Here is a 54,363-nt window from a genome sequence, read left to right as displayed (position 1 = left end):
GAGAGACGAATGAAAAAGGCACGCATCCTGGTCACGCGGCGGTGGCCCCAGGTGGTAGAGTCCGTCCTGGCCGAGCGGTTCGATGCAGAGTTCAACGTCAGCGACCGGCCGATGGACCAGGCGGCGCTGGCAGACGCGCTGGCGCGCTACGACGCCGTGCTGCCGACCGTCTCCGACCGGTTGCCGGCAGCGTTGTTCGAGCAGGATGCGCTTTCGGTCCGGATCATCGGCAACTACGGCGTCGGCTACAACCATATCGATATCGCCGCAGCCTCGGCCCGGGGCATCGCGGTCACGAACACGCCGGGCGTCCTGACGGACTGTACGGCCGACCTGGCGATGACGCTGCTGCTGCAGGTCGCCCGCCGGGCCGGCGAGGGCGAACGGGAGCTGCGGGCCGGTGGATGGACGGGCTGGCGGCCGACCCACATGATCGGCACGAAGGTGACCGGAAAGACGCTCGGCATCATCGGCTTCGGGCGGATCGGCAAGGCAATGGCCAGGCGCTGCCACTTCGGCTTCGACATGGACGTCGTCTTCCACAACCGCTCTCGGGTCGATCCCGCGGAAGCGGCGCGCCATGGCGCGCGGCAGCTCTATACGGTGGAGGAGGTGCTGGCCGCATCCGACTTCGTCTCGCTGCATTGCCCGGGTGGAGGCGAAAACGTGGGGCTCATCGACGCCCGGCGGCTACAGGCGATGAAGCCGTCTGCCTTCCTCATCAATACCGCCCGCGGCGATGTCGTGGACGAGGCAGCACTCGTCAGAGCACTCGCAGACGGCCGCATCGCGGGCGCTGGCCTCGATGTCTACGCGGCCGAGCCGCAAGTGCCGGAGGCGCTGCGGCAGATGGAGAACGTGGTGCTGCTGCCGCATCTCGGAAGTGCGACGGCAGAAACACGCACCGCCATGGGGATGAAGGTGGTGGACAACATCACCGCCTTCTTCGAGGGGCGCGACCCGCCGGATCGGGTGGCTTGAGGCACGCGCACCGCGCGCGGCGCCCGGGCTTCAATCGACGGATGGTCCGTTTTGACTTGTTCCGGGCGTAACCATTGCAGAAATGCAGCACCCCTTCCGGATGTGGCGGGCTCTGCCTTCGGGAGGGCGCGCCCAATCTTGCGCCGCCGCAGGAATCGCGACACGATCTCCGTCACAAGGCAGGCCGGTATGTCCGCGGGTTGGTGGGGGCTGGACACGGCGGCACTTGAACCGATACCGGCCGTTCATGCCGGCATCGCTCCGCGTCCAGGGCCGGGCGCGCGCCGAACAGGGAAGAACGCTCCGAGGCGGGTAAGGCGACAGCTGATCCCGAACTGGAGACATATATGCCCCATCCATCATTGCATGACGGTAAACCGCATCTTCACGCCCGCAGCGCCCGCGCAGTCCGGCGCCGTTCGCTTCCGATCGCCGGCGTTGCCTTGCAGGTCGCGCTCTGGTCCGGATTTGCGCCGCCGGCAAGCGGCCACGACGCGCCGAGCGGCTGGAGCTACCCCTATGCCTGCTGTTCCATGAACGATTGCCGACCGGTTGCCACCAAGGCGATCAGCGAGCGGCCCGAGGGTTTCGTCATCAATGTCACCGGAGAGGTCGTGCCATACCGGGACACGCGCGTCCGCCCGTCGCCCGACGGCGAGTTCCACTGGTGTTCGGTCGCAGGCGGGGAAGGCGGCCGCACGATCTGCCTGTTCGTGCCGCCACGCGCCTATTGATCGGAAGGCAGCGCGTCCAGCCATCCAGGCCCGTCCGGCATAGCCGCTTGAATTGCATCGATTTTTAATGATCCGATTAGCCGGATGTGAAATTCACCCGATTATGTTCACCGCATGCGAATGCGGAGAATGTAATGTTTCGGGACGGTTCTTCATCGGGAGGCTTGCGGAGCGGACATCACGCAGCGGCAAAGGCCGAGCTCGCGACGATCCTGCCGTATGGCTTCCTGATCACGGCGGCGCTGGCGACCGGCCTGCATCTGATGCTGGCTGCGCTGCATGCGCCGATACGGCTGCTGCCGCTGCCGGAACCCGGACCCGCCGCGCAGGGAGCGGCGTCGTCGCTGCTGATGGCCGCGAGCGTGGCGGCTTTGCTGGCCGCCCTCGGCAGCCTGGGCTTCAGTGCGCTCCAGCACCTGCGTGCCAGGGTCGATCGTGCCGCCCTGATGGATCCGCTCTCCGGCGTCATGAAGCCGGAGGCGATCGCAGAAACGCTGGACGCGACCGTCGTGCCCGGATTCGTGATCCTGTTCGGCGTGGCGCATTTCACCTTCCTTGCCAGCCGCCACGGCACGGATACGGCCAACCGCATCCTGCGGCTGGTGGCGGAAGAACTCTCGCGCACCTTCCACGCGCCCCACCAGGTCGGGCGGTCGGCGGACGGCGAGTTCGTGGTGATGCTGGAAAGCCAGAGCCCGGAAGATTGCATCCTGCTCGTGGAGGACGTGCGCCGGTCGGTCGCCACGCGGCCGGTGGCGACGCGTGCGGGGGCGGTAGCGGTGGCGCTCTCGGCAGGGGTCGCCCGGATTGTGCCGAACGTGCCGACCGCGGTGACGATGGATGCGGCGCGCCGGGCGCTCGCGAACGCCCGCGACACGGCCAGCACGCGCGCCGTCTATGCTTTCGACAAGCACGCAAAGCCGATGTGCTGACGATTTCGCATCGCACATGAGGCAAAGCAGGGCGGACACCTGCCTTGCTGTGGCCGTCGGGCAGATGCCTGGCCCTGCTGACCCTAGACCGACTGAAGTTCCTCCGGATCGTTGACCTGCACGAGCCGGCCGCGCACGCTGACGCCGTGGCGGCGCAGCTGCGAGAAGGCGCGCGACAGCGCCTCGGGCGCCAGTCCCAACTGCCCGGCAAGCAGGTTCTTCTGGTAGGGCAGGCGGAAGCTGACGTTGCGCGCTCCGCTCGGGCATTGCTTTTTCAGATACTGCGCAACCCGCTGCGGCGCGGTATGCAGGCGGTCGTCGGCGATCGTCGACAGGCTGCCGGCGAATTGCCCCGCCAGCACGTCGGCCAGCGCCAATGCGAGGTCCGGCTTCACGGCTGCGAGTTCGCGCACGCGCTGCAGCGGGAAGAGGGCGATCTTGACGGCGTCGGTGGCCTGGGCGCTGGCGCAGTAGTTCTGCCCGTGCAGGCAGACGCTGGCGCCGACGAGGTCGCCGGGCTCGTGGATGAGAAGATCGACCTCGCGGCCCTGCGGCGACAGGTGGAAGGTCCGCACGTAGCCGCCGAGCACGCAGTAGAGCGTATCGGCCGGTTCGCCCTCGCGAAACAGGGTCTGCCGCGGACCGACGGTCCGCACGGTCGCGAGATCCAGCATGGCCGACAGGCTCTCCAGCCCGAGCCTGGACAACAGCGGCAGGGACATCAGCGTTTCACGCTCCCAGGCGTTGGGTCTCATCATCCTGTTCATGGCTCTCGCGCCCATTCCTTCCCGACATCGGTCCGGACGAATGTGCCTCCCCGGAAGACAGGGACTGCAGGCCCGGCATGTGACGAAAGACTAGAGCGAAAACAAGCGGCGCACGTTGATTTCGGTCAAATCGCGGTTAAACGCCTGTTCCGTCATGAAACGAAGAAGCCGGGGCGTTGCCCCGGCCTCATACTTCACTTTTTCTGACGGTTACTCGGCCGCGAGCGCGGAGTGGTGCACGACGCTGAGCGGCTTCTTTCCGCGCTCGTGCTTCTCCAGGGCGGAGACCCGGTCGTCCAGGTCCTCCACGTTGCGGGCGGCCTCGTTTGCGGCCTCGGTGAGCGCCTCGTTGTCCAGCGGTGGCGTCTCTTCGTCTTTCTTGCCGACCATGCGGCCATGGGCCAGCAGGCGCGACAGGTCGTCCATGATCAGGAAGAAGGAGGGCACGACGACGAGCGACAGCACGGTGGAGACGATGATGCCGCCGATCACGGCGATCGCCATCGGCGCGCGGAACGTGCCGCCTTCGCCGACGCCGAGCGCGGACGGCAACATGCCCGCGGACATGGCGATCGAGGTCATGACGATGGGGCGCGCCCGCTTGCGGCCGGCTTCCACCATCGCCTGCGTGCGCTCCATGCCCCGGTGCATCATCTCGATGGCGAAGTCGACGAGCAGGATCGCGTTCTTCGTCACGATGCCCATCAGCATCAGGATGCCGATCAGCACCGGCATCGAGAGTGAGTTCTGCGTCAGGATCAGGCCGGCGGCCACGCCGCCGATCGCGAGCGGCAGCGAGAACAGGATGGTGAAGGGCTGGATCACGTCCTTGAAGAGCAGGATCAGCACCGTCAGCACCAAGAGCAGCCCGAGCAGCATGGCATTGCCGAAGCCCTGCAGCATCTCGGCCTGCACCTCGGCGTCGCCGCTCTCCAGGAACTGGACGGTATCGGGCATGTCGATGCTCTGGGCGATCTCCTTGAAGCGCGCCGTCGCGGTATCAAGCGCCACGCCCGGCTTCAGGTCCGAGCCGATCGCGACCACGCGGTTGCGGTCATAGCGCTTGATCGAGCTCGGGCCCTCTGAATAGTCGATGTCGGTGACCGAGGACAGCGGCACGAACTCGCCCTTGGCGGTCCTGATCTTCAGGTTGCGGATCGCGCCGAGATCGCCGCGGAAATCGCGGTCGAGCTGGACCCGGATCGGGATCAGGCGGTCGTCGAGGGACATCTTGCTGAGCTGGGCGTCGATATCGCCGATCGTGGCGACGCGGATGACCTCGGAGATCTGGGCGGTGGTAATGCCCAGGCGCGCCATCTGGTCGTCACGCGGCCGGATCTGCAGCTCGGGGCGCGGGAGCGAACCGTCCGGGCTGACGTTCGCCAGCACGGGATCGGCGCGCAGCCTTGCCTCGAGTACGGCCACGGTCCTGTCCAGATCCGCCTCGTTGTTGGAGAGCAGGTTGAAGGAAAGGTCGCGCTCGTAGCGGTCGTTCAGCTTGATGATGCGGACGTCGGGGATGTCGCGAACGGCGGCGAAGATCTCGCGCTCGATGTCCCACTGCGGCACGGTGCGGCCGGCTGGCGGCAGCTTCGGCATGTACTGGCCGATCACCGGCAGGCCGCCGATCACGTCGTTGACGATCCTGTTGACGAGCGAGTGGTCCCGCTTGTCCAGCATGACGGTGATGCCCGCGCGCCGGAGCTCGAGATCGCCCTTGGGGGAGGAACCGCCGAGCACGAAGACGTCGCTGACGCCGTCGATATCCTTCAACCGGTCGTAGAGCTGGCTTGTCGTGCGGTCGGTATCCTCGAGCATCGCGTCCGGCGGCAGCTCGATCGAGAGGATGACACGCGAGGCATCTTCCGGCGGCATGAAGCTGCCCGGCACCTGCGCCAGCAGCCACAGCGAACCGGCGAGGAAGGCGATCGCGGCGACGAGGGTGGCGTAGCGGCTGTACCAGTGGCTCGTCGTGGTGCGGACGATCGCGGTGTAGCCGCGCATGAAGGCGCCTTCCTTCTCCTCGCCGTGGCCGTCGGCGTCGCTGGCCCGCATCAGGTAGGCGGCCATCACCGGCGTGATGAGGCGCGCCACCGCCAGCGAGAAGAACACGGCGACGGCCACCGTCAGGCCGAACTGGATGAAGTACTGGCCGGGGATGCCGGGCATGAAGGAGACCGGCACGAAGACGGCGATGATGGTGAAGGTGGTGGCGATCACCGCAAGGCCGATCTCGTCGGCGGCCTCGATCGCCGCCCTGTAGGGCGTCTTGCCCATCTTGATATGGCGGGCGATGTTCTCGATCTCCACGATCGCGTCGTCGACGAGGATACCGGTCGCGAGCGTCATCGCCAGGAAGCTGACGAGGTTCAGGGAGAAGCCGAGCAGGTCCATGACATAGAAGGTCGGGATCGCCGAGAGCGGCAGGGCGACGGCGGAAATCAGCGTCGCCCGCCAGTTGCGCAGGAACAGGAGAACAACGATGACCGCCAGGATTGCGCCTTCGAAGAGGGTGTGAAGGGCGGCCTCGTAGTTACCGTAGGTGAAGTAGACGGAATCGTCGACCAGCCCGATCGCGACATCGGGGTTCTTCTCGCGCACGGTGGTCAGCGCCCTGTCGACCGATTCCGCCACCGTCACCTCGCTTGCACCCTTGGAGCGGAAGACGGCGAAGGTCACCACCGGATTGCCGTTGAAGCGGGAGAAGGAGCGCGGTTCCTCGTAGGTGTCGGTGATGCGGCCGAGTTCGGACAGGCGGACGAAGCGGCCGTTCGGCAGCGCGATCACGGTCGCGGCGAGCTTTTCCACCGAGCGCGCATCGCCGAGCACGCGGATCGCCTGCTCGGCGCCGGCGATCTGGCCGCGGCCGGAGCCGACGTCGGCGTTGATGCTGCGCAGTTGCTGGTTCACGTCGGCGGCCGAGATGCCGAAGGATTCCAGCTTGTCGGCGTTGAGGTCGATATGGACCTCCCGGTCGGCGCCGCCGAAGCGATCGATCTTGCCGACGCCCGGCTGGCCCTGCAGGGCGCGCTTGACGGTGTCGTCGACAAACCAGGACAGTTCCTCGAGCGTCATGTTGGGGGAGGAGACCGCAAAGGTCTGGATCGCCTGGCCCTCGACGTCGACCTTGGTGACGATCGGTTCCTCGACGGAGGCGGGAAGATCGTTGCGGATGCGATCGACCGCGTCCTTGACGTCCTGCAGCGCCTGGTTCGTCGGCACCTCGATCTCGAAGATGACGCTGGTGACGGAGCTGCCGTCGGTCACCGTCGACATGATGTGGTCGACGCCGGCGATGCCGGCGACCGAATCCTCGATCTCCTTGGTCACCTGCAGTTCGAGTTCGGCCGGCGCTGCCCCGCTCTGGGCCACGCTCACGGAAATGAGGGGCACGTCGATGTTCGGGAAGCGCGTGATCGGCAACGAATAGAACGACTGCATGCCGACGACCATCAACAGGAAGAAGGCAAGCAGCGGCGCAATCGGGTTGCGAATGGACCAAGCAGAAAAGTTCATGTCCCAGTTGTCCTCATGGCACAGCGCACAGCGACCAATCGCATCCGGCCGGCTCGATCTTCGCGCGTCAGTCCCGCGCACCTCGCGGGCGCCGGCGTTCCCATTTTTCCGGTCGCACGGGCGGTTGTCCCGGACGATACTTTACCACGCATCCTGCCTTGCGAAATCCATCGCGGCGATCGGGGCGGGCTTCAATTTTCAAGCCGCAGTCAGTTCGCGGTCTCGTCAGTTCGCGGCCTGGGACTGGGCGGCCCGCACCGGCCTGATCCTGTCGCCGTCGCGGACATAGGCGCCTGCCTTGGCGACGACCTCGTCACCGGCGGCAAGGCCGCTTGTGATCTCGATCAGTTGCCCGTCCTGGATGCCGGTTTCGACCTTCACCAGCGTGACGACGCCGTCCTCGACCTTGCGGGCCACGGTGCCGTCGCGGGACGTGGTAACGGCCGAAAGCGGCAGGACGAGGCCCTTTTTCTCCTGCACCGTGATCTCGGCGCTGGCGAACATGCCGACGCGCGCCTTCTCCGGCTCGTCAATCTTGATGTAAGTCCGGCCGAGCCGTGTGTCGTTGCTCAGTGTCGGCTCGACCAGGCGGATACGGCCGGTCAGCCGCGCGCTGCCGCCGGCAAGCGAAATCGTCGCTTCCTGACCGACCTGCAGCTTCAGGATGTTCGCTTCGGACACGTCCGCTTTCAGCTCGATCTCGCCGTTGCGGATGATGGAGAACAGCGGCTGCGTCCCGCCGCCCATGGCGATCGCGCCGATCTTGGCCGTGCGCGTCGATACGACGCCGGACACCGGCGCCTTCACGGAGGTGCGCGCCAGCTTCAGGTTGATGTCGGCGATCTGGGCGTCCATGACGCGGATTTCCGCCTGCGACACCGTGATCGCCTGCTCGGCGGAGGTGACGCGCGAAACCGCGGCCCGGCCGGCTGCCGTCGCCTGGTCGAAGGTCGCCTGCGACGTAGCACCGGACTTCACCAGCGTCTCGGCGCGGATGCGCGCCTTGTCGGCCTCCTCGGCATTGGCCTTGGCCTCGACCAGCTGTGCCTGCATCTGCGCGACGGAGGCTTCCGCCTTCGCCCGCATCGCCGCCAGCCGGCTGTTTTCCAGCACCAGCGCGTCGTCGTTCAGGGTCGCCAGCGTGTCGCCCTCCTTGACCCGGTCGGCCACGTCGGCGCCGAGGGAACGGATGGAAAGGCCGTCGACGAGGGGAGCGACATAGACTTCCTCGACCGGCTGGATCGTGCCGGTGGCGATGACGCGATCGACGATGGCGCGCTCTTCCACGGCGGTGACGACGATGGCCGGCAGGCTCGGCGCCTGTTCGGCCACAGGCGCCGCATCGGCGCTGTGGGCGACAGACACGGCGACAGGCACGAAGCCGGTCGCCGTCGACATGGCAACCGACAGGCAGAGTACGTACTTCAATCCAAGCGCCATGGACGAACCTTCAAGATGCAAATGAATTCACAGAGCGTAGGCCGGCTATTTTCGCCGTGCTGCCGCATTTCCTCCGGGCGCGGTCGAAAAGGTAGCCTTTTCGCTTCCTTTCGGCCTCTTGGGCCACTCCAAACCGCGCGCCTTATGTAATGAGGCGGCTTCATGCTTACAAGCAGCAAACAAAATGGTGCCTCACTATTTACATTGAGCGTTGTGAGCGTGCAACAGGTCCGGCCTGTGCCATCATGACGCGCATGGGGCCTGATGGCGGTCTCCAGGAACGAAAAAGCGCGCGGAGATATCCCCGCGCGCCCTGTTCGGCGAATGCCGGCGCTGACCCCTACTTGAGGGCTGCGTCGGTGACTTCGTGCGTCCAGGCACCTTCCGGTTCCTTGGAGATGACCGGGTCGGACCCGCCGGCCAGCAGCGAGGCGACCGTGCGCTTGTAATCGGCCTCGTCGAGCGCGCCGTTGGAGCCGGCCGTGAGCTTGGCGACCTCGCCCATCATGCGCTTCTGGTGGGCCTCGGTCTGCGCGCCGGTACTGTCGTTCTCCAGCACGATGTCGGCCGCCTCGTCCGGGTTTTCCTCGGCATATTTCCAGCCCTTCATCGAGGCGCGGACGAACTTGACCATCCTCGCCTTGAAGTCCGGATCCTTCAGCTTGTCCTCGAGCACGTAGAGGCCGTCCTCGAGCGTCGCCACGCCCTGGTCCTCGTACTTGAAGGTGACGAGGTCCTTCGGCTTGATGCCGGCGTCGATCACCTGCCAGTACTCGTTGTAGGTCATCGTCGAGATGCAGGCCGCCTGCTTCTGGATCAGCGGATCGACGTTGAAGCCCTGCTTCAGCACCGTAACGCCTTCGGGGCCGCCGTCGGTCGGGATCTTCAGGTGCGCCATCCAGGACAGGAACGGATACTCGTTGCCGAAGAACCAGACGCCGAGCGTCTTGCCCTTGAAGTCCTCCGGTCCCTTGACGCCGCTTTCCTTCAGGCAGGTCAGCATCATGCCCGAGGACTTGAACGGCTGGGCGATGTTGACGAGCGGCACGCCCTTCTCGCGGGTGGCAAGCGCAGACGGCATCCAGTCGACGACGACGTCGGCGCCGCCGCCGGCGATCACCTGGGCCGGGGCGATGTCCGGGCCGCCCGGCTTGATCTCGACGTCGAGCCCCTCTTCTTCGTAGAAGCCCTTGTCCTTGGCGACGTAGTAGCCGGCAAACTGGGCCTGCGTGACCCATTTCAGTTGCAGCGTGACCTTGTCGGCGGCCCCGGCCTGGAAGGCGGCAAGCGAAAAGGCGCTTGCCATGAGAAGCGATGCGATAGTCTTTTTCATAGCTGTTCCCTCATTTTTGCGCATTGTTACGCCTGCCCACCGCGGACAGACGGATGCCAGAACGTGACGGCGCGCTCGATCAGCGCCACCGTCCCGTAGAAGATGGAGCCGGCGAGCGCGGCGATCGCGATCTCGGCCCAGACCATGTCGACATTCATGCGGCCCACCTCGGTGGAGATGCGGAAACCCATGCCGACGATGGGCGTCCCGAAGAACTCGGCGACGATGGCGCCGATCAGCGCCAGCGTCGAATTGATCTTGAGCGCGTTGAAGATGAAGGGCCAGGCGGCCGGCAGGCGCAGCTTCACCATCGTCTGCCACCAGTTCGCGGCATAGGTCCGCATCAGGTCGCGCTCCATGTGGCTTGCCGCGGCGAGACCGGCGACGGTATTCACCAGCATCGGGAAGAAGGTCATGATGACCACGACGGCGACCTTGGACTGCCAGTCGAAGCCGAACCACATGACCATGATCGGGGCCACGCCGATCACCGGCAGCGCCGAGACGAAGTTGCCGAGCGGCAGCAATCCCTTCTGCAGGAAGGGCGAGCGGTCGATCAGGATCGCCACGACGAATCCCAGGCCGCAGCCGAGCACGTAGCCGGTGATCACCGACTTGAGAAACGTCTGGCGGAAATCCGCCCAGAGCGTCGGCAGGGAGGTGATCAGCCGCTGCCAGATCGCGCTCGGCGGCGGCAGCAGGACGGAGGGAACATTGAAGCCGCGCACGATCCCTTCCCACAGTACCAGCAGGGTGATGCCGAAGAGCAGCGGCACGACGGCGCGCGCGATCTGCTGGACGGCGCGGCTTTGGAAATGCTGGCGCACGAGCCATTCGTTGAAGGCCCAGGCGGCCAGCCAGAAGACGACGGCTGCGAGGAGCGGGGCTGCGTTCATGCGCGCGCTCCCATCCGCCTGAGCACGGCCGAGTGTGCGATGCCGACCACGATCACCAGCAGGGCGGCGACGGCGGCGGCCATGAACAGCGCTGCCCAGATCTGCACCGTCTGGCCATAGTAGGAGCCGGCGAGCAGGCGGGCGCCGAGGCCGGCCACCGCACCGGTCGGCAATTCGCCGACGATGGCGCCGACCAGCGAGATCGCAATCGCCACCTTCAGAGAGGTGAAGAGATAGGGCATGGAGGATGGCCAGCGCAGCTTCCAGAACGTTTGCGCCGAAGAGGCGTTGTAGGTGTGCATCAGGTCCAGCTGGATCTGCTCGGGGCTGCGCAGGCCCTTCACCATGCCGACGACGACGGGGAAAAAGCTGAGATAGGTGGAGATCAGCGCCTTCGGCATCAGGCCGGAGAGGCCGACCGCATTGAGCACGACGATGATCATCGGCGCGATGGCGAGGATCGGGATCGTCTGGCTGGCGATCACCCAGGGCATCAGCGAGCGGTCCATCGCCCGGTTGTGGACAATGCCGATGGCGAGCAGGATGCCGAGCACGGTGCCCATGGCAAAGCCGAGCAGGGTGGCCGAGAGCGTCACCCAGGCGTGGTAGACGAGGCTGCGCTTGGAGGTGACGGCCTTGTTGACGGTGGTGTCCCAGAGCTCGGCGATCACCTGGTGGGGCGCCGGCAGCACCGGACGCTGCTGCGCCATGGTCTTCGGCAGGAGCTCCGCAAAGGTGATCGTCGTGCCGTTGCGGGCGGCCGTGTCGCGCTCGAAGGGAGCATTTAGGAAGACGGCGGCGACGTACCAGAGCGCCACGAGTGCTACGACGACGGTGCCGACGGGCAGGAGGCGATCGAGGATGAAGCTTTCCTTTTCCATCGTCAGCTCCGCTCTCCCAGGGGCAGCAGCATCAGTCCCATGGCGACCACGCCGAGGCCGACGCCTGCAAGCTGGGTATTGGACAGCCGCTCGTCGAAGACGGCAAAGGCGATGACGTTGACGAACAGCAACTGGGCGATGGCCGAGGCAGAGATCGCAAGCCCGAGCCCGCCCTCGCGCATCAGCCGCACCATCATCAGGTTGCCGACGCAATAGAGGAAGAGCGAAAAGACCAGCAAGAGCACGTTGTTGCTGGAGACATAAGCCCGCGACGCCGTCGCCGCCGAGAGGAACACGGCCATGGAGCCCGCCAGCCAGAGGATGAACTGGGGGTTCATGGCCGCTTCCTCCGAGCCGCGACACCCCCCTCTGCCCTGCCGGGCATCTCCCCCTCAAGGGGGGAGATCGGCAAGGGGCGCCGTCTTACCACGTCGGCTACGAAAGAGGGCTTGGGATGGCGGGCCGACGCACGGTGGGCGCCGGTGGGGAACGATCTCCCCCCTTGAGGGGGAGATGTCACGAAGTGACAGAGGGGGGTATCTGCTGGCGGAACCATTCGTGCTTCCGGATCACTCATAGCTGTGCCCCGCGCGCAAACCCTCGCGGACGCGATGGGCGATTTCGAGGAATTCGGGGCTCTCGCGGATGTCGAGCGGGCGCTCGTTCGGCAGCGTGGATTCGATGACGTCGGTGACGCGGCCGGGGCGGGGGCTCATGACGACGATCCTGGTCGAGAGGTAGACGGCCTCGGGGATCGAGTGGGTGACGAAGCAGATCGTCTTGTTCGTCCGTGCCCAGAGCTTCAGAAGCTGTTCGTTCAGGTGGTCGCGGACAATTTCGTCCAATGCGCCGAAGGGTTCGTCCATCAAGAGCAGGTCGGCGTCGAAGGCGAGCGCGCGGGCGATCGAGGCGCGCTGCTGCATGCCGCCGGAAAGCTGCCAGGGATATTTCTTGCCGAAGCCCTCGAGGTTGACGAGTTCGAGCGTGCGGGCGATCCGCTCCTTCTGCTCGGCGCCCGAATAGCCCATGATCTCCAGCGGCAGGGCGATGTTCTTCTCGATGGTGCGCCACGGATAGAGGGCTGCCGCCTGGAAGACGTAGCCGTAGGCGCGCTTGTGGCGCGCTTCCTCCGGCGTCATGCCGTTGACGGTGATCGTGCCCGAGGTCACCTTCTCCAGGTCGGCGATGACGCGCAGGAAGGTGGTCTTGCCGCAACCGGAAGGGCCGATGAAGGAGACGAAATCGCCCTTGTCGACCGTCAGGTTGACGTCCGTCAGGGCTACGACCGGGCCATCGGCGGTTCCGAAGGTCAGGCCGAGATTTTGCGCGCAAACGACGGAGGCGGCGGTGCGGCTGTCCATTTTCGTGCCCTCGATGGCGCTGGCGGAACCAGACTGCATGCCTGTCGGGCGCATTGCAATCGGCATTGTCTTCATGGTCAGATCGGACACGGGATTGCTCACATGGAAAGGTTGGAGGAAGGACAATGGATAGGGGTGAAAAGGCGACCTGCCGCGTCATCCGGCCGGGCGGCACTTATGACGGCAAGCAGGGTTTTTCGTATTTCGAGGGGATTGCCCGCGAGACGGTCGGCTCGACCGGCATCTGCATGCACCTCTTGACGATACCGCCGGGCGCACGCGCGAAAGCCCATCTGCACGAGAGCCACGAGACGGCGATCTACGTACTTTCGGGCGAGGCGCACACCTGGTACGGCGAACGGCTCGAGGAACATGTCGTCGTGAAGGCGGGCGAGATGTTCTACATCCCCGCCGGCGTGCCGCACCTGCCGGCAAACCTCTCCGACGCGCCCTGCTCGGCGGTGATCGCCCGGACAGATCCGCACGAGCAGGAGAGCGTGGTGCTGCTCCCGGAACTGGACGGACTGGTGCCGTGAACGGAGGAGGAGATTGACGATCGTTCTCCCGGGAATTCCCCCTCTGCCCTGCCGGGCATCTCCCCCACAAGGGGGGAGAAGACACGCGGCGATGCCGCCGGCTCGCCGCTCCCCCTTGTGGGGAGGGGTCGGGGAGGGGTCTCTCGGGACGGATCGCGGCATGCCGTCACACGCCCGTTGCCGGAATGCCGCTGCGCTCGACCTTGCGCGGGGCGGTGAGTTCCTTCCAGGTGGACAGCGCCTTGCTGACGGCGGTGACCGGCTCGCGCCGGATGAACTGGCCATGGCCCTCCTGCGTGCGGATCGTGCTTTCCTCGATCGCGACGACGCCGCGGGTGAGGGTGAAGCGCGGCAGGCCGGTCACCTCCTTGCCCTCGAAGACGTTGTAGTCGATCGCCGACTGCTGGGTCCTGGCGGCAATGGTCTTCTTGCGCTTCGGATCCCAGACGACGATGTCGGCATCGGCGCCGACGAGGATCGCGCCCTTCCGCGGATAGACGTTGAGGATCTTGGCGATGTTGGTCGAGGTGACGGCGACGAATTCGTTCATCGTCAGGCGCCCGGTATTGACGCCGTAGGTCCAGAGCATCGGCAGGCGATCCTCCAGCCCGCCGGTGCCGTTCGGGATCTTGGTGAAGTCTCCGACGCCGAAGCGCTTCTGCTTGGTGGTGAAGGCGCAGTGGTCGGTGGCGACCACCTGCAACGAGCCGGAGGCGAGCCCCGCCCAGAGTGAGTCCTGATGCTGCTTGTTGCGGAAGGGCGGCGACATGACGCGGCGGGCGGCGTGGTCCCAGTCCTTGTCGAAATATTCGCTTTCGTCCAGCGTCAGGTGCTGGATCAGCGGCTCGCCATAGACGCGCATGCCCTTCTGCCGCGCCCGGCGGATCGCCTCGTGCGCCTGCTCGCAGGAGGTGTGGACGATATAGACCGGGCAGCCGGCCATGTCGGCGATCATGATCGCGCGGTTGGTCGCCTCGCCCTCGACCTCGGCGGGACGCGAATAGGCGTGCGCTTCCGGGCCGTTGTTGCCGTCGGCCAGGAGCTTGGCCGAAAGCGAGGCGACGACGTCGCCGTTCTCGGCATGGACGAGCGGCAGGGCGCCGAGCTCGGCGCAGCGCTGGAAGGAGGCGAACATCTCGTCGTCGTCCACCATCAGGGCGCCCTTGTAGGCCATGAAGTGCTTGAAGGTGTTGATGCCCTTGTCCTGCACGACCGTCTTCATCTCGTTGAAGACCTGTTCGCTCCACCAGGTCACCGCCATGTGGAAGGAATAGTCGCAGTTGGCGCGGGTGGACTTGTTGTCCCACATCGTCAGTGCTTCCAGCAGCGACTGCCCGGGCGACGGCAGGGCGAAATCGACCACCATGGTGGTGCCGCCGGAAAGGGCCGCGCGCGTGCCGCTCTCAAAATCGTCGGAGGAATAGGTGCCCATGAATGGCATTTCGAGATGGGTGTGCGGATCGATGCCGCCCGGCATGACATAGCAGCCGGCCGCGTCCAGCACCTCGTCGCCGGAAAGGTCCGGGCCGATCTCGACGATCCTGCCGCCCTCGATCTTGACGTCCGCCTTGTAGGTGAGGTCGGCGGTGACGACGGTTCCGCCCTTGATGACTGTGGTTGGCATTTTATTCCCCTGTCGATTCCATTTCGGTGATGAGAGACGGGTGAAAGCGTGTGGCGTCGCAACGTTGGCTCAAGCGGCCGGACAGTGCGGCGAGGATCGTATTTAGGACGGCGCGGCGCTCGCGCGTTATCTCGTGGTTCCAGAAGCGCAAGACAGCATAGCCGTTACGATTGAGCCATTGTGTCCGGGGAATGTCGGTGCAGCCTTCAGCATGATGGAAACCATCGATCTCGACGATGAGCCGTTCTTCACGACAGAGAAAATCAACGATGTAGGGTCCAAGCGGTACCTGACGCGCGAACTTGTAGCCGTTCAGGTGGCGATTGCGCAGTTCGCTCCAGAGACGGAACTCCTCTTCGGTTTCGCTGCGGCGCAGGCGGCGGGCCTGCGCCGTCTTGCCGAGACGTCTCTTGGTGACTTCTTCTTTCGACACTCCGTGGCCCCCCTCATCCGACCCTTCGGGCCACCTTCTCCCCGCTGGGGAGAAGAGGGAACGCGCGGCGCCCTTCCCGTTCAGCCTGCCAGCGTCAGCAGATGCAGCATTCTCTGTCGGTGCCGGCATGTCGTTGGCGGTCGCCAAGGCCTCCCTCTTCTCCCCAGCGGGGAGAAGGTGGCCCGGAGGGCCGGATGAGGGGGCGTTCCGCGCCGGCGTCATGGGCTACTCCACAATCCCCGCCGTCTCCATCACGGCGCGCAACAGCACGTCGGCGCCGGCGCTGGCCCAGTCCTTGGAGATATCCTCGGCCTCGTTGTGCGAAAGTCCGCCGACGCAGGGGCACATGATCATGGTGGCGGGCGCCACCTTGGCGGCCCAGCAGGCGTCGTGGCCGGCGCCGGAGATGATGTTCATGTGGCTGTAGCCGAGGTCTTCTGCGGCCTTGCGCACCGAGGCCACGAGCGTCGGGTCGAAGGTGATCGGATCGAAATGGCCGACCGCCTCGACCGAACAGCCGACGCCGAGCGCCTCGCAGATCCTAGCGGCTTCCGTTTCGATCCTTGCGCGCATGCCGTCGAGCTTGGCCTGGTCCGGCGAACGGATGTCGACGGTGAAGACGACCTTGCCGGGGAGCACGTTGCGGGAGTTCGGCGTGAAGAACATCTGGCCGACGCCGCCGACGGCGCCCGGCTGGGCCTCCATCGCCACCGCCTGCACCATCTCGATGATGCGCGACATGGCGAGGCCGGCGTTGACGCGCAGGTTCATCGGCGTCGAGCCGGTGTGCGCTTCGCGGCCGGTGAGGGTAAATTCCAACCACCACAGGCCCTGGCAGTGGGTGACGACGCCGATCTGCTTCTCCTCGGCCTCGAGGATCGGCCCCTGCTCGATATGGTATTCGAAATAGGCGTGCATCTTGCGCGCGCCGACTTCCTCCTCGCCGACCCAGCCGATGCGGGCCAACTCCTCGCCGAAGGACTTGCCGTCGGGGTCCTTGCGCGAATAGGCGTGGTCGAGATCGATCGCGCCGGCGAAGACGCCTGAGGCCAGCATGGCGGGGGCGAAGCGGGCGCCTTCCTCGTTGGTCCAGTTGGTGACGACGACGGGATGCTTCGTCCTGATGCCGAGGTCGTTCATCGAGCGGATGACCTCCAGGCCCGACAGCACGCCGAGCACGCCGTCATACTTGCCTCCGGTCGGCTGGGTGTCGAGGTGGGAGCCGATATAGACCGGCAGCGCGTCCGGGTCGGTGCCGGGGCGGGTGGCGAACATGGTGCCCATCTTGTCGGCGGACACGCTCATGCCGGCTGCCTCGCACCAGCGCTTGAACAGGCTGCGGCCCTCGGCGTCGGCATCGGTCAGCGTCTGGCGGTTGTTGCCGCCGGCAACGCCCGGGCCGATCTTCGCCATGTCCATGAGGCTATCCCACAGGCGGTCGGCATTGACGCGCATGTTCTCGCCGGGTGCGGCCATTTCGCTAGCTCCCTTTTCCTTCGGCTCCTCTTGGAAGCCGTTGTCTGTTCCCGCCGGTCACCGGGCGCGTTTGTCGTTTTTCTGCGCCTACCGAACAGCAGTTGCCTTTGTTCTGCAACTGGCTGATAATTTGACCGGTTGGTAAACATTACAGCTTCCGTTGCGGCACTCAAGTCGAAAAAGCGAAAAGCCCCGGGCCTCGCCCACAGGAATGGCAGACAGTTAAACTGGTGATTTTGACGGCACTTTCCCGTCCGTGCGAAGGCTAGGAAGCAGATGGTTCTACCGAGGGCAGCCAGGACCCAACGGCGCACGCGCATCCAGGAGGAGAAGGAGGAGCGGATCCTCGAAGCGGCACTGGAGGTGTTTTCGCTGCACGGCTTCCGCGGCGCCACGGTCGACCAGATCGCCGAGGTGGCCGGCATGTCGAAGCCGAACCTCCTGTACTATTTCCGCACCAAGGAGGCGATGCACCGGGCGCTGATCACGCGGGTGCTCGACACGTGGCTGGATCCCCTGCGCGAGTTCGATGCCGCCGGAAACCCGGTCTCGGAAATCCGCAGCTACATCCGCCGCAAGCTGGAGATGGCGCGCGACTTTCCGCGCGAAAGCCGGCTGTTCGCCAACGAGGTGCTGCAGGGGGCGGCCAATATCGAGGACGAGTTGAAAGGACCGCTGAAGGCGCTGGTGGACGAGAAGGCGGCGGTGATCCACGCCTGGGCGAAGGCGGGCAAGATCGCCAGGTGCGATCCCTACCACCTGATCTTCTCCATCTGGTCGACGACGCAGCACTATGCGGATTTCGACGTGCAGGTCCGGGCGGTGCTTGGACAGGAGAAAGCCGGCGACGGGCGTTTCGAGGACGCGGCGCGCTTCCTGGAGCAGCTCTTCATCAACGGTCTGCAGGTGCGCGACGCAGCCTCGTGAAGGACGCCGCCGGTGGTGCCGGCGGCGTCCCATCGCTCACTCGGCGGCCTGACGTGCCATCGGGTTGTTCGGATGCGTGGTCCAGTTGGCGTAGTTGGGGTCGACCGGCTTGCCGGTCCGCTGGTCGAGCGTGCCAGGTTCGAGGCCCACCATGGTGATGCAGTTCTCGACCGGGCAGACGTTGACGCAGAGATTGCAGCCGACGCATTCCTCCTCCAGCACCTCGAAGTGGCGCACGCCGTCCACGAGCGCGGTAATCGCCTGGTGCGAAGTGTCCTCGCATGCGATATGGCAGCGGCCGCACTTGATGCAGGCGTCCTGGTCGATATGCGCCTTGGCGACGTAGTTGAGGTTCAGGTACTGCCAGTCTGTCGTGTTCGGCACGGCGCGGGCGATGATGTCGTCCAGCGAGCGGTGGCCCTTCTCGTCCATCCAGTCGGACAGGCCGGTGATCATCTCCTGCACGATCTTGAAGCCATAGGTCATGGCCGCGGTGCAGACCTGCACGTTGCCGGCGCCGAGCGCCAGGAACTCGGCGGCGTCGCGCCAGGTGGTGATGCCGCCGATGCCGGAGATGGGCAGGCCGTAGGTTTCCGGATCGCGGGCGATCTCGGCCACCATGTTGAGCGCGATCGGCTTGACCGCCGGGCCGCAATAGCCGCCGTGCGAGCCCTTGCCGCCGACCGTGGGGGTGGGGGCGAAGCTGTCGAGATCGACGGAGACGATCGAATTGATCGTGTTGATCAGCGAGACCGCGTCGGTGCCGCCGGCCTTGGCTGCCCGCGCCGGCTTGCGGATATCGGTGATGTTCGGCGTCAGCTTGGTGATGACCGGCATGCGGGTGTACTGCTTGCACCAGCGCACCACCATTTCGATATATTCCGGCACCTGCCCAACCGCCGAGCCCATGCCGCGCTCGGACATTCCGTGCGGACAGCCGAAGTTGAGCTCGATGCCGTCGGCGCCCGTCTCCTCGACGAGCGGCAGGATGGATTTCCAGGCATTTTCCTCGCAAGGCACCATGATCGAGGCGATCAGCGCCCGGTCCGGCCAGTTCATCTTCACCTGCTTCATCTCCTGCAGGTTGACCTGCAGCGGCCGGTCGGTGATGAGCTCGATGTTGTTCAGCCCGAGCAGCCGCCGGTCTGCGCCCCAGATGGCGCCGTAGCGCGGGCCGTTGACATTGACGACCGGCGGGCCTTCCTCGCCGAGCGTCTTCCAGACCACGCCGCCCCAGCCCGCCTTGAAGGCGCGCTCGACGTTGTAGGCCTTGTCCGTCGGCGGCGCAGACGCCAGCCAGAAGGGGTTCGGGGACTTGATGCCGGCGAAGGTGTTGCGGAGATCAGCCATGTCTATTTCTCCCTTCAGGCGACGGCGACGGCGGAATTGGCCGCAGCGGCCAGCGCCTGGTTGATGGATTCGGCGGCGTCGCGGCCCTGGGCCACAGAGGTGACCGTCAGGTCCTCGCCGGCCTTGACGCAATCGCCGCCGGCCCAGACCCGGGCCATCGAGGTCCTGCCTTCCGCGTCGACGGCGATGCGCCCGCCATCGAGCCGCAGGTTGGGAACGCTCGCCGGGTCGAACGTCTGGCCGATCGCCTTGAAGATCTGGTCGGCCGCGAGGATGCCGGTCTCTCCGGTGCCTGAGAGCTTGCCGTCCTGCATTTCGGTGTATTCGACCTCAATGCCGGCCACGCGGCCATCCTTGCCGATGACGCGCCTGGGCTGCAGCCAGTGGCGGATCATCACGCCCTTGGAGGTCGCGAGCTCCTGCTCGAATTCCGAGGCGTTCATGTCTTCCTTGCCGCGGCGATAGCAGATCGTGACCTCCTCGGCGCCGAGAAGCTTCGCCTGCACGGCGGCGTCGATCGCCGTCATGCCGCCGCCGATGACGACGACACGCCGGCCGACCGCGATGTCGCCCTTGTCCTCCACCTGGCGCAGGGCGGCGATGAAATCGACCGCATCCTCGACGCCGGAAAGCTGCTCGCCTTCGACCCGCAGCGCATTGACGCCGGCGAGACCTATGCCGAGGAAGACCGCGTCGAAGTTCTCCGCCAGTTCGCCGAGCGTGAAGTCGCGGCCCAATTTCTGGCCGTTGCGGATCTCGATGCCGCCAATCGCCAGCAGGTAGTCCACCTCGCGCTGGGCGAAGTCGTCCGTCGTCTTGTAGGTGGCGATGCCGTATTCGTTGAGGCCGCCCGGCTTGACGCGCGCATCGAAGATGATGACGTCATGGCCGTTCATGGCGAGACGGTGGGCGCAGGCGAGGCCGGCGGGGCCGGCGCCGACCACGGCGATGCGGCGGTGGGTGCGCTCAGGCCGTTGGTAGAACTGGATGTCGCGTTCCATCGCCGTGTCGGTTGCGTGGCGCTGGAGGAGGCCGATTTCGACGGGGCGGTCTCCGGCGGTGTTGCGCACGCAGGCCTGCTCGCACAGCGTTTCGGTGGGACAGACGCGCGCGCACATGCCGCCGAGGATGTTCTGGTCGAAGATCGTCTTGGCCGCGCCGACAGCATTGCCGGTCGAGATCTGGCGGATGAACATCGGGATGTCGATCGCGGTCGGACAGGCCGTCATGCAGGGCGCGTCGTAGCAGAAGTAGCAGCGGTCGGAGGCAACAAGGGCCTGGTGTCGGTCCAGCGGCGGATGCAGGTCGGTGAAGTTCTTTTCGTAGTCGGCGGGCGAAAGCCTGCCCCCCATGATTCCGGATATGCTCGTTCCCATTATTGTCTCCCATTGCGTGGGCTTTTGACTGGAGAAACGGTAACACGGTTTATTTTTTTATCAAACGGTAAAATTTTGGCCAGAAATACCGGATTTCCAGGGCCTGGGAGGGTGAAAAACTTGAGCGCTGCGGTTGTGTTTCAGCCTGCCGAAACGGGCGGTTTTCCGTTTCGTCCCGCAGCCTGCAAGACGGGTTTGACAGGGCGGGGGAAATGATGGCAGCAAATCCCACGAGCAGGTTAGAGGTCTGAAAGCGATGGCAAGGCGAACCGAAACGGGCGGCAGGCTGGACGACGCGGCGCGGGCCGGGTGGCTCTACTACGTCGCCGGTCGCACACAGGACGAAATTGCCACTGCCATGGGCATTTCGCGCCAGTCGGCGCAGCGGCTCGTCTCGCTCGCAGTCGCCGAACGGCTGATCAAGGTCCGGCTCGATCATCCGATCGCCGAGTGCCTCGAGTTGGCGCAGCGCCTCAAGGAGCGATTCGCCCTCGTCCATGTGGACGTGGTGCCGACCGACCCGGCTTCGACGTCGACCACGGTCGGCATCGCCGAGGCCGGGGCGGCGGAGATCGAACGCTGGCTCAAGCGGCCGGAGCCGATCGTGCTTGCGGTAGGCACGGGGCGCACGCTCAAGGCGGCGATCGACCAGTTGCCGGCGATGGAATGCCCGCAGCACCGCATCATGTCGCTGACGGGCAACATCGGCCCGGATGGTTCGGCAGCCTACTACAACGTCATCTTCAGCATGGCCGATGCGGTCAAGGCTCGGCATTTCCCGATGCCGCTGCCGGTGCTCGTCTCCTCGGCCAAGGAGCGCGACCTGCTGCACCAGCAGAGCCTGGTGCAGTCGACCCTGAAGCTGGCACAGGAGGCCGACGTTGCCTTCGTCGGCGTCGGCGAACTCGGCCCTGACGCGCCGCTTTGCGTCGACGGTTTCCTTGATCGGGAGGAAATGGCGCAACTGATGGCGCAAGGGGCGGCGGGGGAAATCTGCGGCTGGATGTTCGACCGCGAGGGGAAGCTCCTGTCCGGCAGCATCAACGAGCGCGTCGCCTCCGTTCCGCTTCCCTCCCGCGATAACGCCGCGGTCATCGGGCTTGCCAAGGGAAGCCGCAAGCATCTGGCGATCCTCTCGGCACTGAAGGGGCGGATGATCAACGGCCTCATCACCGACGAGGCGACGGCGAAGTATCTGCTGTCGGCGTAAGCTGCGGGCGAAAATGCCCGGCGCCGCCTTGTCCTCCCTCTCCGTCGCCATAGTTGATAGGGCGCGAACCCACCGAGGTGCGACCACGACGGACCGGCGCACGATGCGGCCGGCAAGGGAGAATCAGATGAAAATCCAGAAGAACGGATCGGCCCACTGGAGTGGGGGCCTCAAGGACGGAAAAGGCCAGATTTCCACGCAGAGCGGCGCGTTGAAGGACTACCCATACGGCTTCGCCGCGCGGTTCGAGGGCGTTCCTGGCAGCAACCCGGAGGAACTGATCGGTGCCGCCCATTCCGCCTGCTTCACCATGGCGCTGTCGCTGATCCTCGGCGAAGCCGGGCTGACCGCCGACAGCCTGGAAACCAAGGCCGACGTCACGCTGGAGAAGGTCGCCGACGGCTTCGCCATCACCGCGATCGACCTGAACCTGCGCGGGGTGGTGCCGGGCGCCGACGAGGCGACCTTTACGGAGCTTGCCAACAAGGCGAAGGCGGGTTGCCCGGTGTCGAAGGCGCTGGCGGCGGTTCCGATCAGCCTCGTCGTCTCGCTCGGATAGGCCCGAGGGGCAGGGCGTTCGGCAAAAGCCGTCACTTCGCCCGCTTGAAGGTCCATTTGACGACGTATTCGCCGTCGGCCTTCATCCTGGCCTTCGTCTTGAGCCGGACGGGGCCGCCAAGCGCTGCCTCTGCGGCCTCGAAGGCCTGCCGGGCCTCGGCAATCGCCTTGTGGTAGGCGCTGTTGTCGCGCCGCGGGCCCTCGGCGACCGCCTTGATCAGGGCGCGCATTTCCGGTGTGTCCTGGCCCGGCATATCCTTGCCCGGTGCGTCCTTGCCCATGGTCGATCGCGCTCCGTCACCGATGGCCGCGGTCGTTGCCGCGGCTGTGCTGAGGTACACCAACCGTCACGAGCGGATCAAGCCATTCCGGTGCTGTCCGGCCTGCCGGATGCCTGGTTCATGGGCGGAAGGCATTTTTCCCCAACGCCCTTTTCGATTGGAATTACCGCTATATATCAATCGCATGACCACGACTTTCGGCGGCGCAGCGTAAAATGGCCGTTGACATTTTGGGCAATAAGTTGAGTAATTGCCCACGAGCGAAGCAAATGCTCATAACCCTTCTGGGAGGAAGTCATGAATTTGAAGTCATTTCTGCTGGGCGCCTGCTCGGCTGTAGCCCTGTGCGGATTTGCGAATGCGGAGACCCTGACGATTGCCACCGTCAACAACGGTGACATGATCCGCATGCAGGGGCTGACATCGGAGTTCACCAAGGCCAACCCCGACATCCAGGTCGAGTGGGTCACGCTGGAAGAGAACGTCCTGCGCGAACGCGTGACGACGGACATCGCCGCCAGCGGCGGCCAATACGACATCGTCACCATCGGCAACTACGAGGTTCCGATCTGGGCCAAGCAGCAGTGGCTGCTGCCTCTCGACGGTCTCGGCGACGCCTATGACATCGACGACCTGCTGCCGGCGATCCGCGGCGGTCTCTCGGTCGACGGCAAGCTCTATGCCGCGCCGTTCTACGGTGAATCGGCGATGATCATGTACCGCAAGGACCTGTTCGAGAAGGCCGGCCTGCAGATGCCGGACAGCCCGACCTGGGAATTCATCGGCGAGGCCGCGCGCAAGATCACCGACCGCAACGCCGACATCGCCGGCATCTGCCTGCGCGGCAAGGCCGGCTGGGGCGAGAACATGGCCTTCGTCTCTGCGCTCACCAACTCGTTCGGCGGCCGCTGGTTCGACGAGAGCTGGAAGCCGCAGTTCGACCAGCCGGAATGGAAGGCCTCGCTGCAGTTCTATGCCGACCTGATGAAGGATGCCGGCCCGTCCGGTGCCTCCTCCAACGGCTTCAACGAGAACCTGACGCTGTTCCAGCAGGGCAAATGCGGCATGTGGATCGACGCCACGGTAGCTGCCTCCTTCGTCTCCAACCCGAAGGACTCGACGGTTGCCGACAAGGTCGGCTTCGCGCTCTTCCCGAACAAGGAAGGCGTTGCCAACCACGGCAACTGGCTGTGGTCGTGGAACCTCGCAATCCCGGCAAGCTCGCAGAAGGCCGAGGCCGCGCAGAAGTTCATCGCCTGGGCAACCAGCAAGGAATACACGGACCTCGTCGCCTCCAAGGAAGGCTGGGCCAACGTTCCTCCGGGCACGCGCACCTCGCTCTACAACAACGAGGAATACAAGAAGGCTGCCGCCTTCGCTGTACCCACCCTCGCTGCGATGGATGCCGCCGACATCACCAAGCCGACCATCAAGCCGGTGCCCTATACGGGCGGCCAGTTCGTCGCGATCCCGGAATTCCAGGCTCTCGGCACCACGGTCGGCCAGTTGTTCTCGGCTGTCATCGCCGGCCAGTCCTCAGTCGACGACGCGCTCACCGCCGCACAGGCCACTGCGACGCGCGACATGACGCGTGCGGGCTACATCAAGTAGGCTTCCTCCCGAGAAGCATGGGCTGTCCGGTCTTCGGACCGGGCGGCCCGCCCACTGGGAGGGGGCGGCCCTTTGCCTGCCGATGTCCGCCGGGCGTCAGATAACAAGAAACGCGAACTGCCACGCAGTCGTCCCCGCCTCACGCGGTGCATCGGCCACGCTGGCTCCAGGGAGGGTCGTTCAAGATGGCAACGCAGAATACCAAGTCGTTGGCACGCCTGATGATGGCACCCGCCGTCATCGTTCTCCTGGTGTGGATGGTCGTGCCGCTGGCGATGACGCTGTGGTACTCGTTCCAGAACTACAACCTGCTGACGCCACAGAACGTCAGCTTTGTGGGCTTCTCCAACTTCGTCTATTTCTACACCGATCCGGCCTTCTTCCAGTCGATCTGGAACACGCTCGTGCTGGTGCTCGGCGTGCTGCTCATCACCGTGGTCGGCGGCGTCGCGATCGCGCTTCTGATCGACCAGCCGATCTTCGGCCAGGGGATCGTCCGCATCCTGGTGATCTCGCCCTTCTTCGTCATGCCGCCGGTCGCAGCACTCGTGTGGAAGAACATGATCATGCACCCGAGCTACGGGGTGCTGGCGGATCTCGCGCGCTTCTTCGGCTTCCAGCCGATCGACTGGTTCGCGCATTACCCGCTCTTTGCGATCATCATCATCGTCGCCTGGCAGTGGCTGCCGTTCGCCACGCTGATCCTGCTCACCGCGCTGCAGTCGCTGGACAGCGAGCAGAAGGAAGCGGCCGAGATGGACGGGGCCAATGCGTTCAACCGCTTCATCTACCTGACGCTGCCGCATATTTCGCGCGCGATCACCGTCGTCATCCTGATCCAGACGATCTTCCTGCTCGGCATCTATGCGGAAATCCTGGTCACCACAAACGGCGGCCCGGGCTATGCCTCCACCAACCTCACCTTCCTGATCTACCGCACCGCGCGTCTCGGCTATGACGTCGGCGGCGGCGCTGCCGGCGGCATCATCGCCGTCGTGCTCGCCAATTTCGTCGCCATCTTCCTGATGCGCGCCGTCGGCAGAAACCTGGACCGATAGGAGAAGATCATGGCCCGTACCGTTTCCAGAGGAAGCAAGATCGGCTGGACCATCGCCGCGTGGGTCGTGGCGCTGCTGATCTTCTTTCCGATCCTCTATGCCTTCATCACCAGCCTGAAGACGGAGCCGGAGGCGATCGCCGGCTTCAGCCTGATCCCGTCCGGCACGTTCGAGAACTACATCACGGTGCAGACGCAGCGGGATTACTTCAAGCCGTTCATGAACTCGGTGGTGCTGTCGATCGGCTCGACCATCCTGGCGCTGCTGTTCGCCATCCCCGCCGCCTGGTCGATGGCGTTCTCGCCGACCAAGCGGACGAAGGACATCCTGATGTGGATGCTGTCCACCAAGATGATGCCGGCGGTGGCGGTGCTGATCCCGATCTTCATCCTGTTCCGTAATTTCGGCCTGCTCGATACCCACATCGGCCTGACCGTGATGCTGACGCTGATCAACCTGCCGATCGTCGTGTGGATGCTCTACACCTACTTCCGCGAGATCCCCGGCGAGATCCTCGAGGCGGCCCGGATGGACGGCGCCTCGCTGTGGAAGGAGATCGTCTACGTGCTGACGCCGATGGCGGTGCCGGGCATCGCCTCGACGCTGCTGCTCAACATCATCCTTGCCTGGAACGAGGCCTTCTGGACGATCCAGTTGACGACCACCAACGCGGCGCCGCTGACGGCCTTCATCGCCTCCTTCTCCTCGCCGCAGGGCCTGTTCTGGGCAAAACTCTCGGCGGCCTCCACCATGGCGATCGCGCCGATCCTCATCCTCGGCTGGTTCAGCCAGAAGCAACTCGTTCGCGGCCTCACCTTCGGCGCGGTTAAGTAAGGGCACGATCCATGGGCAGCATTACCCTCAACAAAGTGTCGAAGACCTTCGGCGAAGCCACGGTCATCCCCTCCATCGACCTGGAAATCCACGACGGCGAGTTCGTCGTCTTCGTCGGCCCATCGGGCTGCGGCAAGTCCACACTGCTTCGCCTGATCGCGGGACTGGAGGACACGTCGGGCGGCCGGATCCTGATCGACGGCAAGGACGTCACCGGCAACGCGCCGGCGGAGCGCGGGCTTGCGATGGTGTTCCAGTCCTATGCGCTCTATCCGCATATGAGTGTCAGAAACAATATCGCCTTCCCGTTGAAGATGGCCAAGCTCGACAAGGCTGCGATCGACAAGAAGGTCGAGGATGCGGCGCGGGTGCTGAACCTCACGGACTATCTCGAGCGGCGCCCCTCGCAGCTTTCCGGCGGCCAGCGCCAGCGCGTCGCCATCGGCCGCGCGATCGTTCGCGAGCCGTCGGCCTTCCTGTTCGACGAGCCGCTCTCCAACCTCGATGCCGCGCTGCGCGGGACGATGCGCCTGGAGATCAGCGAACTGCACAACACGCTGAAGACGACGATGATCTACGTCACTCACGACCAGGTCGAGGCCATGACCATGGCCGACAAGATCGTCGTGCTCAACCGCGGCAACATCGAGCAGGTCGGCTCGCCGCTCGATCTCTACCGCACGCCGCGCAACCTCTTCGTCGCAGGCTTCATCGGCTCGCCACGGATGAACCTGATCCAGGGCGAGATCGCCAAGGGCCACGGCGCGCACACGATCGGCGTGCGGCCCGAGCACATCGATCTTTCGACCTCGGCCGGTGCCTGGCGCGGCACGGTGGGCGTCGCCGAGCACCTCGGCTCGGACACCTTCCTGCACGTGACCGCGGACGGCATCGGCACGCTGACCGCGCGTGTCGGCGGCGACCTGCCCGTCCGGCACGGCGACCAGGTCTATCTCACCCCGCAGGAAGGCCGGATCCACCGCTTCGACGACAAGGGAATGGCAATCAAGTGACTGGAACTGCGATGAAGAGACTGGATGGAAAGAGTGCGCTGATCACCGGTTCGGCGCGCGGGATCGGCCGCGCCTTCGCCGAGGCCTATGTGCGCGAGGGCGCACGGGTTGCGATCGCCGACATCAATATCGAGCGGGCGCGGCAGACCGCGGGCGAGATCGGCGCTGCCGCCTATGCGGTGCAGATGGACGTCACCAGCCAGCAGTCGATCGACGATGCGGTCGGCGCCTGCGTGACTGAAGCCGGCGGCATCGACATCCTGATCAACAATGCTGCCCTGTTCGACCTCGCGCCGATCGTCGAGATCACCCGCGAGAGCTACGACCGGCTGTTTTCGATCAATGTCGCCGGCACGCTGTTCACGATGCAGGCGGTGGCAAAACAGATGATCGCGCAGGGACGCGGCGGCAAGATCATCAACATGGCGAGCCAGGCCGGCCGGCGCGGCGAAGCGCTCGTCGCCGTCTACTGCGCCACCAAGGCGGCCGTCATCAGCCTGACCCAGTCGGCCGGGCAGAACCTGATCAGGCACCGCATCAACGTCAATGCGATCGCGCCCGGCGTCGTCGATGGCGAGCACTGGGACGGCGTCGATGCGCTCTTCGCCAAATACGAGAACCGGCCGCTCGGCGAGAAGAAAAAACTGGTCGGGCAGGAGGTGCCGTTCGGCCGGATGGGGACGGCGGCAGACCTCACCGGCATGGCGATCTTCCTCGCCTCGGCGGAGAGCGACTACGTCGTAGCACAGACCTACAATGTCGACGGCGGCAACTGGATGAGCTGACAAGGCTTTGCCGCCCTTGCCGCGGCAGCCGATGCGATGAAGGAGAGCCGATGGCCGCCGATGGCGGGCGCCGGCGGAGACAAGCTTGCGCCCAGCGCCCCGGATGCGGGCCGGGCCCGCGCGTGACCGGAAGGAAACGACCATGACCATCAAACTGTCGCTGGAAAATCTCGAAACGGTGAAGAACACCGCGGGCGTCCCCTCCTATCCGCGATCGGCACTGAAGGCGGGTATCGTCCACTTCGGTGTCGGCAATTTCCACCGGGCGCACCAGGCGGTCTATCTCGACGACCTGTTCAACGCCGGCCGCGACCACGACTGGGCCATCATCGGCGCCGGCGTGCTCCCCTCCGACGAGGCGATGCGGGCCAAGCTCGCCGGCCAGGACTATCTGACGACGGTGGTCGAGCAGGACAACAGCCGCACCGGCGCGCATGTGACCGGGGCGATGATCGACTACCTCAAGCCCGGCGACGTGGCGGCCGTCGTCGCCCAGCTCGCCGATCCCGCCATCCGCATCGTCTCGCTGACGATCACCGAGGGCGGCTATTTCATCGATCCGGCCTCGGGCGTGTTCAACCCGGCCCATCCGGCGATCGCTGCGGACGGCGAGAACCCGGACGATCCGAAGACCGTGTTCGGCCTCATCCTCGCCGGGCTGAAGGCGCGCCGGGACAAGGGCATCGCTCCCTTCACCATCATGTCCTGCGATAACATCCCCGGCAACGGCGAGGTCACGCACGCCGCCATCTCCGGCCTCGCTCGACTCTCCGACCTGGATTTTGCCGATTGGATCGACGCCAACGTGGCCTTTCCGAACGGGATGGTGGACCGGATCACGCCGGCGACCGGGCCGCGCGAGATCGGGATCGTCGCCGACGAATACGGGATCGACGACCAGTGGCCGGTGTTCTGCGAGGAATTCAAGCAGTGGGTGCTGGAGGACAAGTTCCCGCAGGGGCGGCCGGCGCTGGAGACGGTGGGCGTGCAGTTCGTGCCCGACGTCGCGCCCTACGAGCACATGAAGATCCGCATTCTCAACGGCGGCCACGCGGCGATCGCCTATCCGGCGGCGCTGCTCGACATCCATTTCGTCCATGAGGCGATGGAGGACGACGATATCCGTGCCTTTCTCGCCAAGCTGGAGAAGGAGGAGATCATCCCGGTGATCCCGCCGGTGCCGGATACCGATCTCGGCGACTACTTCACGCTCATCGAGAAGCGCTTCTCCAACCCGAAGATCGGCGACACGATCCCGCGGCTGGCGCAGGACGGCTCCAACCGCCAGCCGAAGTTCATTCTTCCCTCGACCGCGGACCGGTTGGGGCGCGGCGAGGACGTGGTCGGCCTGTCGCTCGTCTCGGCGCTGTGGTGCCGCTATTTCGCAGGCACCTCCGACAGCGGCAAGGCGATCGTCTTCAACGATGCGAACGCCGAGCGGCTGCAGGCGGCGGCGTTGAAGGCCAAGGACGACCCGGCCGCCTTCCTTGCGCTTTCCGACATCTTCGGCGAGGTTGCGGCCTCGGAGCTGTTCCGTCGGCGATTCGCCAGGGCGCTTGCGACCCTGTGGGAGAAGGGGACGCGCCAGACGCTGCGGCTCTATCTCGACGACAAGCTCGCGGACTGAGGCCGCGCAACGGTACGCCGCATCCGCGGCCGGAAGTGGGTTTTGAGACGATGGCGGCAGGTCCGGTCGAACTGGTGATTTTCGATTGCGACGGCGTTCTCGTCGACAGCGAGCCGATCTCTCTGGCCGTTCTCGTCGAGGCGCTCGACGTCGCGGGCGTCAGCATGGGCGCGGACGAGGCGGCCGAACGCTTCCTCGGCAAGAGCCTGAAGACCATGTCGGAGATCCTGCACGACGAGTACGGCCTGGCGGTCGACGATCACTTTCTCGAAGGCATGCGCAAGACGCTCTATGCGCGCTTCCGCGAGGAACTGCAGCCGATCGAGGGCATCCGCCGGGTGGTCGAGGCGCTGCCGGTCTCCTGCTGCGTCGCCTCCTCCAGCCAGCCCGAGCGCATCCGCCTGTCGCTGTCCGTGACGGGGCTGATCGACTGCTTCGAGCCGCATATCTTTTCCGCCAGCATGGTGCGTAACGGCAAGCCTGCGCCGGACCTGTTCCTGCATGCGAGCGGCGCCATGGGGGTCTCGCCCGACGCCTGCGTCGTCGTCGAGGACAGCCCCGCCGGCGTGATGGCAGCGCAGGCGGCCGGCATGCGGGTCTGCGCCTTTGCCGGGGGATCGCACGCAAGGACCAGCCGGCATCGCGACGCGCTCTCCGTCCTGAGACCCGACGTCCTGTTTGACGACATGCGGGATTTGCTCCAGTTTGTCGGCAACGCACAGCCGACGGGAACATGATTTCATGCGTGATCTGATCGTTGCGGTCGACATCGGGACCGGAAGCGCCCGTGCCGGCGTCTTCGATCGGGCCGGCGCCCTGCTCGAGCGCGCCGAGCAGCCGATCGCGATGAACCGGCCGCGGGAAAACGTCGCCGAGCACGATTCGGAAGACATCTGGAGAGCGGTATGCGGGGCGGTACGCGCGGCCTGCGCGGCGGCCGGCACGGCTGCGGAAAGGGTGGCGGCGCTCGGCTTCGACGCGACCTGTTCGCTCGTCGTGCGCGACCGCGAGGGCAGCCAACTCGCCGTCTCGGGCGGCGAGGACCGGCGCTGGGACACGATCGTCTGGCTTGATCACCGTGCGCTCGACGAGGCCGATTTCTGCACGGCCACGCAGCATCCGGTGCTCGACCACTCCGGCAAGGTCATGTCGCCGGAAATGCAGATGCCGAAGCTGATGTGGCTGAAGCGCCACCAGCCGGAGCAGTGGGCCAGCGCCGGCTATTTCTTCGACCTCGCCGACTTCATGACCTGGAAGGCGACTGGCTCGACGGGCCGCTCGCGCTGTACCATCACCTCGAAGTGGAACTACCTGGCGCATGAACAGGACGGCTGGCGGGAGGACTTCCTCGACCGGATCGGGCTGCCGGACCTGCGCAAGCGCGGGACGCTGCCGAACGAGACGATCCCGGTCGGGGCGCCGGTTGGACACTTGAGCGAACGGGCCGCAGCCGAACTCGGGCTCGAAACCGGCTGCGTCGTCGCCGCCGGCATGATCGACGCCTATGCCGGGACGCTGGGGGTGCTTGGCCAGTTCGCCGGCGAACCGCGCGCGCTCGAACGCCAACTGGCGCTGATCGGCGGCACGTCCAGCTGCGTCGTCGCCTTTTCGCGTGAGAAGAAATTCGGCTTCGGCATGTGGGGTCCCTACTATGAGGCCGTCCTGCCGGGGCTCTGGCTTGTGGAAGGGGGCCAGTCGGTGACCGGCGGGCTGCTCGACCATATCGTCAGGCTCCACAGCGCCGGCGGCGAGCCGACGCCTGCCACCCACCAGCGGATCGTCACACGCATCCGCGAACTGCGGGCTTTGGAGGGTGACGATTTCGCAGCAAGGCTGCACGTCCTGCCGGACTTCCACGGCAACCGGTCGCCACTCGCCGACCCGCACGGGCTCGGCGTCATCAGCGGCCTGTCGCTGGACGCGACGTTCGACAGCCTGTGCCGGCTATACTGGAAGACCTGCGTCGCCATCGTGCTCGGCATCCGCCGCGTGATCGACGAGCTCGGCGAATGCGGCTACGCGCTGGAGACCCTGCACGTGACCGGCGGCCACCTCCACAATCCGCTGCTGATGGAACTCTACAGCGACGTGACCGGCTATCGGGTGGTGGTGCCGAAGACCAGCGATTCCGTGCTGCTCGGAACGGCGATGGCAGCCTCGGTCGCAGGCGGCCTCCATCCGGACCTCGCAGCAGCCGGAAAGGCCATGCATCCGGGCGGGGAGGAGCGTCCTTCCGATCCTGCCAGGCGCGCGTTCTATGATCGCGAGTATCGCCGGTTCCTGGCACTTTATCGCCACCGCGACGAGCTGGAAAAAATTGTCTGAGGTGTGAGAAAAAAATTAGAAGGGTGCGGAACCTTTTTTCTGCTGCGGTGTTTTTACCGTGTCACCGGCATGCGCATTCCCCCAGTGCGAGGCCCTCGAAGCCGGTGAACATAGCCGCTCGCCGTGTCCCCTCCGGCTTGCGGGAATTTAGGCAGCCAGCGCCCCCCGCGCTGGCTGCTTTTATTTTTTGTCACCGGCAGATCGCGTGACGGCAGCAGAGACGAAAAAAGGACGAGGCGGAGGCCTCGTCCTTAGGGGGCGCTGCAATGGAACAGGTCAAACGAGTCAGGCAGCGACCGCGTGGATCTGCTTGGTCATCAGCGCCTGGTTGATCAGGACCTTTACGGTCTCGGGATGGAACGGCTTGCTGATCAGATAAGCCGGTTCCGGGCGTTCGCCGGTCAGAAGCTTTTCGGGATAGGCGGTGATGAAGATGACGGGCAGGTCGGTACGGGCGAGGATGGAGTTGACGGCGTCGATGCCGGAGCTGCCGTCGGCGAGCTTGACGTCGGCGAGAATGAGGCCGGGCCTGGTCTCGGCCCACAGTTTCTCCGCTTCGGCCTGCGTGCGGGCGATGCCGGTCACGCGATGGCCCATGTCGCTGACCATGTCGGCCAGGTCCATGGCGATCAGCGGTTCATCCTCGATGATCATGATGCCGATCTCGGCTTGCGCGGCAATCTCGCGGAAGGCGGTATCGAGCAGCGCGCGGACCTCGGCTTCGTCGGTTTCCAGGATCTCGGCGGCATGTGTGGTCGGGAAGCTCTCCATCGTCACCAGGAGAAGCGCCTGGCGGACGCGGGGCGGGACCGCGCCGAGATCGACCGAAGCCCCGGCGCCGGGGCGCAGCGATACGGAATCGCTGACGGAAACGGGCAGCGACGAGATCATCCGCGACAGCAGCCGAAAAAGGCGCACGCGGTCGTCATCGACATTGGCAAAGACGGCGGGATCCATCAGGATCGCTTCGAGCGTGGCGGCGACATAGGCGTCACCCGAAGCCTGCGTGCCCGTGAGCGCGCGGGCGTAGCGGCGCAGGTTTGGCAGATGAGGCGTTATGCGGTCGGAAATCGGCATCGGATGCTCCCCTGGGATGCGGACGGCTAAACTGTCGGTCAACCGGAGAACGAGCGCGGCGAATTTTGGTTCCACCAACCGGAACCTTTTTCGGACAAGGGCATTCTCGTATTGAATTCCCTTGTGGGGACAATGGAAGCAGTTGAAAGTCAGAGATGTGAAACAACAGCTAAGACAAGAATTCCCGATGACGCCAGAGGGGACTGAAGGGCAGATCGCCCACAAGCTTCGCTCTTTTTATCTTTCCGTCCAGGAAGAGCCGATACCACAGAAATTCCTCGATCTTCTCGAAAAGCTCGACCTTGCCGAGCAGCGGGAGAGGAGCGCCGTCAAGCAGCGGGTGGGGAGCGAAGATCTGTGAGCGGATTGGAACCGGCCAACACTTTCAAGCGCGAGTTGCTCTCGATCCTTCCCAGTCTGAGAGCCTTCGCCATCTCGCTCGTCGGTCGCCATCACGAGGCGGACGACCTGGTGCAGGACACCATCATGAAGGCCTGGGCCAAGCAGGAGCAGTTCGAGATGGGCACCAACATGAAGGCGTGGCTGTTCACGATCCTTCGCAACGAACTCTACAGCAAGCTGCGCAAGCGCGGGCGCGAGGTGCAGGACAGCGATGGCCTGCTGACGGCGAATCTCGCCCAGCACCCTGCGCAATACGGCAAGCTCGACATGCAGGATTTCCAGCGGGCGCTGGAACAACTCCCGGATGAACAAAGGGAGGCAATCATCCTTGTGGGTGCGTCGGGTTTCTCCTATGAAGAGGCAGCTGAGATCAGCGGTTGCGCCCTTGGGACGATCAAGAGTCGCGTCAACCGTGCAAGGCAGAAGCTGCAGGAAATCCTGCAGATCACGAACGAAGGCGAATTTGGTCCGGACGCGGTGTCGGCACCGCTGACGTCCCGAGCCTTCCTTTCATAAGAGGGCGACGGTACCTGTCCTGGGCCGGCAGGTGAGGGCAGGTTTCGGAGAATAGTCATGCAGGCTTTCCGCATGGAGAAAAGGCACGCAGGGTCATCGTCCGCGTGGCCAACAGGCTTCCCATGATCAATCGGACATCGCCCACGCCGGTGGCCGTTGCCGCCGCCCTTGCCTCTCCGGCGCGCCTGGAGGCGGTGAAGGCGACGTTGCCTGCCTATGCCGGCCCGGATGCGGACTTCACGGATATCGCCGATCTCGCAGCCGGCCTGTTTTCCGCGCCGATCGCACTCGTCACCCTGATCGGCGAGACGACCCAGTGGTACCTCGCCCGCAGGGGCCTGGGCGAGGTCAGCTCCAGCGCGGCGGATACCTTCTGCGCCCGCCTGCTCGCGGAAGGGGGCGCACCCATCGTCGTTCCCGACGCGCGGGCCGACAGCAGGTTCTCCGACCTGCCGAGCGTCACCGGTGCGCCGCATGTGCGCTTTTACGCCGGCGCCCCGATCCTCCATTCCGGCCATCCGATCGGCAGCGTTTGCGTATTGGACGTCGAGGCTTGCGCCGGCGCGGGCGACGACGCGCTGTTGCATTTGCAGCAGCTTGCCAAGCTTGCAGGCTCGCTTCTGTTCCTCAAGGAGGAGGCGCGGCGCAGGGCGCTGGCCAATGCGGAAATCGCACGCGAAGAGCAGCGGCATGCCGCGGCACTCAACGCCGCCAATGTCGGAAGCTGGCTGTGGGACATCCGGACCGGGATGGTGATCGGCAATGCGCCGCTCTTGCGGATGCTGGACCTCAAGCGCGGGGAGAACCTGACGGCGCGCCAGATCTTCGCGGCGATCCACGCCGCCGACAGGACCGCCACCATCGAAAAGCTGCGCAAGGCGCTGGAAACCGGCGGCGAGTACGATGGCATGTTTCGGGCGGGATCGACTGGACGCTGGCTGCTGGGTCGCGGGCGCGTCCACGAATGGGACGCGGACGGAAAGCCTTCCATGTTCCTCGGCATCACGCTGGACGTCACCGAGGGGCAGATCGCCTCGGAACGGATGCGGCTGTTGCTGCGTGAACTCAACCATCGGGTCAAGAACACGCTCGCCATGCTGCAATCGCTGGCGCGCCAGACGCTGCGGCAGACCAAGGACCCGGAGGCCTTCATGGCGGCCTTCGCCGGGCGGCTGCAGTCGATCTCCGAGGCGCATGGGCTGCTCAGCGACAACGAATGGGGCAAGATCACGCTGACCGCCCTGTTGCAGGCGCAGATACGCCCCTTTGTCGACGATTTCGAAAGACAGGTGGAAATCCACAAGGACGAGGTCCAGCTCGGTCCCGACCAGTCGATCGGACTGGGGCTCGTTCTGCACGAGCTCGCCACCAACGCGCGCAAATACGGCGCGCTCTCCGTACCCGGCGGCAAGCTGGTGATCACTGCGCGCGTCGTGCGCGAAGACGGCCAGTCGGTGCTGTACATGACGTGGCACGAAATGGGCGGGCCGCACGTCGAGCCGCCGCAGCGCCGGGGCTTCGGGCTGATCCTGATCGAGCGCAGTCTCGACAAGGTGCTCGGCAGCAACGTGCACCTTGAATTCCTGCCGAGCGGCCTCACCGCGATCATCAGGCTGCCGCTAGACCAGGTGTGAGAGGCACGCAGCCGGCTTGAACCGACCGCCCGTTGCTTCAATGGACAAACCGACCGGCCCGTCATCTCGGGCCGATCGGTCTGTCCTGATGTTTCAAGGTTTTCGGGAGGATCAGTCGTCGTCGCGCCTGCGTCCGCCCGGACGCAGGAACAGCGCCAGCGCGACGCCGAGGGCTGCGGTCGCAAGTGGATTGCGTGCAGCGCTGCCGGCCGCGATCGCCGCAAACTGCGTGCGTGCGCGCATCTGCTGGCGCCGCCTGCGGCGGAGCCTTGCGTCACGGTTGTTCAGGTAGAGCAGGACGGCAATGAGAACGAGCGCCAGGGTCGCCACACCGCCCGCGAGCCCGAGCAGGGCGGGCACCGTGCCGTAGCGCTGGGCGAGGGCGACCGAGATTGCCGCGACCGCAAGCGCATAGGCGGTCAGCAGGAGCAGGCCGGCAATGCCCGCGAAGATGGCATTGCGCTTCGAGCGCTGCAGGGTTTCCTCTATCCTGTCCTCGACCCGGAAGAACATGTTCTGGGCGAGGGCGGTTACGATCGACAACATGAATTCCCGCTCCTGGATGTGATTTTCGTCGCGCCTTGCCGGTCAGGGGACTGGTTCTCCCGTCAGTGGCGCACCCTGCTGTTCATTCCGCTGCCAGACCTGCCGACAGCGCCGCGGCGATCAGGCCGCGGCAGCTTTGTGGGACGGCGGCGATTGCCGCATGCACGCGTCAGGCGATTTCCCCAAAGGCGGATGTCAGCGCCGCAGGATGGCGGCGATGACGAAACCGGCGACGGCGGCGGCGCCGAGGGTGGCAAAAGGATGCTCCTTGACGGTGCGACGTACCTCGCGGCCGGTATCCTTGTAGCGCGACGTCAGTTCGGCCAGGATGTCCTCGCCGCTTGCGATCAGCTCATCGAGGCCGTCGGTCGCGTCGGAGCGGGCCTGCCTGGCGTTCTCACGCGCATTCTTGCGGAACATCGAGAAGCGGTCGCGGGCGCCCTCGGCCCCATCGGCCACGTCCTGTGCGACGAGCTTGGCCAGCGTGGAAATCTGGTCGCGCAGCTCGGCGATCTGGTCCTCGACCGTTTCAGCTGCCTCGGAAACCGTGCGGTCCTTGCCGCGGGAGAACATTCCGGATGCCATTACACCCTCCTTTGCCTGTTTGAACGCAAAACTAAAGTTGTGCCGGCACAACAACGTCGACGGGCTGGAAAGGTTCCGCTCCTATGCGGTGAGAGAGGTCCTACAGAACAGCCGTCTGCGGCAGAATGAACGGAGTTCCCGCGGCAGGCAAGCCACTGACGCGCATGCGGCAACCGAAGACCTCTTCCATGGCTGCGTCGGTCAGCACCTCGGCCGGCGCTCCCGCGGCGATCGCCTTTCCCTTCTTCATCATCACCATGTGATCGGCGTACATCGCCGTCAGGTTGAGGTCGTGCATGACGGCGATCACCCCGCCGCCGCGCGCGCAATAGTCCTTTGCCAGCTGCATGATGGTCAGCTGGTGGCGGATGTCGAGGCTGGAAACGGGCTCGTCGAGCATCAGGAAGCAGGGCATGCCATCAAGGACGGGGTCCCAGATCTGCGTCATCACGCGCGCGAGCTGGACGCGCTGCTGCTCGCCGCCGGAAAGCTCCTGGTAGAAGCGGCCCTCGAATCCCTCCAGATCGACGGCGGCAAGCGCCTCGGCGGCGATCGCCTGCGCATGCGCGGCGTCATTGTTCAGCCCGGTCGAAAGCCCCATGCGCACGATCTCGCGAACGGTGAAGGGAAAGGCGATCGTGGTCGCCTGCGGCAGCACGGCCCGGCGCGTGGCAAGCTGCCAGGGCTCGAGCTTGCGGATGTCGTCGCCATTGATCGTCATCTCACCGGTGCTGGCGATCTCGCCGGCGATAGCCTTCATCGTCGTGGTCTTGCCGCTGCCGTTCGGGCCGACGATCGCCGTCACCTGGCCGGCCTTGGCCGTGAGCGACAACGTATCGACGATCAGCTTGCCGGAAAGCCGGACGGAGAGGTTCTTGGCGCAAATCATGTCGGATCCGATTGGGTTTGGCCGCCCGCCGTCGTCACAGCCCGGTGGACGCGCGGTGCCGCAGCAGCACCCAGAGGAAGAACGGCGCGCCCGCGAGCGCGGTGACGATGCCGATCGGCAGCTCGGCCGGTGCGACGATGGTGCGGGCGAACATGTCCGCGGCCAGGAGCAGGATGCCGCCAAGGAGGGCTGCGGCGGGCAGCAGGTAGCGGTGGTCGGGGCCGATGATCATGCGCAGGATATGCGGAACGACGATGCCGACGAAGGCGATGCCGCCGCTGACGGCCACGGAGGCGCCGATCGCCGCGGCGACGCTGACGACGGCGATGTTCTTCAGCTTCTGGACCTTGACGCCCATGTGGAAGGCGGTCGCCTCGCCCAGCGTGATCGCGTTCAGCCCGCGGGCGAGAAACGGCAGAACCGCGAGCGAGAGCAGGATCACCGGGCCGGCGGTCAGCACCTTCGGCCAGGTCGAGCCGGCCAGCGAGCCAAGGCTCCAGAACGTGACGTCGCGAAGCTGGCGGTCGTCGGCCACGTAGATCAGCACGCCCGTGACGGCGCTCGCCAGTGCCGCGATCGCCAGGCCGGCCAGCAGCATGGTGGCGACCGAGGTCTGGCCGTGCAGCGTGGCGATGCGGTAGAGCAGGAGGGTCGCGGCCAGCCCCCCGGCGAAAGCGGCCAGCGGCAAAGCAAAGGGGCCGACGAGGCCGAGGAGGGCTGCCGGCAGCGCCCCGCCGAGCACGATCATCAGCACTGCGCCGAGTGCCGCACCCGACGAAATGCCGATCAGGCCGGGATCGGCCAGCGGATTGCGGAACAGTCCCTGCATCACCGCGCCCGACACCGCGAGTGCCGCGCCGATCAGGAGCCCGAGCAGCGCGCGGGGCAGGCGGATGTCGATGACGATGATGCGGTCGCGCTGGCTGAGCACCGAGGACGGCTCGCCGCTGACCAACGACAGGGCGACATCGACCACCGAGGCATCCGAGGCGCCTGTCGCCGTCGACAGCAAGAGGACGAGGAGCGTGAGTACGGCGAGTGCGGCGATGACCAGCCGCGCCCGGCCGGTCCGGTCTCCCCCGGCGCCAAGGCGCAGGCGGTGCGCCGTCATGCCCAGCATTCCAGTCTTTGCTGCATCACTGAGAGACATTGGCCTTGCCGTACAGCCGCTCGTTCAGGTCGCGGATCGCCGATGCGGTGCGCGGACCGAATCCCAGGAGCTCGAGGCTGTTCATGCGGATGATCGTCTTCGAGGCAGCCGCAGGCGTCAGCGCGATCGCCGGATGGGCCAGCAGTTGTTCGTCGCTGCCGTCGTGGCCGCCGCCGCGCGACATGACCATGATCGCGTCCGGCCTGGCGTCGACGATCGCCTCGTCGGCCATCGCCTTGTATCCGGGGAAGGCCGCGTCGGTGGCGTTGACGGCGCCGGCGAGCTTGAGGATGCCGTCGGCGGCGGTATGGGCGCCTGCCGCCATGATCTTTCCATCCTGGAAACTCAGGATGAAGAGCACGCGCTTGCGCTCGCTTTCGGGGCGCTTTGTCGCGTCTGCAATGGCCTTGTCGAGATCGGCGCCGACCTCGTTCGCTAGCGTCTTCGCCTTGTCCGGTACGCCGAGGAAATCGCCGACCGTGGCGATCTTGTCGAGGATGGCGGCACGGTCGTAGCCCTCGGGGACGGTCGTGAACGAGACGCCCGCATTCTTCAGGACCGCCAGCGCATCCGGCGGGCCGCTTCCCTCAATGGCGAGGATGGCGCTCGGATTGACCGCGAGCACGCCTTCGGGCGACAGCGCGCGCATGTAGCCGACATCCGGCAGGCTCATCGCTGCCTCGGGATAGGTGCTGGTGGTGTCGCGCGCTATCAGGCGGCCCTGCTCACCGAGCGCATAGACGATCTCGGTCAGGGCGCCGCCGATCACGACGATGCGCGAGGTATCGGCCTTCTGCGTCTCCTGCGCGGCAGCGGGGGAGGCGAGGCCCGCGGGCAGGAAAAAAGGCGCTGCGAGCGCCAAGGCCGTCAGGGCGAGTGCCGTGCGGCGCGATGTCTGGAAAAAGGGGAGCTTCATTTGGCGGGTCCTCAGGCTGCGACGCTGGCGTCGGCGCGCGGCAGGCCGTCGAGGATGTCGCGCCACGCCGCAAGCTCGACGTTTCCTTCCTTCCGCTTGCCGAAGAACTGGATGATCATCTCGCCCTTGGCGTCATAGGCCTCCAGCGAGGTGACGTGGCCGTCCTTGGTCGGCTTGCGCACGACCCAGCATTCGGAAATGTGATCCTGGCGCAGGTGGAGATGGAAGGTCGGATCCATCACGTTGATCCACGGCCCCATCGGCTCGACCTTGCCGATCGGACCCGTGTGGATCTGGATCGTGCCGTTGTTGCCGACGAAGCACATGATGTCCGTGCCCTTTTCGGCCGCGGCTCGCAGCAAGAACTCGGCCGCGTTGGAGGCGACCTGCCAGGCATAGTCCTCGCCGACGCTGCGAACGGCGTCCCGCCGGCCGATCTTGAGTTTCTTCAGCATGCCGAAGAACTGATGCGTGTCGGTCATCTCGCTCCAGTTCTGGCGCAGCACCGGAACGTCGACGGGACCGGTCTCGTCCGCATCGGATACGGATGGCTTCACTTCGACGAAGTCCTGCGACTGGTCTTCCAGCCGGAATTCGTCGACGAGCGCCAGGTAGGCATCGAGATTGGAGGCGGGGCGCAGGTGGATCTTCTGGACGGCGTTTCCGGCCGCGTCGAAATACTGCAGGCTGCGGCGGACCTCATCGCCTTCGCCCTTCTTGCTCACCGCAAATCCGTGCGCCCACACTTGCGGGAAGATGCGCAGATCGACGTTTTCGCCGAGCACGATCGAGGCATGCTGGCCGGCCGTGATCTTCTCGTAGACGCCGATCTTCTCGTGCACGGCGCTGTCGTTGCGGGTCAGCACCATGACCTCGCCGAGCGACGGCGCCTTTTCCAGCAGGCGGTTGGCGCTGCCGTCGATGCGCACGGCCGTCAGCCCGACCTCGGCTGCAATGAGCGCGGCTTCGGAGATGCCGAGCTGGACGGCAACGTCGCGCTCGCGCAGCTTGGGATTTTCCGCTCGGTAAGCGCGGATCTCGGAAGGGGTGGGGCGCTGCTTTTCCGTCATGGCGTCTGCCTGCTCACGTTCATCTGCTCAAAAATCATCGCACCCCCGTGGAGCGCCAGGCGGTAATCGCGGCTCCGGGCGCATCGTCCCGCAACAAATTTGCGAGCATTCACAGGGGATTGAACGTCGTTTCCGTTAAACTTTCTTGACTTTCATAGTCATATTTATTTATGGACGCAATACCGGATCGGCCGCTGGTTGAAATGCACCATGCAATCCACAATTGCTTCATTGTGGCGGCGCATGTCCGGGTTTTGTTCGTGTCCAACAGTCGAGGCGTCCCCGATGATCCGAAATGCAGCCCTGTCCGTGACGGCTTTGGCCCTGTCTGTTGCCCTGCCTGTGGCCCTGTCTGCCGCAAGCGCATGGTCGCAGGATGCCCAACCCGCCAAGGGCCTGCAGGTGGAGCTCAATGCGGTGGCGCCGTCTGAGCGCGGTTGCGTCTTCACCTTCGTGGTCGGTAACCAATTGGAGAAGAGCGTCGCGAGCGCCAAGTTCGAATTCGTGCTCTTCAACGGAACGGGAACGGTCGAGCGCATGATCGTGCTCGATTTCCGCGACCTGCCGCAGGGAAAGACGAAGGTGCGGCAGTTCGACCTGCCCGGCACGCAATGCGACAACGTCAAGCGGATCCTGATCAACGATTCCCCGGTATGCGAGGGCGAGGGCATTGCCGCCGGTGCATGCATGAGCGGCATCGTGACGCGCAGCAACACGCAGGTCGGTTTCGAAGGATAGACCGGGCGCGCGGCAGCGCGGTCGGGTCGAGTTAGGAATGAAGGTGTAGCCATGGCCGGCAGCAAGACAATCTGGAGCGCGGCGATCGTCCTGTCGCTGATCACGCATGCGGGTGCGGCTGCGATCCTGACGCTTTCTCCCGAGCCGGACCCGGATGTGGCACAGGTCGCCGGCGGCGCGGTCGTCGCCGAGGTGGCGATGCTTGGAAACAATGCCTTCGACGCAATCGAATCCGGCGCGCCGGACGAGATCCAGCCGACCGAGGAGATGGAGCCGGAGACGATCGAACCGGTTGCCCAGCCAGTGGCCGAGATCGAGCCGCAGGAGGTCGTTCCCGACGAGATCACGCCGAGCGAGGTTGCGCCGACGCCGGAGGCGGAGGAATTCGTTCCCGAGATGAGCGAGGCCATCGAGATCCAGGGCGCCGAGGTCGAGATCGCCGCCATTCCCGTTCCCGACATCAGGCCGGAGATCGTGGAAAAGCCGCCGGAGGCGATCCAGCCGCTGGAAAAGAAGGTCGAGAAACCGGCCGAGAAAAAGCCGGAGAAGAAAAAGGCCAAAAAATCCGGCGACAAGGGCAACAGCCCGCAGGCGGCAAAACGCGGCGAGGTCAACGGCTCCGACGGCGTCACGATGTCTTCGCCCGGTGGCCAGAAGAAGGGCAGCGCAACGGTCGGAAACGCCGCTGTCAGCAACTATCCGGGCAAGGTCCGCAGCAAGATCAATCGCGCCAAGCGGCGCGTGCGGGGTGCCGGCGTCGTGACGGTCGCCTTCACCGTCTCGTCCTCCGGCCAGGCCACCAGCATTCGCATTGCCAAGAGCTCTGGCGAGCCGGATGTCGACCAGGCGGCTATCGAGGCTGTCCGCCGCGCCGCACCGTTCCCGGAGATTCCGGCGGGCGCGGGCCGGTCGTCCTGGCCCTTCAACGTTCCGATCGTCTTCAAGCGATAGGCCTCAGGGCCGTGACGGGCGCGCTGGTCCAATGAGCGCGACTTGCGGTTGATCAAAAAAGATGATGAAATTTATCATGTTTATACTTTACTCCAGAAGTCATGTTTTGTAGGGTCGCGCAAATTGAAACGGGCTGCGGAGCCCAGAGCGCGAGGAACGACGCATGCATGCAGGCAAGGACGGCCAGCGCGAGGCAGTGCTGAGGGCGATGGTGACGGCGCGTGACGCACGGATCGCCGCCCTGGAAAAAGAGGTCGCCGCATTGAAGGCCCGCCTTTCCTCCGCATCGGCCAATGCCGGCGAGAGCAAGCCGCAGCCAGTGCGTCCTGCGGCCCCGGATCAGCGCGCGCAGCGGACCGTCGAGGTGACGCGGGTGAAGCGGCGAACCATCGAGATCGACCGCAGGGCCGAAAAGCAGGGCCAACAGGCGGACGGCACGTACGGCGATGCCTCGGCCAGGGCAGGGCTCGAGGGCCGCAACTTTCTCTATGTCGGCGGGCGGGACTGCCAGGTCGCGCATCTGCGCCAGATCGCAAGCTCGTTCGGCGCCAACCTGATCCATCACGACGGCGGCCTTCGCGAGGCGGTTTCGCGAATCGACAACGTTCTTCCTTCGGTCGACTGTGTGTTCTGCCCGATCGACTGCATCAGCCATGATGCGTGTCTCAGGGTGAAGACGGGCTGCAAGAAGTGGGAGAAGGCCTTCGTGCCGCTGCGCAACGGCAGCAAGTCCAGCTTCGAGCGGGCCCTGCAGAGCCTCAGCGATGGAACGCCGATACAATGAGCAGTGACAGGCCGGACGGCTTCATGATGATCGGCCTGCACAAGCTGGCCGCGCAGAACGGGGATGGCCTCATTCCCGAGCTCTACGCACTTTTGACGCGTGAGGCGCACATGCAGGCGGAGAGCCCGAACGTCTCCGTCTTTCCGGTGTGGGAAACGCGCTCGCCCGCGCGCGCCGTGCCGTTCGAGCCGGCCGACCAGCAGCAGATCGAGGCCGGCGACAATGTCGTCGCCTTCCCGCTGCTCACGGCTCTCGCCGGCCGGCGGAAGGACTCCGCCTGACGGGGTTCGCCTGACGTCTGCGGCACCGGCCATACCCAATCCGGCATGGCGGCGTCCCCGCATCGAGGCAAAACGCGTGGCGACCGTCGCGCGTTCTGGCGTGCGGGTTCGGGCGCCACTATTCAGGCCTCGATGTTCAGATGTCGCGCGGCTTCAGCAGGCTGCCGAGGGCGATCGCCAGCCAGCCGGCCATCATCAACGTGCCTCCGGTCGGGGCGGACATGGGGAACAGGCCGTGCCCCAGCGCGTGGCGCATCGCCAGGTCGCCCGCAAAAAGCAGCGTGCCGGCGGTCAGAAGGGCGGCGGCGAGCGGGGCGGTGCGCAGGCTCGGCCAGGCGGCGCAGAGCGCGAGCAGGGCAGGCGCATGCGCAAGGCACATGGCCGAGGCGCCGCTCATCAGCCGCGGATCGCCGCTCGCATGCGAGGCGATGGCGGCGCTGACGACGCCGGCGAAGCCGAACAGGCCGGCGACAAGGAGCGTTGCCCGGCGTGCGGTCGAGACCGTCATCGATCCTCCTCCTGTTCCTGGTTGACCATATGCTCGGCGAGCCGGGTCACTGGCGCCAGCACGATATCCCGCAACTGCCGGCTCGGAACCGTCTCCTCCAGCGCCTGCGTGAAGCAGAGGAGCCAGCCGTCGCGTTCGGCGGCGCCGATGGGGGCTGCGAAGTGGCGCCGGCGCAGCATCGGATGGCCGCGCTTGTCGGTGTAGAGCGGCGGACCACCGAGCCAGCCGGAGAGATACTCGAACAGCTTCTCCTCGCTGCCCGACAGGTCTGCGGGGTGGATCGCGCGGCAGGCGGCTGCCTCCGGCAGCGTATCCATCAGCGCGTAGAAGCGTTGCGTCAGCGCACGTACGCCCGCCTCGCCGCCGACGGCCTCGTAGAGGGTGGTCGTGCCTTCAGCCTGCCCGTCTTGCCTCTGCCCGTCCTGCACCCGCCAGCCTCGCCCGAATTTCGCCTGTGCCACAGATAGTTCACGACGGGGAAGGGGACAACGGCATTGCGCGACCTGTGACATCGGATCGCGGCAGCAGGGCCTACCTGAGATGCAGGTTGCGGATCTGAGTGGGGGGAGCGATGGCGATCAGGCGCGCCGATGTGCAGGAATCTTCCGCTACCAATGCCGCTCATCTCTTGAAATAAAACCGTCCAGACGGTATGTTTAATCCATGAGCACGGCCCACAAACGCCAGAAGGATCCGCAAGCCGTCCGCCAGCTGCTGCTGGAGGTCGCGGCCGATCTGTGCGTGGAGAAAGGGGCCGCCGGCCTGACGCTCGATGCCGCAGCCGCCGCCGCAGGCGTCAGCAAGGGTGGGTTGCTGCATCATTTCCCGAGCAAGGCCGATCTCCTGTTCGGGCTCCTAGACGACATGATCGCGCGGATGGATGCCGCAATCGCAGAGGCGATGCGTGCCGACCCGGAGCCGCACGGCCGGTTCACCCGGGCCTATGTCGCCGTCACGTTCGGCACTGAGGCCATGGCGGAGGACGCGCGCTGGAAGGCGATGACCATGCCGCTTCTGGCCGAGCCAGCCTTGCGCGCGCGCTGGCGGGACTGGATCGCGCTGCAGGCCGAGCTGCATGTCGGTACCGATTCCTCGCTCGACTGCGAACTGGTGCGCTTCGCCCTCGACGGGCTGTGGCTTGCCTCCGTCCTCGAAAGCCATCCGATGGATCCGGCGCAGGCGGAGCGGATGAAACAGCGCCTCTTCGACCTCTCCCGCGGCTGAACGCCTGCAATCCCTGAAACCCGTCCCCCGCCTGCGGAGCCTGCCATGAACCTCACCCTCGTCTACTCCGTATTGGTGGTCGCGATCCTTTTCGAAGTGCTCGGCACCTCGGCCATGCAGGCTGCCCAGCATTTCACGCGGCTCGGGCCGACGCTGATCATGGTGGTCTGCTATTCGATCGCCTTCTATTTCCTGTCGTGGAGCCTCAGCTACGTTCCTGTCGGCATCGCCTATGCCATCTGGAGCGGGCTCGGCATCGTGCTCATTTCGCTGGTCGGCTATTTCGTGTTCGGTCAGACGCTCGACCTCGCTGCCGTGATCGGGCTCGGGCTCATCATCGCCGGGGTCCTCGTCCTGAACCTGTTCTCCAAATCCGCGTTCCATTGACGGCACGGCTGCCGATTGGGACTTGCCATCGGCAGCCACGGCTGTAAAACTCAATCCAAACCGCTTTGGATTGAAGCTGACTCAGACCGGGAGGCTGTCGAGATGACGATACGGACCATCGTTTGGGGCGAGAACATCCATGAGCAGACCAACGAGGTCGTGCGCTCGATTTACCCGGACGGCATGCACACGGTGATCGCCGCAGCGCTCAACACGGATCCTGCGATCACGGCGTCGACGGCGACGCTGCAGGAGGATGAGCACGGCCTGCCTTCGGCGCGGCTTGCGGAGACGGACGTGCTTCTATGGTGGGGCCACAAGGACCACGGCGCGGTTTCCGACGAGGTCGTCGAGCGCGTGGCGAAGCGGGTCTGGGAGGGGATGGGGCTCATCGTGCTGCATTCCGGTCATTTCTCGAAAATTTTCAAACGGTTGATGGGAACGCCCTGCGCGCTGAAATGGCGTGAGGCGGGCGAGCGTGAGCGGTTGTGGGCGGTCAATCCGGTCCATCCGATCGCAGCCGGCCTGCCGGAGCATTTCGTGCTGGAGAACGAGGAGATGTATGGCGAGGCGTTTTCGGTGCCCGAGCCGCTCGAGACGGTGTTCATCTCCTGGTTCGCCGGCGGAGAGGTATTCCGGTCCGGGATGACCTGGCGACGCGGAGCGGGAAACATCTTCTACTTCCGACCCGGGCACGAGACCTATCCGACCTATCACGACGCGACGGTGCAGCAGGTGCTGCGCAACGCGGTCAAGTGGGCCGACAACCCGCTGGCGCCATATCTGGCTGTCCACGACGCGCCGAACGTGCCGGTTGAAAGCGCTTTGGAACCCATCGTCGAACGCGGCCCGCGCCTGCATGAGGCCGGCGAAGCCGGTTACCGGTGAGCGACCGCATGCGTCTTCTCGTTCTCGGCACCGGCGGCATGGCCAACACGCATGCTGAACATTTCTCTGCCATTCCCGGCGTCGAACTGGTCGGCGCCGTGGACGTCGATCCGGCGCGGGCGGCAGCTTTCGCCGAGCGACACGGGATCGCGCGCACCTTCCCGGATCTGCAGCAGGCGCTCGCCTGGGGCGATTTCGACGCGGCGACCAACGTCACGCCGGACCGGGTCCATCATCCGACCACGCTAGCCCTGCTTGCAGCGGGCAAGCACGTCCTGTGCGAGAAGCCGCTGGCGGAAACCTTCGCCAAGGCGGACGAAATGGCGCAAGCGGCCGAGCGCTCCGGTCTGGTGACGATGGTCAACCTGACCTATCGCAACGTCGCTCCCCTGCAGATGGCGCGCGAACTGGTGCTGTCCGGCACGCTCGGCATGGTCCGCCACATCGAGGCGTCCTACCTGCAGAGCTGGCTGGTCTCCCGGGCCTGGGGCGACTGGACGACCGAGAGCCAGTGGCTGTGGCGGCTGTCGACGCGGCATGGCTCGAACGGTGTGCTCGGGGACGTCGGCATCCATATCCTGGATTTCGCGGCCTATGGCAGCGGCAGCGACGTGGAGGCGATCTATGCCCGCATGAAGGCCTTCGACAAGGCGCCGGGCAACCGCATCGGCGAATACGACCTCGACGCGAACGACAGCTTCGCCATGACGGCGGAATTCTCCAACGGCGCGCTCGGGGTGATCCATGCCAGCCGCTGGGCAACCGGCCATCTCAACGAACTGCGCCTGCGCATGCACGGCGACCGCGGCGCGCTGGAGGTGATCCATACGCCCGAAGGCTCCAGCTTACGGGGCTGCATCGGCGAGGACGTGGAGAACGCGCGCTGGCGCGAGATCGATGCCGGCCAGGTGCCCACCAACTACGAGCGATTCGTCGCGGCCGTGCGCGAAAGGCGGCAGGTCGAGCCCGGCTTCCGCCATGCCGCAAACCTGCAGAAGGTCCTCGACCTCGCGATCGAGGCGGAGACGGCAAGGCGCGAGCTCGCGGTCTAGGGGAAGGGCCTGCCGATCCCACGCGCCCACACGGCCTGGTCGGGATGGTGTCGGTCCTAATCGGGCGCGTTTACCGGGGCCGTCAGCCGCCCTCGGTGGGCTTCAGTGCCTTTTCCTCCAGCCACATCTTCAGGGCCGCCGCGTTGTTGTGGCGTTCGTCCCGCGCGGCGTAGAGGAGCGTCACCGGGCCTTGCGCGATATGCCGCTCGAGTTCCGCCAGGGCGACCTGTTCGGCTTCACCTTCCAGTTCCGCCGCGTAGAGCGTTCGGAACTCGTCCCAGCTTTCGGGCCGGGCGTGAAAGCGCCGGCGCAGATCGTCGCTCGGGGAAATGTCCTTCAGCCAGAGATCGATCCGCGCCTTTTCCTTCGCCATGCCGCGCGGCCATAGGCGGTCGACGAGGATGCGCACCCCGTCGGAAGGCTCCGGCATATCGTAGACCCGCTTGATCCGGACGGTCATGGCTTCGGTCTCCTCCTCGATCTGGCGCGGTGGGGACCGCGCGATTTCGGGTGAAGCATGCACCGCGCCCGTTCGCCAGGCAACGTCTGCGGCCCTGGGGAGGCCCGGGGAGATCCTGGGAAGCCTGGCGGCAGGAGCGATCCGCATCGTCCGGTTCCTCGTTGACTTCGGCGATGATGGGAGGACAATGGCTTTGTTACGCGTCGCCAGCAGACAGGAAGGGGCGCCTACCATGACCATCGCCAGAAGGCTTCAGGACTATATCGAGCGGGAGGGGATCGCCTACGACACCGTCCCGCATCATCGCACCGCCACGACCAGCCAGTCGGCCCAGGCAGCCCATATCCCCGGCAGCAGGCTCGCCAAGACCGTGGTCGTCCACCACGAAATGGGCTACGTGCTCGCCGTCGTCCCCAGCACGCACCGCATCGAGCTTTCCACCCTGCAGGACGTGGTCGACCGCAGGCTCGGGCTGGCGTCGGAGGAAGAGGTCTGCGCGCTCTTTTCGGATTGCGACGAAGGGGCAGCCCCGCCCGTCGGCATGGCCTATGATGTCCCGGTCATCCTCGACGAAAGCCTGGGGCGGGTCAGCGACGTCTATTTCGAGGCGGGAGACCACCGGACGCTGGTCCACGTCACCGGCCCCAATTTCCTCAGCCTGATGAAGGACGCCCAGGTCGCCCGCATCAGCCACCCGCATTAAGGCGCGGGGACAATCGTTCCGTGTGTCCGGAAGCAGGTCCCTGCAGTTGCTGTCGGCTGCGGCGTCCGGTCGTGCCTCGCGTGCGCCGGAAACAAGCTAGGCTCTAAATCTATTAATTTGGATTGAGATGTGATTCACGGCTTCCCACTGGAGGCCAAGATGAGTGATTTGTTTTTGTTGAGCGAGCGCCAGATGGCGCGGATCGAAAGGGATCGAACCCTGCATTCCGTCGAACCGAAGCCGAAAAGTGCCATACCCCTACGACGAGACACTTTACCGCAAGCGCCGCAAAGTCGAGAACCTCTTCGCAAAGCTCAAGGACTGGCGGCGCATCGCAATCCACTAAGCGCGCACACCCTCTTTTCGGCAATATGCATCGCCGCAACCGTCATCTTCCGGCTGTGATCAATGAGTCCTGATCCTGGTGTAGACAGCAAGTACCCGCCCCTCCGGGAACGAAGATGTCGTACCGAGAAGCATCAAAAGACGTAGCGTTGTTGCAGGGCAATTGCCGTTCATACTGCAAACACAGCGGAACTCGCGCAGTCATGGGTATGCCCTTGACCGAAATGAGGCATTGCAGCGCGGGTGCCGCCGGAGCCACAGTTTGTTACACACGTCCCGATCGGTGCCGGACAGCTCGATCTGCTCTGAACGGAGGCGAGCAACGGCAGTGGAGACCTTTTAGACGATGCCGACTTCAATTCTGAGTTCTGCGCGCCGCCAATTTGGCCGGCGCAGTCGCCAAGTTGGCGCCATCCTCGCAAAAGATGGGTACAAAGGGATTGTCGATCGTGCGCTGTTCATGGCGTCAGACTGGGTCAGGCCACGGAAATCGAAATGGGAAGTTTTCCCCCATGATGTTATGGCAGCCGATTTGAGCCAGCCCTTTAAACCAAGAACTCCCAAAATCAGTCCAGGCGAACCGTTGACCATAAACTGGGTCGAGCACCCCGCAGGGCCCGGATCGGGGGGGCATACGACGTGCTATCGAATGGTCAAATACTTTGACAGGCTTGGATACAAGAATCGCGTCTATCTTTACAACACGTATGGCGGTGATCTTAGGTATTACGAAGGGATCGCTAGAGAATACTATGGACTCACCTGCCCGATCGCCGACGTTAGCGAAGGAATGGCGGACGCACATGCAGTCATAGCCACAGCCTGGCCGACTGCCTACGCCGTTTTTAATTCACGCTGCAGCGGAAAACGCTTCTATTTTGTCCAAGACTATGAGCCCTACTTTGATCCAGTGGGCTCTCAGAGCGTGCTGGCGGAAAACACCTATCGAATGGGCTTTCATGCTATCACCGCCGGCAAGTGGTTGGCGCAGAAACTGTCGCATGAATTCGGCATGGACGCCGACTACTTTCCGTTCGGCTGCGACACCTCGCGCTATGGCTTGAAGCCAGGCGGCGGAAGGCGAACGGGTGTCGCCTTCTACGCACGGTCGAGGACGCCAAGACGAGGAACTGAACTTGGGCTCCTGGCGCTCGAAATACTTGCAAATCGCCACCCCCAGCTCGAACTGCATATTTTTGGAGAGAAGGTTGGATCGCTTCCGTTCAAATTCATAAATCATGGATTGGTTGGGCCGACTGAACTTAACAATATTTACAATCAGTGCTTCGCTGGATTGAACCTTTCACTCACCAACGTATCGCTCGTGCCCTACGAGATGCTTGCTGCCGGCTGTATCCCGGTCGTCAACGATGCAGAGCACAACCGCATGGTGCTCGATAACCCTCACATTCGGTATGCGTCGGCCACGCCGCACTCGCTCGCGACCGCATTGGAAGCGGTGTTAGACATTCCCGACTTTGAGGCAGCCTCAAAACGAGCCTCTGAGAGTGTCGCTACGGCCTCCTGGGACGATGCCGGTGCGGCCGTCGACGCCGCCCTTCGTCGTGCCCTGGAAGCATGAGCAAATTTTCGGCGTGACCTTTGGAAGCATCCGCCGAGCCGTCTCGACACGCAGAGTAAAGCGACTGCTTCTAATTGAGTAAACCCGCATGGCACATAAGTTGGTTTCCCGCCAATTGCGGCGCCAGGCCGGTCATGTAGACTCTCATTGGACCAGAACAACGGTGCCATCAGATACCCTTGGGGACGAATCATGGTTTATCTGCATGAAATGGATGAAAAATTCGGGCATGTTTCCAGCAATATCGACCGGGAAAAGGGCAGTGAACTTCACGAAAGCTATCAACAGGCTGATCCCTTCCCGCACATAGTAATAGAGAACTTCCTGCCACCAAATGTGCTTGAAGTCTGCCTGAAGGATTTTCCGGCTAGTTCCGAGGAGGCCGAACAAAAATTCGATCGGCGTCAAGAGCGCCTGAAGGAAAGCTTCAACCCGGACATCCTGCCTCCATCTACACGGCAGATCTTCTATTCGTTCAACTCACGGCCGTTTATCCGGGTGATCGAGAACATCACCGGCATAAAGGGTCTCATTCCAGACCCATACTTTGCCGGCGCTGGTCTCCACCGGATTCATCAAGGTGGCCACCTTTCTGTTCATGCAGACTTCAATCATCACAAACCGATGAATCTGGAACGCCGCGTCAACATACTGATCTATCTCAACAAGGACTGGCAACCGGAATACGGCGGACAGCTCGAATTGTGGGACCAGGACATGACCAGGTGCGCCCACTCAATCGTTCCGAGCTTCAACCGATGCGTAATATTCAATACCACGCAAGAGAGCATGCACGGCAATCCGCAGCTGATTAATCACCCGCAAGGCATACCGCGCCGATCGATTGCACTCTACTACTACACCTCGACGTGGGATGAAACGAAACGGGACGCAACAACCCAATTCCGCGTCCGTCCCGGCACGAACGATCGTGTAGACTGGAGAACGAAGGTAAATGAAATGGCGTTGGAACTCGCTCCGCCGTTAGTGATGCGCAACTTCCGGCGCCTGAAGAAGCATCTGGCCGGTACGCATTAGGTCTGGCGTCAGGTGCGACACATTTGATGGTTGGCCCGAGCCGCGCACATCGGCATCGGTTCTGTTGGCAGCCATATCGAGCGCCGCTTTAGCGTGACGGGCATCGACGCAAATTGCCGGCAGTCCTCGGCGCGCAGTGCCTGATAGAACCGTTACGATGATCCTGTGAGTTCTTTGAGAGGGAAGCACTGGTCCGAATCCTGTCCGGCGCGAAGAATACCGGGCAGTCCCGCCGAAGCCGCCCCTCCTCCCATCACAAGACGCTCCAGCATGGTCTTGCGACCGTGAAAACGAATTTCCGTGTCATCGACTTCAACGCCGTCGGTGACCGAGCGCAGCCATGCGCGGCGGAAGGTATCCTGGACCTTTTTTGAAGTATACAATCCCTCGCCGGGATGTGGGGCATCGAAAACGGCCTGCCCGCCAATTCATGCGGCTTTGGGATCAAAACGTGATGCCTAACGTTTTCTCCACTCACAGTCTTCCGGCTCGAGAGCAATTTGACGCTTTTCGGTCGTGGTTCGATCCCGTCTTTGATTTCGTGGTGGAGGACCCGCGGGAATTTGCGGCGACAAGCGAGATTTGGTCTTTAGGGAACTTCGCCCTCGGCATCGTTGAAGCTCCCGCGCTACGGGCAATCAGAACGGCTTCCCTGATCCGTCGAAATCCTGTCGATGACTGGGTCATAGTGCTGGGCCAGCAGCGAGCATGCGGGGAGGCAGCAAAGGGAACGGAGTTCGATGTGCCGGCCGGAGTTGCCTTCGTCACAACGCTTGGCCAGGAAATCAACAGCACGCGCGCCGCGGACCGTCGTCTCCAACTTTACCTTCCCCGAGACGTGTTCAGCGATCTCGCTCCAGTGCTGGATACTGTGGTCGGCAGGCCGCTCGATGGCGCTATGGGAAGGCTTCTGGCCGAATTCCTGCAGTTGCTCGGTCGAAATGTGGCGGCACTGTCCCGGACGGATATGCCGCATTTACAAGATGCCGTGCGCGGGATGGTGCTGGCTTGCATTGCTCCCTCAGCAGAACATTACGAGTTGGCCGCCGCACAAATCGCACTCACACGACGCGAAAAGATTATCCGAATAGTAGAATCGAATCTCAAGAATAGAGCTCTAGACGTAGCCTTTGTTTGTCGAAGTGCGGGAATATCTCGCTCGCAACTCTATCGAATAATGGAAGAAAATGGTGGAATAACCCATTATATTCAGAAGTGCCGCCTGCGACAGGCTTATATTGAGCTCTCGAAATTTTCGAACGTCGATCCCATAGCAACGATTGCCCGATCGTTCGCCTTCAACGACCCGTCCAGCTTCAGCCGCTCGTTCAAGAAAGAATTTGGTATTACGCCTGTCGAGGCCCGCAGCGATATCCCTCCTCACCCAAGCACCGCCGTCGAAGGTGATGGTTGTGGGTCGGCGGAGGACCTCCCCATCTTGCACCGGATACTATCGCAAATTCGAGAATAGGGCCTGCAGCGGACAGTGAAGCCGTTTGACGGCGATATCGGCCGTTATTCTCCAGGCATGGGCCAACTGTCTCCGCCCCGCTGAGACAGGATTCAGTCAATCAGTGTACCGGAAAATGGAAGAACCCGGCTTGTGGACCCGGGTTCAGGGCCGCTCGTAAACCAGCGTCCACTGACATGCCGAAAACGCACCAATTCCAATGCCGCCTATCCTGAATCGGAGCGGACGGGACGGGTGCCTCAGCCGCAGCGCACGACATTTGGGACGCGTTGCCAAGTAAAAGAGACGCACGGCCGGATCATCGCGTCCCCAGCCATTGTGGACGCTTAACTGCGGACTAGAATTAAGGCTCCGCCGTCTTTCGCAGGGCGAGGCGATCCGGGCGATGTCCACGGAGTTGTTCCTCAATTTCCCCGGCATCCGCATGGACGGCCACAAGGCCAAAAGGATGGCAATGTTGGGAGGCAGCGGCAGTGCTGGCCGATCTAGGTATTCTCACATTCGTCGTCGCCACGATGGCCGCCTTGGGGATGCGCCTGACCATCGGTGAAATTGTGGGGCCGCTGCGTGGCGGGGTCCTGCCGATCAAAGTCCTGGTGGCCAGCTTCGTGCTTGTGCCCGCACTCGCCTTGGCGATCCGGGCTGTCGTTCCGCTCAACGACGGCTTTGGCATCGGGCTGATCCTGATGGCGACAGCCGCGGGCGCGCCTTTTTTGCCGCCACTCGTGCAGATCGCCAAGGGCGAGGTCGCCGCGAGCGTGGGCGTGCTCGTGCTGCTGATGGGGACGACAGTCTTCTACTTGCCGCTGGTGCTTCCGCTTCTCTTGCCGGGCGTCCAGGTCGGGCCGCTCGACATCGCCAAGTCGCTCGTGTTGCTGATGCTCATTCCCCTTGCCATCGGTCTGTTCGTGAACCGGCGCTTTCCCCCAGTGGCCGCCCGCTTGCAGCGGATCGTCTCGATAATCGCAAACATTGGATTGGCTATTGGCGCGGTCGCACTTCTGGCTCTCCACGGGCAAGCCAAGCTTGCCACCTTCGGTACCGGCGCCGTCGCCGCCTCGATCGTCTTGGTCGCGGGAACCCTTCTTATTGGCTGGCTGATCGCCGGCGCCGACACCGCTGCCCGGCCGGTGCTCACACTGGGCACTGGAGCGCGCAACATCCCCGCAGCGCTGGTCGTGGCGGACCTCAATTTCGAAGACGCGGATGTGTTGGTCATGTGCGTGCTGATCGCCGTCGTCTCACTCGTCGGCCTGTTGGTCACCGCGCGTCAACTCGGCCGCAGGGCGCCAGCATCGACC

Annotated in this window: 57 protein-coding genes and 1 pseudogene (1 of these 58 cut by a window edge); 32 read left to right on the top strand and 26 right to left on the bottom strand. The window is 64.6% G+C overall.

Annotated features, from left to right (window positions below; translation table 11 throughout):
- The first annotated feature begins 9 nt into the window (after positions 1-9).
- From GGQ64_RS23130 to GGQ64_RS23120, 3 genes are all read left to right on the top strand, one after another.
- Positions 10-981, top strand: coding sequence for a 2-hydroxyacid dehydrogenase (locus GGQ64_RS23130; RefSeq protein ID WP_183807700.1), 972 nt, complete (start codon positions 10-12; stop codon positions 979-981).
- A 347-nt stretch (positions 982-1,328) separates the two neighbouring features.
- The gene (locus GGQ64_RS23125) at positions 1,329-1,715 is read left to right on the top strand and encodes a hypothetical protein (RefSeq protein WP_246422870.1); all 387 of its coding nucleotides are present in this window, start codon (positions 1,329-1,331) and stop codon (positions 1,713-1,715) included.
- A gap of 134 nt (positions 1,716-1,849) precedes the next feature.
- Complete coding sequence (locus tag GGQ64_RS23120; protein WP_183807699.1) at positions 1,850-2,647, top strand: GGDEF domain-containing protein; 798 nt, start codon at positions 1,850-1,852, stop codon at positions 2,645-2,647.
- Between the two features lie 83 nt (positions 2,648-2,730).
- On the opposite strand, the gene GGQ64_RS23115 is transcribed toward GGQ64_RS23120, so the two are convergent.
- The 8 genes from GGQ64_RS23115 to GGQ64_RS23080 form a co-directional block, all read right to left on the bottom strand.
- Entirely contained in the window at positions 2,731-3,402 is a 672-nt protein-coding gene (locus GGQ64_RS23115) for a Crp/Fnr family transcriptional regulator (protein ID WP_246422869.1), read from the bottom strand.
- Between the two features lie 222 nt (positions 3,403-3,624).
- A complete protein-coding gene (locus tag GGQ64_RS23110) occupies positions 3,625-6,930 on the bottom strand; it encodes an efflux RND transporter permease subunit (RefSeq protein WP_183807697.1) in 3,306 nt (1,101 codons plus the stop codon).
- Positions 6,931-7,155: 225 nt separating this feature from the next.
- Complete coding sequence (locus GGQ64_RS23105) at positions 7,156-8,328, bottom strand: efflux RND transporter periplasmic adaptor subunit (protein WP_183807757.1); 1,173 nt, start codon at positions 8,326-8,328, stop codon at positions 7,156-7,158.
- 382 nt (positions 8,329-8,710) lie between these two features.
- Entirely contained in the window at positions 8,711-9,703 is a 993-nt protein-coding gene (locus tag GGQ64_RS23100) for an ABC transporter substrate-binding protein (RefSeq protein ID WP_183807696.1), read from the bottom strand.
- A 26-nt stretch (positions 9,704-9,729) separates the two neighbouring features.
- Positions 9,730-10,599, bottom strand: coding sequence for an ABC transporter permease (locus GGQ64_RS23095; RefSeq protein ID WP_183807695.1), 870 nt, complete (start codon positions 10,597-10,599; stop codon positions 9,730-9,732).
- Positions 10,596-11,480: an ABC transporter permease gene (locus GGQ64_RS23090; protein WP_183807694.1), complete on the bottom strand. Its 885-nt coding sequence runs from the start codon at positions 11,478-11,480 to the stop codon at positions 10,596-10,598. The genes GGQ64_RS23095 and GGQ64_RS23090 overlap by 4 nt, the downstream gene beginning before the upstream one ends.
- A gap of 2 nt (positions 11,481-11,482) precedes the next feature.
- Positions 11,483-11,818, bottom strand: coding sequence for a hypothetical protein (locus tag GGQ64_RS23085; protein WP_183807693.1), 336 nt, complete (start codon positions 11,816-11,818; stop codon positions 11,483-11,485).
- Between the two features lie 231 nt (positions 11,819-12,049).
- Positions 12,050-12,880, bottom strand: coding sequence for an ABC transporter ATP-binding protein (locus GGQ64_RS23080; protein ID WP_246422867.1), 831 nt, complete (start codon positions 12,878-12,880; stop codon positions 12,050-12,052).
- Positions 12,881-12,966: 86 nt separating this feature from the next.
- Here GGQ64_RS23080 and GGQ64_RS23075 point away from each other — a divergent pair, with 86 nt between their 5' ends.
- Positions 12,967-13,377: a cupin domain-containing protein gene (locus GGQ64_RS23075; RefSeq protein WP_183807691.1), complete on the top strand. Its 411-nt coding sequence runs from the start codon at positions 12,967-12,969 to the stop codon at positions 13,375-13,377.
- A gap of 166 nt (positions 13,378-13,543) precedes the next feature.
- Here the strand turns inward: GGQ64_RS23075 and hydA are convergent, their stop codons facing one another.
- From hydA to GGQ64_RS23060, 3 genes are read right to left on the bottom strand one after another with little or no spacing between them, the layout of a single operon-like run.
- On the bottom strand, positions 13,544-15,001 hold the full coding sequence (gene hydA / locus GGQ64_RS23070) for a dihydropyrimidinase (RefSeq protein WP_183807690.1): 1,458 nt from the start codon (positions 14,999-15,001) through the stop codon (positions 13,544-13,546).
- Between the two features lies 1 nt (position 15,002).
- Positions 15,003-15,656 carry an endonuclease domain-containing protein gene (locus GGQ64_RS23065; RefSeq protein ID WP_183807689.1) on the bottom strand — a complete coding sequence of 218 codons (654 nt, stop codon included), beginning with the start codon at positions 15,654-15,656 and terminating at the stop codon, positions 15,003-15,005.
- Between the two features lie 3 nt (positions 15,657-15,659).
- Entirely contained in the window at positions 15,660-16,910 is a 1,251-nt protein-coding gene (locus GGQ64_RS23060; RefSeq protein WP_183807688.1) for a Zn-dependent hydrolase, read from the bottom strand.
- Positions 16,911-17,186: 276 nt separating this feature from the next.
- On the opposite strand from GGQ64_RS23060, the gene GGQ64_RS23055 reads away from it, so the two are divergent.
- Positions 17,187-17,837 carry a TetR family transcriptional regulator C-terminal domain-containing protein gene (locus GGQ64_RS23055; protein ID WP_183807687.1) on the top strand — a complete coding sequence of 217 codons (651 nt, stop codon included), beginning with the start codon at positions 17,187-17,189 and terminating at the stop codon, positions 17,835-17,837.
- Between the two features lie 36 nt (positions 17,838-17,873).
- Here the strand turns inward: GGQ64_RS23055 and preA are convergent, their stop codons facing one another.
- Complete coding sequence (gene preA, locus GGQ64_RS23050) at positions 17,874-19,187, bottom strand: NAD-dependent dihydropyrimidine dehydrogenase subunit PreA (RefSeq protein ID WP_183807686.1); 1,314 nt, start codon at positions 19,185-19,187, stop codon at positions 17,874-17,876.
- A 14-nt stretch (positions 19,188-19,201) separates the two neighbouring features.
- Positions 19,202-20,563, bottom strand: coding sequence for an NAD(P)-dependent oxidoreductase (locus tag GGQ64_RS23045; RefSeq protein ID WP_183807685.1), 1,362 nt, complete (start codon positions 20,561-20,563; stop codon positions 19,202-19,204).
- 256 nt (positions 20,564-20,819) lie between these two features.
- On the opposite strand from GGQ64_RS23045, the gene GGQ64_RS23040 reads away from it, so the two are divergent.
- Both GGQ64_RS23040 and GGQ64_RS23035 read left to right on the top strand, forming a co-directional pair.
- Entirely contained in the window at positions 20,820-21,773 is a 954-nt protein-coding gene (locus GGQ64_RS23040) for a sugar-binding transcriptional regulator (RefSeq protein ID WP_183807684.1), read from the top strand.
- 127 nt (positions 21,774-21,900) lie between these two features.
- Positions 21,901-22,332 (top strand): OsmC family protein, encoded by a 432-nt coding sequence (locus tag GGQ64_RS23035; RefSeq protein ID WP_183807683.1) that lies wholly within the window; start codon positions 21,901-21,903, stop codon positions 22,330-22,332.
- Positions 22,333-22,363: 31 nt separating this feature from the next.
- Here GGQ64_RS23035 and GGQ64_RS23030 read toward each other — a convergent pair whose 3' ends face one another.
- Entirely contained in the window at positions 22,364-22,612 is a 249-nt protein-coding gene (locus GGQ64_RS23030) for a hypothetical protein (protein ID WP_246422866.1), read from the bottom strand.
- A 297-nt stretch (positions 22,613-22,909) separates the two neighbouring features.
- Between GGQ64_RS23030 and GGQ64_RS23025 the strand changes: the two genes are divergently transcribed.
- From GGQ64_RS23025 to GGQ64_RS22990, 8 genes are all read left to right on the top strand, one after another.
- Positions 22,910-24,223 carry an ABC transporter substrate-binding protein gene (locus GGQ64_RS23025; RefSeq protein ID WP_183807682.1) on the top strand — a complete coding sequence of 438 codons (1,314 nt, stop codon included), beginning with the start codon at positions 22,910-22,912 and terminating at the stop codon, positions 24,221-24,223.
- 185 nt (positions 24,224-24,408) lie between these two features.
- Positions 24,409-25,281 carry a carbohydrate ABC transporter permease gene (locus GGQ64_RS23020; RefSeq protein WP_183807681.1) on the top strand — a complete coding sequence of 291 codons (873 nt, stop codon included), beginning with the start codon at positions 24,409-24,411 and terminating at the stop codon, positions 25,279-25,281.
- A gap of 9 nt (positions 25,282-25,290) precedes the next feature.
- On the top strand, positions 25,291-26,115 hold the full coding sequence (locus tag GGQ64_RS23015; RefSeq protein ID WP_183807680.1) for a carbohydrate ABC transporter permease: 825 nt from the start codon (positions 25,291-25,293) through the stop codon (positions 26,113-26,115).
- A gap of 11 nt (positions 26,116-26,126) precedes the next feature.
- The gene (locus GGQ64_RS23010) at positions 26,127-27,128 is read left to right on the top strand and encodes an ABC transporter ATP-binding protein (protein WP_183807679.1); all 1,002 of its coding nucleotides are present in this window, start codon (positions 26,127-26,129) and stop codon (positions 27,126-27,128) included.
- An 11-nt stretch (positions 27,129-27,139) separates the two neighbouring features.
- Positions 27,140-27,913 (top strand): L-iditol 2-dehydrogenase, encoded by a 774-nt coding sequence (locus GGQ64_RS23005; protein ID WP_183807678.1) that lies wholly within the window; start codon positions 27,140-27,142, stop codon positions 27,911-27,913.
- 142 nt (positions 27,914-28,055) lie between these two features.
- Complete coding sequence (locus GGQ64_RS23000; protein WP_183807677.1) at positions 28,056-29,540, top strand: mannitol dehydrogenase family protein; 1,485 nt, start codon at positions 28,056-28,058, stop codon at positions 29,538-29,540.
- A 50-nt stretch (positions 29,541-29,590) separates the two neighbouring features.
- The gene (locus tag GGQ64_RS22995; protein WP_183807676.1) at positions 29,591-30,277 is read left to right on the top strand and encodes an HAD family hydrolase; all 687 of its coding nucleotides are present in this window, start codon (positions 29,591-29,593) and stop codon (positions 30,275-30,277) included.
- Positions 30,278-30,281: 4 nt separating this feature from the next.
- Positions 30,282-31,865: an FGGY-family carbohydrate kinase gene (locus tag GGQ64_RS22990; protein ID WP_183807675.1), complete on the top strand. Its 1,584-nt coding sequence runs from the start codon at positions 30,282-30,284 to the stop codon at positions 31,863-31,865.
- Between the two features lie 285 nt (positions 31,866-32,150).
- On the opposite strand, the gene GGQ64_RS22985 is transcribed toward GGQ64_RS22990, so the two are convergent.
- Positions 32,151-32,942, bottom strand: coding sequence for a response regulator (locus tag GGQ64_RS22985; protein ID WP_183807674.1), 792 nt, complete (start codon positions 32,940-32,942; stop codon positions 32,151-32,153).
- A gap of 187 nt (positions 32,943-33,129) precedes the next feature.
- Between GGQ64_RS22985 and GGQ64_RS22980 the strand changes: the two genes are divergently transcribed.
- The 3 genes from GGQ64_RS22980 (at position 33,130) to GGQ64_RS22970 (ending at position 35,494) form a co-directional block, all read left to right on the top strand.
- Complete coding sequence (locus GGQ64_RS22980; RefSeq protein ID WP_183807755.1) at positions 33,130-33,303, top strand: NepR family anti-sigma factor; 174 nt, start codon at positions 33,130-33,132, stop codon at positions 33,301-33,303.
- Between the two features lie 5 nt (positions 33,304-33,308).
- Positions 33,309-33,860 (top strand): RNA polymerase sigma factor, encoded by a 552-nt coding sequence (locus GGQ64_RS22975; protein WP_183807754.1) that lies wholly within the window; start codon positions 33,309-33,311, stop codon positions 33,858-33,860.
- A gap of 122 nt (positions 33,861-33,982) precedes the next feature.
- Positions 33,983-35,494, top strand: a complete 1,512-nt coding sequence (locus GGQ64_RS22970) for a sensor histidine kinase (RefSeq protein ID WP_183807673.1) — start codon at positions 33,983-33,985, stop codon at positions 35,492-35,494.
- A 111-nt stretch (positions 35,495-35,605) separates the two neighbouring features.
- Here the strand turns inward: GGQ64_RS22970 and GGQ64_RS22965 are convergent, their stop codons facing one another.
- The 6 genes from GGQ64_RS22965 to GGQ64_RS22940 form a co-directional block, all read right to left on the bottom strand.
- Positions 35,606-36,040 (bottom strand): hypothetical protein, encoded by a 435-nt coding sequence (locus GGQ64_RS22965; RefSeq protein ID WP_183807672.1) that lies wholly within the window; start codon positions 36,038-36,040, stop codon positions 35,606-35,608.
- A gap of 195 nt (positions 36,041-36,235) precedes the next feature.
- Complete coding sequence (locus GGQ64_RS22960) at positions 36,236-36,625, bottom strand: ElaB/YgaM/YqjD family protein (RefSeq protein WP_183807671.1); 390 nt, start codon at positions 36,623-36,625, stop codon at positions 36,236-36,238.
- A gap of 100 nt (positions 36,626-36,725) precedes the next feature.
- Entirely contained in the window at positions 36,726-37,514 is a 789-nt protein-coding gene (locus GGQ64_RS22955) for a heme ABC transporter ATP-binding protein (protein WP_183807670.1), read from the bottom strand.
- Positions 37,515-37,548: 34 nt separating this feature from the next.
- Positions 37,549-38,634 carry a FecCD family ABC transporter permease gene (locus GGQ64_RS22950; RefSeq protein WP_246422877.1) on the bottom strand — a complete coding sequence of 362 codons (1,086 nt, stop codon included), beginning with the start codon at positions 38,632-38,634 and terminating at the stop codon, positions 37,549-37,551.
- A 16-nt stretch (positions 38,635-38,650) separates the two neighbouring features.
- Positions 38,651-39,580: a heme/hemin ABC transporter substrate-binding protein gene (locus tag GGQ64_RS22945; RefSeq protein WP_183807668.1), complete on the bottom strand. Its 930-nt coding sequence runs from the start codon at positions 39,578-39,580 to the stop codon at positions 38,651-38,653.
- An 11-nt stretch (positions 39,581-39,591) separates the two neighbouring features.
- Positions 39,592-40,650: a hemin-degrading factor gene (locus GGQ64_RS22940; protein ID WP_183807667.1), complete on the bottom strand. Its 1,059-nt coding sequence runs from the start codon at positions 40,648-40,650 to the stop codon at positions 39,592-39,594.
- Between the two features lie 285 nt (positions 40,651-40,935).
- Here GGQ64_RS22940 and GGQ64_RS22935 point away from each other — a divergent pair, with 285 nt between their 5' ends.
- The 4 genes from GGQ64_RS22935 (at position 40,936) to GGQ64_RS22920 (ending at position 43,404) form a co-directional block, all read left to right on the top strand.
- A complete protein-coding gene (locus GGQ64_RS22935) occupies positions 40,936-41,388 on the top strand; it encodes a hypothetical protein (RefSeq protein ID WP_183807666.1) in 453 nt (150 codons plus the stop codon).
- Positions 41,389-41,439: 51 nt separating this feature from the next.
- A complete protein-coding gene (locus GGQ64_RS22930; protein WP_183807665.1) occupies positions 41,440-42,339 on the top strand; it encodes an energy transducer TonB family protein in 900 nt (299 codons plus the stop codon).
- Positions 42,340-42,733: 394 nt separating this feature from the next.
- Positions 42,734-43,123 (top strand): DUF2325 domain-containing protein, encoded by a 390-nt coding sequence (locus GGQ64_RS22925; protein ID WP_425488533.1) that lies wholly within the window; start codon positions 42,734-42,736, stop codon positions 43,121-43,123.
- The gene (locus GGQ64_RS22920) at positions 43,120-43,404 is read left to right on the top strand and encodes a hypothetical protein (protein WP_183807664.1); all 285 of its coding nucleotides are present in this window, start codon (positions 43,120-43,122) and stop codon (positions 43,402-43,404) included. The genes GGQ64_RS22925 and GGQ64_RS22920 overlap by 4 nt, the downstream gene beginning before the upstream one ends.
- Positions 43,405-43,540: 136 nt before the next feature.
- On the opposite strand, the gene GGQ64_RS22915 is transcribed toward GGQ64_RS22920, so the two are convergent.
- A complete protein-coding gene (locus tag GGQ64_RS22915; RefSeq protein WP_183807663.1) occupies positions 43,541-43,912 on the bottom strand; it encodes a DUF423 domain-containing protein in 372 nt (123 codons plus the stop codon).
- Entirely contained in the window at positions 43,909-44,340 is a 432-nt protein-coding gene (locus tag GGQ64_RS22910; RefSeq protein ID WP_343059548.1) for a group II truncated hemoglobin, read from the bottom strand. The genes GGQ64_RS22915 and GGQ64_RS22910 overlap by 4 nt, the downstream gene beginning before the upstream one ends.
- 235 nt (positions 44,341-44,575) lie before the next feature.
- Between GGQ64_RS22910 and GGQ64_RS22905 the strand changes: the two genes are divergently transcribed.
- The 4 genes from GGQ64_RS22905 to GGQ64_RS22890 all read left to right on the top strand — a co-directional run bounded on the left by GGQ64_RS22905 (position 44,576) and on the right by GGQ64_RS22890 (position 47,463).
- Positions 44,576-45,136 (top strand): TetR/AcrR family transcriptional regulator, encoded by a 561-nt coding sequence (locus GGQ64_RS22905; protein WP_183807661.1) that lies wholly within the window; start codon positions 44,576-44,578, stop codon positions 45,134-45,136.
- A gap of 45 nt (positions 45,137-45,181) precedes the next feature.
- Positions 45,182-45,523, top strand: a complete 342-nt coding sequence (locus GGQ64_RS22900) for an SMR family transporter (protein ID WP_183807660.1) — start codon at positions 45,182-45,184, stop codon at positions 45,521-45,523.
- Between the two features lie 102 nt (positions 45,524-45,625).
- Entirely contained in the window at positions 45,626-46,411 is a 786-nt protein-coding gene (locus GGQ64_RS22895) for a ThuA domain-containing protein (RefSeq protein WP_183807659.1), read from the top strand.
- 8 nt (positions 46,412-46,419) lie between these two features.
- On the top strand, positions 46,420-47,463 hold the full coding sequence (locus GGQ64_RS22890) for a Gfo/Idh/MocA family protein (RefSeq protein WP_183807658.1): 1,044 nt from the start codon (positions 46,420-46,422) through the stop codon (positions 47,461-47,463).
- 82 nt (positions 47,464-47,545) lie between these two features.
- Here the strand turns inward: GGQ64_RS22890 and GGQ64_RS22885 are convergent, their stop codons facing one another.
- A complete protein-coding gene (locus GGQ64_RS22885; RefSeq protein WP_183807657.1) occupies positions 47,546-47,923 on the bottom strand; it encodes a DUF488 domain-containing protein in 378 nt (125 codons plus the stop codon).
- A 232-nt stretch (positions 47,924-48,155) separates the two neighbouring features.
- Here GGQ64_RS22885 and GGQ64_RS22880 point away from each other — a divergent pair, with 232 nt between their 5' ends.
- The 4 genes from GGQ64_RS22880 to GGQ64_RS22865 all read left to right on the top strand — a co-directional run bounded on the left by GGQ64_RS22880 (position 48,156) and on the right by GGQ64_RS22865 (position 51,591).
- Positions 48,156-48,626 (top strand): aminoacyl-tRNA deacylase, encoded by a 471-nt coding sequence (locus GGQ64_RS22880; protein ID WP_183807656.1) that lies wholly within the window; start codon positions 48,156-48,158, stop codon positions 48,624-48,626.
- Between the two features lie 159 nt (positions 48,627-48,785).
- Positions 48,786-49,031: a hypothetical protein gene (locus tag GGQ64_RS28335; protein ID WP_183807655.1), complete on the top strand. Its 246-nt coding sequence runs from the start codon at positions 48,786-48,788 to the stop codon at positions 49,029-49,031.
- A gap of 286 nt (positions 49,032-49,317) precedes the next feature.
- Entirely contained in the window at positions 49,318-50,553 is a 1,236-nt protein-coding gene (locus tag GGQ64_RS22870; RefSeq protein WP_183807654.1) for a glycosyltransferase family 4 protein, read from the top strand.
- 192 nt (positions 50,554-50,745) lie between these two features.
- Positions 50,746-51,591: a 2OG-Fe(II) oxygenase gene (locus GGQ64_RS22865; RefSeq protein ID WP_183807653.1), complete on the top strand. Its 846-nt coding sequence runs from the start codon at positions 50,746-50,748 to the stop codon at positions 51,589-51,591.
- A 48-nt stretch (positions 51,592-51,639) separates the two neighbouring features.
- Here GGQ64_RS22865 and GGQ64_RS22860 read toward each other — a convergent pair.
- A pseudogene (locus tag GGQ64_RS22860) lies at positions 51,640-51,740 on the bottom strand (IS110 family transposase); the annotation flags it as partial.
- Positions 51,741-51,743: 3 nt separating this feature from the next.
- Positions 51,744-51,974, bottom strand: a complete 231-nt coding sequence (locus GGQ64_RS22855; RefSeq protein WP_183807762.1) for a hypothetical protein — start codon at positions 51,972-51,974, stop codon at positions 51,744-51,746.
- 71 nt (positions 51,975-52,045) lie between these two features.
- Between GGQ64_RS22855 and GGQ64_RS22850 the strand changes: the two genes are divergently transcribed.
- A complete protein-coding gene (locus tag GGQ64_RS22850; protein ID WP_183807652.1) occupies positions 52,046-53,062 on the top strand; it encodes an AraC family transcriptional regulator in 1,017 nt (338 codons plus the stop codon).
- Positions 53,063-53,535: 473 nt separating this feature from the next.
- Positions 53,536-54,363, top strand: the 5' portion of a protein-coding gene (locus GGQ64_RS22845) for a hypothetical protein (RefSeq protein WP_210300389.1). 27 nt of this gene lie beyond the right edge of the window; the window shows 828 of its 855 coding nt (coding positions 1-828); the start codon lies at positions 53,536-53,538; its stop codon lies off the right edge, out of view.

The sequence above is a fragment of the Mycoplana azooxidifex genome (genome assembly GCF_014196765.1).
Lineage (GTDB): Bacteria > Pseudomonadota > Alphaproteobacteria > Rhizobiales > Rhizobiaceae > Mycoplana > Mycoplana azooxidifex.
Note: the sequence above shows the minus strand (reverse complement) of the source record. Positions and strands in the feature narration are given on the sequence as shown.

What these genes read in the sequence shown, in the direction of transcription:
- GGQ64_RS23130 (WP_183807700.1), top strand. Translation starts at nt 10, where the DNA reads ATGAAAAAGGCACGCATCCTGGTCACGCGGCGGTGGCCCCAGGTGGTA.
- GGQ64_RS23125 (WP_246422870.1), top strand. Translation starts at nt 1,329, where the DNA reads ATGCCCCATCCATCATTGCATGACGGTAAACCGCATCTTCACGCCCGC.
- GGQ64_RS23120 (WP_183807699.1), top strand. Translation starts at nt 1,850, where the DNA reads ATGTTTCGGGACGGTTCTTCATCGGGAGGCTTGCGGAGCGGACATCAC.
- GGQ64_RS23115 (WP_246422869.1), bottom strand. Translation starts at nt 3,402, where the DNA reads ATGAGACCCAACGCCTGGGAGCGTGAAACGCTGATGTCCCTGCCGCTG.
- GGQ64_RS23110 (WP_183807697.1), bottom strand. Translation starts at nt 6,930, where the DNA reads ATGAACTTTTCTGCTTGGTCCATTCGCAACCCGATTGCGCCGCTGCTT.
- GGQ64_RS23105 (WP_183807757.1), bottom strand. Translation starts at nt 8,328, where the DNA reads ATGTCGACGGCGACCGGCTTCGTGCCTGTCGCCGTGTCTGTCGCCCAC.
- GGQ64_RS23100 (WP_183807696.1), bottom strand. Translation starts at nt 9,703, where the DNA reads ATGAAAAAGACTATCGCATCGCTTCTCATGGCAAGCGCCTTTTCGCTT.
- GGQ64_RS23095 (WP_183807695.1), bottom strand. Translation starts at nt 10,599, where the DNA reads ATGAACGCAGCCCCGCTCCTCGCAGCCGTCGTCTTCTGGCTGGCCGCC.
- GGQ64_RS23090 (WP_183807694.1), bottom strand. Translation starts at nt 11,480, where the DNA reads ATGGAAAAGGAAAGCTTCATCCTCGATCGCCTCCTGCCCGTCGGCACC.
- GGQ64_RS23085 (WP_183807693.1), bottom strand. Translation starts at nt 11,818, where the DNA reads ATGAACCCCCAGTTCATCCTCTGGCTGGCGGGCTCCATGGCCGTGTTC.
- GGQ64_RS23080 (WP_246422867.1), bottom strand. Translation starts at nt 12,880, where the DNA reads ATGCAGTCTGGTTCCGCCAGCGCCATCGAGGGCACGAAAATGGACAGC.
- GGQ64_RS23075 (WP_183807691.1), top strand. Translation starts at nt 12,967, where the DNA reads ATGGATAGGGGTGAAAAGGCGACCTGCCGCGTCATCCGGCCGGGCGGC.
- hydA (WP_183807690.1), bottom strand. Translation starts at nt 15,001, where the DNA reads ATGCCAACCACAGTCATCAAGGGCGGAACCGTCGTCACCGCCGACCTC.
- GGQ64_RS23065 (WP_183807689.1), bottom strand. Translation starts at nt 15,656, where the DNA reads ATGACGCCGGCGCGGAACGCCCCCTCATCCGGCCCTCCGGGCCACCTT.
- GGQ64_RS23060 (WP_183807688.1), bottom strand. Translation starts at nt 16,910, where the DNA reads ATGGCCGCACCCGGCGAGAACATGCGCGTCAATGCCGACCGCCTGTGG.
- GGQ64_RS23055 (WP_183807687.1), top strand. Translation starts at nt 17,187, where the DNA reads ATGGTTCTACCGAGGGCAGCCAGGACCCAACGGCGCACGCGCATCCAG.
- preA (WP_183807686.1), bottom strand. Translation starts at nt 19,187, where the DNA reads ATGGCTGATCTCCGCAACACCTTCGCCGGCATCAAGTCCCCGAACCCC.
- GGQ64_RS23045 (WP_183807685.1), bottom strand. Translation starts at nt 20,563, where the DNA reads ATGGGAACGAGCATATCCGGAATCATGGGGGGCAGGCTTTCGCCCGCC.
- GGQ64_RS23040 (WP_183807684.1), top strand. Translation starts at nt 20,820, where the DNA reads ATGGCAAGGCGAACCGAAACGGGCGGCAGGCTGGACGACGCGGCGCGG.
- GGQ64_RS23035 (WP_183807683.1), top strand. Translation starts at nt 21,901, where the DNA reads ATGAAAATCCAGAAGAACGGATCGGCCCACTGGAGTGGGGGCCTCAAG.
- GGQ64_RS23030 (WP_246422866.1), bottom strand. Translation starts at nt 22,612, where the DNA reads ATGGGCAAGGACGCACCGGGCAAGGATATGCCGGGCCAGGACACACCG.
- GGQ64_RS23025 (WP_183807682.1), top strand. Translation starts at nt 22,910, where the DNA reads ATGAATTTGAAGTCATTTCTGCTGGGCGCCTGCTCGGCTGTAGCCCTG.
- GGQ64_RS23020 (WP_183807681.1), top strand. Translation starts at nt 24,409, where the DNA reads ATGGCAACGCAGAATACCAAGTCGTTGGCACGCCTGATGATGGCACCC.
- GGQ64_RS23015 (WP_183807680.1), top strand. Translation starts at nt 25,291, where the DNA reads ATGGCCCGTACCGTTTCCAGAGGAAGCAAGATCGGCTGGACCATCGCC.
- GGQ64_RS23010 (WP_183807679.1), top strand. Translation starts at nt 26,127, where the DNA reads ATGGGCAGCATTACCCTCAACAAAGTGTCGAAGACCTTCGGCGAAGCC.
- GGQ64_RS23005 (WP_183807678.1), top strand. Translation starts at nt 27,140, where the DNA reads ATGAAGAGACTGGATGGAAAGAGTGCGCTGATCACCGGTTCGGCGCGC.
- GGQ64_RS23000 (WP_183807677.1), top strand. Translation starts at nt 28,056, where the DNA reads ATGACCATCAAACTGTCGCTGGAAAATCTCGAAACGGTGAAGAACACC.
- GGQ64_RS22995 (WP_183807676.1), top strand. Translation starts at nt 29,591, where the DNA reads ATGGCGGCAGGTCCGGTCGAACTGGTGATTTTCGATTGCGACGGCGTT.
- GGQ64_RS22990 (WP_183807675.1), top strand. Translation starts at nt 30,282, where the DNA reads ATGCGTGATCTGATCGTTGCGGTCGACATCGGGACCGGAAGCGCCCGT.
- GGQ64_RS22985 (WP_183807674.1), bottom strand. Translation starts at nt 32,942, where the DNA reads ATGCCGATTTCCGACCGCATAACGCCTCATCTGCCAAACCTGCGCCGC.
- GGQ64_RS22980 (WP_183807755.1), top strand. Translation starts at nt 33,130, where the DNA reads ATGACGCCAGAGGGGACTGAAGGGCAGATCGCCCACAAGCTTCGCTCT.
- GGQ64_RS22970 (WP_183807673.1), top strand. Translation starts at nt 33,983, where the DNA reads ATGATCAATCGGACATCGCCCACGCCGGTGGCCGTTGCCGCCGCCCTT.
- GGQ64_RS22965 (WP_183807672.1), bottom strand. Translation starts at nt 36,040, where the DNA reads ATGTTGTCGATCGTAACCGCCCTCGCCCAGAACATGTTCTTCCGGGTC.
- GGQ64_RS22960 (WP_183807671.1), bottom strand. Translation starts at nt 36,625, where the DNA reads ATGGCATCCGGAATGTTCTCCCGCGGCAAGGACCGCACGGTTTCCGAG.
- GGQ64_RS22955 (WP_183807670.1), bottom strand. Translation starts at nt 37,514, where the DNA reads ATGATTTGCGCCAAGAACCTCTCCGTCCGGCTTTCCGGCAAGCTGATC.
- GGQ64_RS22950 (WP_246422877.1), bottom strand. Translation starts at nt 38,634, where the DNA reads ATGCTGGGCATGACGGCGCACCGCCTGCGCCTTGGCGCCGGGGGAGAC.
- GGQ64_RS22945 (WP_183807668.1), bottom strand. Translation starts at nt 39,580, where the DNA reads ATGAAGCTCCCCTTTTTCCAGACATCGCGCCGCACGGCACTCGCCCTG.
- GGQ64_RS22940 (WP_183807667.1), bottom strand. Translation starts at nt 40,650, where the DNA reads ATGACGGAAAAGCAGCGCCCCACCCCTTCCGAGATCCGCGCTTACCGA.
- GGQ64_RS22935 (WP_183807666.1), top strand. Translation starts at nt 40,936, where the DNA reads ATGATCCGAAATGCAGCCCTGTCCGTGACGGCTTTGGCCCTGTCTGTT.
- GGQ64_RS22930 (WP_183807665.1), top strand. Translation starts at nt 41,440, where the DNA reads ATGGCCGGCAGCAAGACAATCTGGAGCGCGGCGATCGTCCTGTCGCTG.
- GGQ64_RS22920 (WP_183807664.1), top strand. Translation starts at nt 43,120, where the DNA reads ATGAGCAGTGACAGGCCGGACGGCTTCATGATGATCGGCCTGCACAAG.
- GGQ64_RS22915 (WP_183807663.1), bottom strand. Translation starts at nt 43,912, where the DNA reads ATGACGGTCTCGACCGCACGCCGGGCAACGCTCCTTGTCGCCGGCCTG.
- GGQ64_RS22905 (WP_183807661.1), top strand. Translation starts at nt 44,576, where the DNA reads ATGAGCACGGCCCACAAACGCCAGAAGGATCCGCAAGCCGTCCGCCAG.
- GGQ64_RS22900 (WP_183807660.1), top strand. Translation starts at nt 45,182, where the DNA reads ATGAACCTCACCCTCGTCTACTCCGTATTGGTGGTCGCGATCCTTTTC.
- GGQ64_RS22895 (WP_183807659.1), top strand. Translation starts at nt 45,626, where the DNA reads ATGACGATACGGACCATCGTTTGGGGCGAGAACATCCATGAGCAGACC.
- GGQ64_RS22890 (WP_183807658.1), top strand. Translation starts at nt 46,420, where the DNA reads ATGCGTCTTCTCGTTCTCGGCACCGGCGGCATGGCCAACACGCATGCT.
- GGQ64_RS22885 (WP_183807657.1), bottom strand. Translation starts at nt 47,923, where the DNA reads ATGACCGTCCGGATCAAGCGGGTCTACGATATGCCGGAGCCTTCCGAC.
- GGQ64_RS22880 (WP_183807656.1), top strand. Translation starts at nt 48,156, where the DNA reads ATGACCATCGCCAGAAGGCTTCAGGACTATATCGAGCGGGAGGGGATC.
- GGQ64_RS28335 (WP_183807655.1), top strand. Translation starts at nt 48,786, where the DNA reads ATGAGTGATTTGTTTTTGTTGAGCGAGCGCCAGATGGCGCGGATCGAA.
- GGQ64_RS22870 (WP_183807654.1), top strand. Translation starts at nt 49,318, where the DNA reads ATGCCGACTTCAATTCTGAGTTCTGCGCGCCGCCAATTTGGCCGGCGC.
- GGQ64_RS22865 (WP_183807653.1), top strand. Translation starts at nt 50,746, where the DNA reads ATGGTTTATCTGCATGAAATGGATGAAAAATTCGGGCATGTTTCCAGC.
- GGQ64_RS22850 (WP_183807652.1), top strand. Translation starts at nt 52,046, where the DNA reads ATGCCTAACGTTTTCTCCACTCACAGTCTTCCGGCTCGAGAGCAATTT.